The 45,424-nt window shown below is 64.6% G+C and carries 50 protein-coding genes, 1 tRNA gene and 5 pseudogenes; 24 read left to right on the top strand and 32 right to left on the bottom strand.

Annotation, left to right across the window (positions count from 1 at the left end; genetic code table 11):
- The 6 genes and pseudogenes from esxG to AWC07_RS19045 form a co-directional block, all read right to left on the bottom strand.
- A pseudogene (gene esxG / locus AWC07_RS19070) lies at positions 1 to 76 on the bottom strand (type VII secretion system protein EsxG); the annotation flags it as partial.
- An 89-nt stretch (positions 77 to 165) separates the two neighbouring features.
- Entirely contained in the window at positions 166 to 1,419 is a 1,254-nt protein-coding gene (locus AWC07_RS19065; protein ID WP_051507828.1) for a PPE family protein, read from the bottom strand.
- Complete coding sequence (locus AWC07_RS19060) at positions 1,416 to 1,730, bottom strand: PE family protein (RefSeq protein ID WP_036410367.1); 315 nt, start codon at positions 1,728 to 1,730, stop codon at positions 1,416 to 1,418. Before AWC07_RS19060 ends, AWC07_RS19065 begins: the two co-directional genes overlap by 4 nt.
- Before the next feature lie 283 nt (positions 1,731 to 2,013).
- The gene (locus AWC07_RS19055; RefSeq protein ID WP_139829786.1) at positions 2,014 to 3,363 is read right to left on the bottom strand and encodes a WS/DGAT/MGAT family O-acyltransferase; all 1,350 of its coding nucleotides are present in this window, start codon (positions 3,361 to 3,363) and stop codon (positions 2,014 to 2,016) included.
- A 441-nt stretch (positions 3,364 to 3,804) separates the two neighbouring features.
- The gene (locus AWC07_RS19050; protein ID WP_051507830.1) at positions 3,805 to 4,176 is read right to left on the bottom strand and encodes a DUF2237 family protein; all 372 of its coding nucleotides are present in this window, start codon (positions 4,174 to 4,176) and stop codon (positions 3,805 to 3,807) included.
- 91 nt (positions 4,177 to 4,267) lie between these two features.
- A complete protein-coding gene (locus tag AWC07_RS19045) occupies positions 4,268 to 4,603 on the bottom strand; it encodes a PE family protein (protein ID WP_036410373.1) in 336 nt (111 codons plus the stop codon).
- Between the two features lie 440 nt (positions 4,604 to 5,043).
- Between AWC07_RS19045 and AWC07_RS19040 the strand changes: the two genes are divergently transcribed.
- Positions 5,044 to 5,430, top strand: a complete 387-nt coding sequence (locus AWC07_RS19040; RefSeq protein ID WP_036410375.1) for a hypothetical protein — start codon at positions 5,044 to 5,046, stop codon at positions 5,428 to 5,430.
- A gap of 83 nt (positions 5,431 to 5,513) precedes the next feature.
- Here the strand turns inward: AWC07_RS19040 and AWC07_RS19035 are convergent.
- A pseudogene (locus AWC07_RS19035) lies at positions 5,514 to 5,777 on the bottom strand (SDR family NAD(P)-dependent oxidoreductase); the annotation flags it as partial.
- Between the two features lie 580 nt (positions 5,778 to 6,357).
- Between AWC07_RS19035 and AWC07_RS19025 the strand changes: the two are divergent.
- The 4 genes from AWC07_RS19025 to AWC07_RS19010 all read left to right on the top strand — a co-directional run bounded on the left by AWC07_RS19025 (position 6,358) and on the right by AWC07_RS19010 (position 7,882).
- On the top strand, positions 6,358 to 6,774 hold the full coding sequence (locus AWC07_RS19025) for a YbjQ family protein (RefSeq protein WP_051507829.1): 417 nt from the start codon (positions 6,358 to 6,360) through the stop codon (positions 6,772 to 6,774).
- A 30-nt stretch (positions 6,775 to 6,804) separates the two neighbouring features.
- On the top strand, positions 6,805 to 7,167 hold the full coding sequence (locus AWC07_RS19020; protein WP_036410379.1) for a hypothetical protein: 363 nt from the start codon (positions 6,805 to 6,807) through the stop codon (positions 7,165 to 7,167).
- 80 nt (positions 7,168 to 7,247) lie between these two features.
- Complete coding sequence (locus AWC07_RS19015) at positions 7,248 to 7,493, top strand: antitoxin VapB family protein (RefSeq protein WP_036410381.1); 246 nt, start codon at positions 7,248 to 7,250, stop codon at positions 7,491 to 7,493.
- The gene (locus AWC07_RS19010; protein WP_244187639.1) at positions 7,490 to 7,882 is read left to right on the top strand and encodes a type II toxin-antitoxin system VapC family toxin; all 393 of its coding nucleotides are present in this window, start codon (positions 7,490 to 7,492) and stop codon (positions 7,880 to 7,882) included. The genes AWC07_RS19015 and AWC07_RS19010 overlap by 4 nt, the downstream gene beginning before the upstream one ends.
- Before the next feature lie 3 nt (positions 7,883 to 7,885).
- Here the strand turns inward: AWC07_RS19010 and AWC07_RS28150 are convergent, their stop codons facing one another.
- The 6 genes from AWC07_RS28150 to AWC07_RS18975 form a co-directional block, all read right to left on the bottom strand.
- Positions 7,886 to 8,137, bottom strand: a complete 252-nt coding sequence (locus AWC07_RS28150; RefSeq protein ID WP_244187638.1) for a hypothetical protein — start codon at positions 8,135 to 8,137, stop codon at positions 7,886 to 7,888.
- A gap of 114 nt (positions 8,138 to 8,251) precedes the next feature.
- Positions 8,252 to 8,752 carry a hypothetical protein gene (locus tag AWC07_RS19000; RefSeq protein WP_036410384.1) on the bottom strand — a complete coding sequence of 167 codons (501 nt, stop codon included), beginning with the start codon at positions 8,750 to 8,752 and terminating at the stop codon, positions 8,252 to 8,254.
- A complete protein-coding gene (locus tag AWC07_RS18995) occupies positions 8,749 to 9,078 on the bottom strand; it encodes a hypothetical protein (protein WP_036410385.1) in 330 nt (109 codons plus the stop codon). Before AWC07_RS18995 ends, AWC07_RS19000 begins: the two co-directional genes overlap by 4 nt.
- Before the next feature lie 889 nt (positions 9,079 to 9,967).
- A tRNA-Ser gene (locus tag AWC07_RS18985) sits at positions 9,968 to 10,057 on the bottom strand.
- A 29-nt stretch (positions 10,058 to 10,086) separates the two neighbouring features.
- Positions 10,087 to 10,545 (bottom strand): nucleoside deaminase, encoded by a 459-nt coding sequence (locus tag AWC07_RS18980; RefSeq protein WP_036410389.1) that lies wholly within the window; start codon positions 10,543 to 10,545, stop codon positions 10,087 to 10,089.
- A gap of 15 nt (positions 10,546 to 10,560) precedes the next feature.
- A complete protein-coding gene (locus tag AWC07_RS18975; RefSeq protein WP_036410390.1) occupies positions 10,561 to 11,082 on the bottom strand; it encodes a tRNA adenosine deaminase-associated protein in 522 nt (173 codons plus the stop codon).
- A 132-nt stretch (positions 11,083 to 11,214) separates the two neighbouring features.
- On the opposite strand from AWC07_RS18975, the gene AWC07_RS18970 reads away from it, so the two are divergent.
- The gene (locus tag AWC07_RS18970; protein WP_036410400.1) at positions 11,215 to 12,159 is read left to right on the top strand and encodes a prephenate dehydrogenase; all 945 of its coding nucleotides are present in this window, start codon (positions 11,215 to 11,217) and stop codon (positions 12,157 to 12,159) included.
- Here AWC07_RS18970 and AWC07_RS18965 read toward each other — a convergent pair.
- From AWC07_RS18965 to AWC07_RS18945, 5 genes are read right to left on the bottom strand one after another with little or no spacing between them, the layout of a single operon-like run.
- Positions 12,122 to 12,721 carry a putative glycolipid-binding domain-containing protein gene (locus tag AWC07_RS18965; RefSeq protein ID WP_036410392.1) on the bottom strand — a complete coding sequence of 200 codons (600 nt, stop codon included), beginning with the start codon at positions 12,719 to 12,721 and terminating at the stop codon, positions 12,122 to 12,124. The two genes, AWC07_RS18970 and AWC07_RS18965, sit on opposite strands and share 38 nt — an antisense overlap.
- Positions 12,722 to 12,725: 4 nt before the next feature.
- Positions 12,726 to 13,472 carry an ABC transporter permease gene (locus AWC07_RS18960; protein ID WP_036410401.1) on the bottom strand — a complete coding sequence of 249 codons (747 nt, stop codon included), beginning with the start codon at positions 13,470 to 13,472 and terminating at the stop codon, positions 12,726 to 12,728.
- A 5-nt stretch (positions 13,473 to 13,477) separates the two neighbouring features.
- On the bottom strand, positions 13,478 to 14,158 hold the full coding sequence (locus AWC07_RS18955; protein ID WP_036413635.1) for an ABC transporter permease: 681 nt from the start codon (positions 14,156 to 14,158) through the stop codon (positions 13,478 to 13,480).
- Positions 14,159 to 14,161: 3 nt separating this feature from the next.
- On the bottom strand, positions 14,162 to 15,256 hold the full coding sequence (locus AWC07_RS18950; RefSeq protein ID WP_036413637.1) for an ABC transporter ATP-binding protein: 1,095 nt from the start codon (positions 15,254 to 15,256) through the stop codon (positions 14,162 to 14,164).
- Positions 15,253 to 16,200 carry an ABC transporter substrate-binding protein gene (locus AWC07_RS18945; protein ID WP_036413639.1) on the bottom strand — a complete coding sequence of 316 codons (948 nt, stop codon included), beginning with the start codon at positions 16,198 to 16,200 and terminating at the stop codon, positions 15,253 to 15,255. The genes AWC07_RS18950 and AWC07_RS18945 overlap by 4 nt, the downstream gene beginning before the upstream one ends.
- Positions 16,201 to 16,295: 95 nt before the next feature.
- Here AWC07_RS18945 and AWC07_RS18940 point away from each other — a divergent pair, with 95 nt between their 5' ends.
- The gene (locus tag AWC07_RS18940; protein ID WP_036413641.1) at positions 16,296 to 16,655 is read left to right on the top strand and encodes a LapA family protein; all 360 of its coding nucleotides are present in this window, start codon (positions 16,296 to 16,298) and stop codon (positions 16,653 to 16,655) included.
- An 83-nt stretch (positions 16,656 to 16,738) separates the two neighbouring features.
- Here AWC07_RS18940 and AWC07_RS18935 read toward each other — a convergent pair whose 3' ends face one another.
- The gene (locus tag AWC07_RS18935; RefSeq protein WP_036413643.1) at positions 16,739 to 17,791 is read right to left on the bottom strand and encodes a phosphotransferase family protein; all 1,053 of its coding nucleotides are present in this window, start codon (positions 17,789 to 17,791) and stop codon (positions 16,739 to 16,741) included.
- 9 nt (positions 17,792 to 17,800) lie between these two features.
- On the bottom strand, positions 17,801 to 18,454 hold the full coding sequence (locus tag AWC07_RS18930) for a histidine phosphatase family protein (protein WP_036413645.1): 654 nt from the start codon (positions 18,452 to 18,454) through the stop codon (positions 17,801 to 17,803).
- An 86-nt stretch (positions 18,455 to 18,540) separates the two neighbouring features.
- Between AWC07_RS18930 and AWC07_RS18925 the strand changes: the two genes are divergently transcribed.
- Genes AWC07_RS18925 through AWC07_RS18910 form a run of 4 tightly spaced genes read left to right on the top strand, consistent with a single transcriptional unit; the run spans position 18,541 to position 22,654 of the window.
- On the top strand, positions 18,541 to 19,578 hold the full coding sequence (locus AWC07_RS18925) for a phosphotransferase family protein (RefSeq protein WP_036413647.1): 1,038 nt from the start codon (positions 18,541 to 18,543) through the stop codon (positions 19,576 to 19,578).
- 1 nt (position 19,579) lies between these two features.
- Positions 19,580 to 20,344 (top strand): SDR family NAD(P)-dependent oxidoreductase, encoded by a 765-nt coding sequence (locus AWC07_RS18920; RefSeq protein ID WP_036413649.1) that lies wholly within the window; start codon positions 19,580 to 19,582, stop codon positions 20,342 to 20,344.
- A 17-nt stretch (positions 20,345 to 20,361) separates the two neighbouring features.
- The gene (locus AWC07_RS18915) at positions 20,362 to 21,669 is read left to right on the top strand and encodes an acyl-CoA dehydrogenase family protein (RefSeq protein ID WP_085105193.1); all 1,308 of its coding nucleotides are present in this window, start codon (positions 20,362 to 20,364) and stop codon (positions 21,667 to 21,669) included.
- Between the two features lie 13 nt (positions 21,670 to 21,682).
- On the top strand, positions 21,683 to 22,654 hold the full coding sequence (locus AWC07_RS18910) for an NADPH:quinone oxidoreductase family protein (protein ID WP_036419126.1): 972 nt from the start codon (positions 21,683 to 21,685) through the stop codon (positions 22,652 to 22,654).
- A gap of 335 nt (positions 22,655 to 22,989) precedes the next feature.
- Here the strand turns inward: AWC07_RS18910 and AWC07_RS18905 are convergent, their stop codons facing one another.
- Positions 22,990 to 24,870 carry an alkyl/aryl-sulfatase gene (locus AWC07_RS18905; protein ID WP_036418839.1) on the bottom strand — a complete coding sequence of 627 codons (1,881 nt, stop codon included), beginning with the start codon at positions 24,868 to 24,870 and terminating at the stop codon, positions 22,990 to 22,992.
- 171 nt (positions 24,871 to 25,041) lie between these two features.
- On the opposite strand from AWC07_RS18905, the gene AWC07_RS18900 reads away from it, so the two are divergent.
- Positions 25,042 to 25,512 (top strand): lipoprotein LpqH, encoded by a 471-nt coding sequence (locus tag AWC07_RS18900; protein ID WP_036414316.1) that lies wholly within the window; start codon positions 25,042 to 25,044, stop codon positions 25,510 to 25,512.
- A 38-nt stretch (positions 25,513 to 25,550) separates the two neighbouring features.
- Here AWC07_RS18900 and AWC07_RS18895 read toward each other — a convergent pair whose 3' ends face one another.
- The 5 genes from AWC07_RS18895 to AWC07_RS18880 all read right to left on the bottom strand — a co-directional run bounded on the left by AWC07_RS18895 (position 25,551) and on the right by AWC07_RS18880 (position 28,838).
- Positions 25,551 to 27,044: a sensor histidine kinase gene (locus AWC07_RS18895; RefSeq protein WP_036414313.1), complete on the bottom strand. Its 1,494-nt coding sequence runs from the start codon at positions 27,042 to 27,044 to the stop codon at positions 25,551 to 25,553.
- Entirely contained in the window at positions 27,022 to 27,726 is a 705-nt protein-coding gene (locus AWC07_RS18890; protein WP_036414310.1) for a response regulator transcription factor, read from the bottom strand. The genes AWC07_RS18895 and AWC07_RS18890 overlap by 23 nt, the downstream gene beginning before the upstream one ends.
- Before the next feature lie 164 nt (positions 27,727 to 27,890).
- Positions 27,891 to 28,046 (bottom strand): DUF6131 family protein, encoded by a 156-nt coding sequence (locus AWC07_RS27725; RefSeq protein ID WP_167380105.1) that lies wholly within the window; start codon positions 28,044 to 28,046, stop codon positions 27,891 to 27,893.
- 11 nt (positions 28,047 to 28,057) lie between these two features.
- A complete protein-coding gene (locus AWC07_RS18885; RefSeq protein WP_084293556.1) occupies positions 28,058 to 28,309 on the bottom strand; it encodes a hypothetical protein in 252 nt (83 codons plus the stop codon).
- Positions 28,310 to 28,424: 115 nt separating this feature from the next.
- The gene (locus AWC07_RS18880) at positions 28,425 to 28,838 is read right to left on the bottom strand and encodes an MmcQ/YjbR family DNA-binding protein (protein WP_085105192.1); all 414 of its coding nucleotides are present in this window, start codon (positions 28,836 to 28,838) and stop codon (positions 28,425 to 28,427) included.
- A gap of 94 nt (positions 28,839 to 28,932) precedes the next feature.
- On the opposite strand from AWC07_RS18880, the gene AWC07_RS18875 reads away from it, so the two are divergent.
- Positions 28,933 to 29,757 (top strand): glycoside hydrolase family 25 domain-containing protein, encoded by an 825-nt coding sequence (locus AWC07_RS18875; protein ID WP_036417695.1) that lies wholly within the window; start codon positions 28,933 to 28,935, stop codon positions 29,755 to 29,757.
- Positions 29,758 to 29,830: 73 nt separating this feature from the next.
- Here AWC07_RS18875 and AWC07_RS28920 read toward each other — a convergent pair.
- A pseudogene (locus AWC07_RS28920) lies at positions 29,831 to 30,131 on the bottom strand (class I SAM-dependent methyltransferase); the annotation flags it as partial.
- Between the two features lie 88 nt (positions 30,132 to 30,219).
- On the opposite strand from AWC07_RS28920, the gene AWC07_RS18865 reads away from it, so the two are divergent.
- A complete protein-coding gene (locus AWC07_RS18865; protein WP_036417697.1) occupies positions 30,220 to 30,567 on the top strand; it encodes a nuclear transport factor 2 family protein in 348 nt (115 codons plus the stop codon).
- Between the two features lie 135 nt (positions 30,568 to 30,702).
- On the opposite strand, the pseudogene AWC07_RS28915 reads toward AWC07_RS18865, so the two are convergent.
- A pseudogene (locus AWC07_RS28915) lies at positions 30,703 to 30,837 on the bottom strand (nuclear transport factor 2 family protein); the annotation flags it as partial.
- Positions 30,838 to 30,887: 50 nt separating this feature from the next.
- On the opposite strand from AWC07_RS28915, the gene AWC07_RS18855 reads away from it, so the two are divergent.
- The 3 genes and pseudogenes from AWC07_RS18855 (at position 30,888) to AWC07_RS28905 (ending at position 33,751) form a co-directional block, all read left to right on the top strand.
- The gene (locus AWC07_RS18855) at positions 30,888 to 31,886 is read left to right on the top strand and encodes a phosphotransferase family protein (RefSeq protein ID WP_051508195.1); all 999 of its coding nucleotides are present in this window, start codon (positions 30,888 to 30,890) and stop codon (positions 31,884 to 31,886) included.
- 114 nt (positions 31,887 to 32,000) lie between these two features.
- Positions 32,001 to 32,516: an ester cyclase gene (locus AWC07_RS18850; protein ID WP_051508192.1), complete on the top strand. Its 516-nt coding sequence runs from the start codon at positions 32,001 to 32,003 to the stop codon at positions 32,514 to 32,516.
- Between the two features lie 285 nt (positions 32,517 to 32,801).
- Positions 32,802 to 33,751, top strand: a pseudogene (locus AWC07_RS28905) (serpin family protein).
- On the opposite strand, the gene AWC07_RS29380 reads toward AWC07_RS28905, so the two are convergent.
- Positions 33,741 to 33,869, bottom strand: coding sequence for a hypothetical protein (locus tag AWC07_RS29380; protein ID WP_279628906.1), 129 nt, complete (start codon positions 33,867 to 33,869; stop codon positions 33,741 to 33,743). The pseudogene AWC07_RS28905 and the gene AWC07_RS29380 overlap by 11 nt on opposite strands.
- Here AWC07_RS29380 and AWC07_RS18840 point away from each other — a divergent pair.
- The 4 genes from AWC07_RS18840 (at position 33,859) to AWC07_RS18825 (ending at position 35,421) form a co-directional block, all read left to right on the top strand.
- The gene (locus AWC07_RS18840; RefSeq protein ID WP_036417700.1) at positions 33,859 to 34,275 is read left to right on the top strand and encodes a PIN domain-containing protein; all 417 of its coding nucleotides are present in this window, start codon (positions 33,859 to 33,861) and stop codon (positions 34,273 to 34,275) included. The two genes, AWC07_RS29380 and AWC07_RS18840, sit on opposite strands and share 11 nt — an antisense overlap.
- Positions 34,276 to 34,501: 226 nt before the next feature.
- Positions 34,502 to 34,885 (top strand): pyridoxamine 5'-phosphate oxidase family protein, encoded by a 384-nt coding sequence (locus tag AWC07_RS18835; protein WP_084293689.1) that lies wholly within the window; start codon positions 34,502 to 34,504, stop codon positions 34,883 to 34,885.
- Complete coding sequence (locus tag AWC07_RS18830; RefSeq protein WP_084293690.1) at positions 34,878 to 35,123, top strand: ribbon-helix-helix domain-containing protein; 246 nt, start codon at positions 34,878 to 34,880, stop codon at positions 35,121 to 35,123. The genes AWC07_RS18835 and AWC07_RS18830 overlap by 8 nt, the downstream gene beginning before the upstream one ends.
- Entirely contained in the window at positions 35,110 to 35,421 is a 312-nt protein-coding gene (locus tag AWC07_RS18825) for a type II toxin-antitoxin system PemK/MazF family toxin (protein WP_036417880.1), read from the top strand. Before AWC07_RS18830 ends, AWC07_RS18825 begins: the two co-directional genes overlap by 14 nt.
- Positions 35,422 to 35,770: 349 nt before the next feature.
- Here the strand turns inward: AWC07_RS18825 and AWC07_RS18820 are convergent, their stop codons facing one another.
- Positions 35,771 to 36,082: a hypothetical protein gene (locus tag AWC07_RS18820; protein WP_036417882.1), complete on the bottom strand. Its 312-nt coding sequence runs from the start codon at positions 36,080 to 36,082 to the stop codon at positions 35,771 to 35,773.
- 250 nt (positions 36,083 to 36,332) lie between these two features.
- Here AWC07_RS18820 and AWC07_RS27075 point away from each other — a divergent pair, with 250 nt between their 5' ends.
- Positions 36,333 to 37,601 (top strand): LapA family protein, encoded by a 1,269-nt coding sequence (locus tag AWC07_RS27075; protein ID WP_139829781.1) that lies wholly within the window; start codon positions 36,333 to 36,335, stop codon positions 37,599 to 37,601.
- A gap of 576 nt (positions 37,602 to 38,177) precedes the next feature.
- Complete coding sequence (locus AWC07_RS18805) at positions 38,178 to 38,966, top strand: phospholipase D-like domain-containing protein (RefSeq protein ID WP_036417886.1); 789 nt, start codon at positions 38,178 to 38,180, stop codon at positions 38,964 to 38,966.
- Positions 38,967 to 39,312: 346 nt separating this feature from the next.
- Here the strand turns inward: AWC07_RS18805 and AWC07_RS18800 are convergent, their stop codons facing one another.
- Together AWC07_RS18800 and AWC07_RS18790 are read right to left on the bottom strand one after the other, a co-directional pair.
- Complete coding sequence (locus AWC07_RS18800) at positions 39,313 to 41,106, bottom strand: HIRAN domain-containing protein (RefSeq protein WP_139829780.1); 1,794 nt, start codon at positions 41,104 to 41,106, stop codon at positions 39,313 to 39,315.
- 106 nt (positions 41,107 to 41,212) lie between these two features.
- Positions 41,213 to 43,795 carry an AAA family ATPase gene (locus AWC07_RS18790; protein WP_084293701.1) on the bottom strand — a complete coding sequence of 861 codons (2,583 nt, stop codon included), beginning with the start codon at positions 43,793 to 43,795 and terminating at the stop codon, positions 41,213 to 41,215.
- Between the two features lie 125 nt (positions 43,796 to 43,920).
- On the opposite strand from AWC07_RS18790, the gene AWC07_RS27070 reads away from it, so the two are divergent.
- Positions 43,921 to 44,526 (top strand): hypothetical protein, encoded by a 606-nt coding sequence (locus tag AWC07_RS27070; protein WP_139829779.1) that lies wholly within the window; start codon positions 43,921 to 43,923, stop codon positions 44,524 to 44,526.
- Positions 44,527 to 45,424: the final 898 nt, after the last annotated feature.

The following is a 45,424-nucleotide window of genomic DNA, read 5'->3' as shown; positions in this document are numbered from 1 at the left end:
GCATCAACGCCGCCTTGGCGGTAAACGCCGACTGCGAGGCCACCAACTGCGGAATATGGGCATCCAACAAACTCATGGTCATCCTTTTCGAAGGTGCGGTTATCTTGGGTTGTTACGTTGCGCGGCTTAGGTGTTGTTGTCCCTCGATTGCCGGCTATCGCGTCGCTAGCTGACGCAGCCGGCCATGATCGCCTCCTCCGCCCGACTCGGGTCCCAGGTAGCCGGCAGCATCGGGGCCCGCGCAACATCGCCTGACTCCTGGTCACCCAACATGGTCAAACCGCCTGGCTCTCCGGCGGCCTCCTTGCCGGCGGTGCCGGCGAATCCCAACGGCGCAGCGCCCCGGGCCGAGCAACCCAGCGCCGGCGCGGGAGCGGTCGTCACGGCCGAAACCAATCGGGCCGGCGGCGGCACGGCAGCGGCGCCGAGTTCGGGTGTCACGGAGCCGGCGGCAACCGCGCCCACCGCGGCCGGAGCGGCCGCCACCGGCAGTCCGGCAGCGTTCATCAGCGCGGTGGCAGCCGGAACCAGCGCCGGCGGCAGCGCGGCCAGCAGCGCGCTCGTAGCGCCGGTAACCACCCCCGTCGCCAGTGTCGTCGCCGGCGCTCCGCCTTCGGCCACGGTGTAGCCGAGCGCGAAGATCATCGGACCCCATTCCAGCAGCGCGTTGAACGGATTGGTCCAAAAGGCGTTGAGCATCTGCCACAAATTGCCGATCGGGTCCTGCAGGAATAACGCATCTTCCTTCAAGACCCACACATTGAAGGCCAGATACGCCTCGGCGACCTCCTTCAAGAGCGCCCAGATCAAGTTCCACGGGATATCCCCGATGGCGGATTGGACCGACGTGGCAGCGGCGTTGCCGGCGGTGCCGACACCGGGCTTGACCAGCAGGGGGGCGGGCGGGGTATGCGGCGCCGACGCCAACGCCGCGAGCGAAGCCGCATGGTAGATGCTCATCGTGGTGGCAGCCTGGATCCACATCCGCAGATAGTCGCCCTCGTTGAGGGCGATCGGGATCGTGTTGATGCCAAAGAAATTCGTCGCCATCAATACGGCGTGAACGGCGTGGTTGGCAGCCAGCTCAGGCAATGTCGGCATTGCAGCCAGCGCGCCGGTATAGGCGGTCGCCGCCACCTCGTGCTGGGTCGCCACCCCGGCGCTATCGGCGCTGGCCCGGAAAAGCCATGCCAGGTACGGGACGTGCGCTGCCGCAAATACTTCGGCGCTCGGACCCTGCCACGCCCCGATCTGAACCCCGCCCAGCAATGCCGTGAGTTCTTCTGCTGCCCCGGCGTATTCGGCGCTCATCGACGTCCACGACGCGGCGGCCACGAGCAGCGGACCGGGGCCCGGGCCGCTGGCCAGCAACGACGAAAGCACCTCCGGCGGCGAGGCGATCCAGACTGGAGCCGTCACTGTAAACCGCCGGAGGCCAGGTACGAGGCCGCCGCCGCGGCGTCACCTACCGCGTAACTGACACCGGACTCACCGACACCGACACCGGACCGGCCGAGTTCTTCGATTCCTTCCGCCGCGATCGCCGCGTGCTCGACGCCGTGACCGCTGAACCCCGTCGCGGTCTGCAGCGACACCGCATCCGCCGCCGGCGGCACCACGGCAGTGATCAACGGTGCGGCGGCCGCCTGCGCGGCCGCGAGCCGAGCCGTCAGTGCCTCCACCGCCGCGCTGGCCGCCGCCAGACCTTCGGGCACCACTCGAAGCGTCATTACCGATACTCCTTTTTCGAGGCGCCCGATCTACCGGCGCGGAACACGCGACCGAATATAAATCTCACGAACTATAACTATTGTCAACTGTTGAAATAGGCTACGGTGCCGTAGGTTTCGCGCACGTCAAATTGATTGTCGGCTGCACGGCCGGTGGGCGTCGGGCACGGGCCAGCCGCTCGCGCGGTTCTCGTCGCAAATGCGCCGACCGGACGGCAATTGCCCGTGGGTGCGCTAAATTCGTTGTGCCGCAGTGACGGAAGTTTTTGGGATGGCGGGGTCGTCAGAGGCCGACTGCGCGCTCCAGTTCCTTCAGCGAGGTCTCCAGGTGTCCGAGGACCCGCTGCAGGTGCGGGACGCTGCGACGGCAGCCCACCAGTCCGAAGTCGAGACTGTCGGCGGTACTGGTCAAAGTGATGTTGAGCGCTTGACCGTCGAGCACGAGGGACATCGGGTAGTTGCCGACCATCCTGGCGCCGTTGCAGTATCGCGGCTCGCGCACGCCGGGCACGTTCGAGACGCACACGTTGAACGGCGGGGGAGTCACCTTGGTCAGGCCGGGCACGGTATTGAGCGCAGCGGGGCCCAACAGCAGCAGTGACAGTGCCATCGCTTGCGCCCGAGGCAGCTGTGTCAGGACTTTCTTGTTGTCGCGCATCGACGCATGAATGACGTCCAGACGGTCCGCCGGGTCGTCGAGGTGGGTAGCCAGGTTGCACAACACGGCCCCGACCATATTTCCGCCCACCGAGTCGTGCTCGTTGCGAAGGCTTACCGGCACCATCGCCACCAGCGGCGCGTCCGGCAGGGCGTCGTTGTCGTCGAGGTAGGCCCGCAGCGCGCCGGCGCACATCGCCAGCACGACGTCGTTAAGGCTCACTCCGGCAGCGTCTTTGACCGTCTTGACCCGGTCCAACTCCCAGGACTGGGCCGCGCAGCGCCGCGCTCCGCCCACGGCGACATTCAGCATGGTGCGCGGCGTCCCGAAGGGCAATGTCAGCTGCTGTTCCAGCAACGCGGAACGCGCCAATCGAAGCGTCGACGGGGCAAGCCCGCCAACGGATGCCAGCATCCCACCGAGCCGGTGCAACCGCCCGGGGCGCGGCTGGCTGCGCGGGGAGCGCGAGGGTGCGGGCGACCACGCCGCCCGGAAGTCGGTGTCGTCGTGATCGGCCGAAAGTGACTGCCGCATCAGGGTGAGTCCGGATACGCCATCGATCAGCGCATGATGCATCTTCGAGTAGATCGCAAACCGCCCATCCTTGAGGCCTTCGATCACGTGTGTTTCCCACAGCGGCCGATGGCGATCGAGGAGGTTGGCGTGCAGCCTCGAGGTGAGCTCCAGCAGCTCGCGCACCCGGCCCGGCGCCGGCAAGGCGGAGCGTCGCACGTGGTAGCCGAGGTCGACGTCGTTGTCGGTAGACCAGCCGATGCTGGCGAGTGAGCCATGCAAAGAGCTCGGCCGCTTGCGGAAAAGCGGTGCTATGTCTTGGCATTCGAGCATCGCCCGGTGGGTCTCGCGCACGAATGCCCGGCCGGCGCCCGCAGGCGGCTCGAACAGCTGCAGCGCACCGACGTGCAGCGGATGCTCGCGCGACTCCGCGGCCAGAAACAGCGCATCAACCGGTGACATCAGTTCCATACGTGTACTCCCCTCATAGGCCCCCGGGCCGGTTAGCGGGTGGTCAGCCCGTCAGGGTCACCTCGGACGCGTTGGCGCCGGCCGACGTGCTGAAACGCAGGTGGTCATCATCGACTGGACCCTCGCGCGGTCCATGCGCGTGTCCTGTCCGGGTGGGATCTGCCCCGCGGACCGCGTCGTCCGAGGGGAGGTGGCTGAACCATTGAACACACCTTGCCGCACGTCGCGGTGTCGTGTCTTGACAGCAGAAGACAATATTTTGGCAATTGAAGACAGTGGATTGTTACGCGCATCACAACGCAACGCGGTAACGACGTTGCTGGCCGGGAACGGTGATTGCCGCCATGGCTGTGGTTTTGGCCTTGGATTCAAGCGGCCGCAACCCTGGCGGGAATCTGGACGCCACCCACAAGCACCACGGCCGGACGCGCGCTACAAGCCGGTCAGGTCGTCGGGCACGTCGATGGAGTACTCCTGCAGCGTCTCGAGCGGGACCACCTCGAGGGTGCGCTCGTGGGTGGCGGCCAGCACCAGCGGAGCGGCGCAGCCATCATGGTGGGCCCGTAGCCAATTCATCGCGGTGACACACCAGCGGTCGCCCGGGAGCAGCCCCGGGAAGCGGTACTCCGGAACGGGCGTCGACAGGTCGTTGCCGATCGAGCGCTGATGCTCGAGGAATTCGGCGGTCACGACTGCGCAGATGGTATGCCGGCCCAAATCTTCCGGGCCGGTGGAACAGCAGCCGTCTCGATAGAAGCCGGTCAGCGGGTCGGTACCGCACGGTTGCAGGGGGCCGCCCAGCACGTTGCGGTCAGGCTGGCGTTCAGGCACCTGCCCAGTATCGCGCTTTCCGGCCGCGGATCCGCGAAACTGGGACCGGTATGCCGTGCTACGGCTACCCGGCCGCCATCCGGAAGCCTGGCAGCAGTCCCACGCCGGTCAGGCCGGTGGCCGCAGCGGTGTCGACATCGGTGTACATCCGCGCGATGTCGGCGAAGGCCCCTCCGGCCCGTCGCAGCTCTTCTTGCGCCGCTTGATTGAGAGCCAGCAGTTGAGCGGCCTCCGCCGTGAACGCCGCTACCGCCTGGGCCGAGACTTCGTCCGCCCCGGCGGGCAGCAGCGAGGTCAGCGGGGTCGATGCCGTCGCACCGGCCTGCAGCCCTTGGGAGGCGTTGTCGGCAACCTGCGCACCGATGTCGGCGGCTGCCGGATCGATAGACATCGACTGCATGTGTTTCTCCTGTATAGCTCCAGTAAGTGGTGGTCAGCGACGAGGTAACCGGGGCCTTAAACGATGTCAGTAGCGATAGTAGTAGTCAGGAATAGTTTTTATCTGCAAAATCTGGAAAATCGGCCGTGCCCAAGAACTCCGTAGCCCGCTGTTCGGTGAGCCTTGGCATCGCCGCGGCTCGACAGGCCGTCAAAAGCGGCCCTCGAAAGCGGCCCTTGAAAGCGGCCCTCGAAAGCGGCCCTCGAAAGCGGCAAGAGCCGGATGACGTTCGTGGCGGCGTGCCGCACGTCTGCGCCCAACCTCTGCACAATCCATGGTCTTAGCACCGTTACGGTTCACCCGCACCCCAAAAAATCTTCCAGGTCGACCCACCCGGGCGATCGCCGTCAAGGGCCAGATTGGCCCCTCGGGTTAGCTGGCTGCGTGTTAGGTTCAGCGGCGTGATACTTACGGGTGCCTTCCTGGCCGACGCCGCTGCCGTGGTGGACAACAAACTCAACGTGCAGGGCGGTGTGCTGTCGCGATTTGCGGTCGGGCCAGACCGGTTGGCCCGGTTTGTCTTGGTGGTGCTGACGCAGTCGGAGCCGGGCAGTTCGGACGACCGACAGCTCAACATCGAGGCAAGGCCTCCTGCGGATGCCGAGGCGATCCGCCTGCAGTTCGAAGTGCCCGAAGCGGCCGTCGCCGAGTTTCCCGGGTTCGCCTTCTTCGAGATCCAGCTGCGCTTACCCGTCGACGGCCGTTGGGTGCTGGTGGTGACCGCCGAGACGGGAGCGATCTCGCTCCCGGTACTGGTCAGCGAGATGCCCCCGTCGTTCGGCTTCTGAGCCCGCGCCGGGCGCCCGCTCCGCACGGTGCCGGTGAGCGGCTGCTCCGGCGGCCACGCCTCGCCGGCCGGCTCCATCGAAAATCAGACGCAGTCCGAGGCGCCGTCGACGACGAAGGCGGCGCCGGTGGTGTAGCTGCTGTGCTCGGTGCACAAGAAGGCGACCGTGGGCGCAATCTCGCCGACCGATCCGAAACGTCGCAACGGGATATGAGCCAGCTCCGCCGCCACCAGCTCGGGCGCCTTGTGCATCGGCGCGGTCATCGGGGTATCGATGGTACCCGGCTCCACCGCATTCACCCGGATTCCGATCGGTGCCCACTTGACCGCGAGATTTGGTGACGAGCACGTCCAGTCTGGGGAAACGCTGGACCAACTGGTCTGGCGGCGTCGACGCTGTGGCGGCGCCGCCGGTCGGGGTGCACCACGTGGTCATCGATCGTCACATACAGGTCGGTCAGGACGGCATCGAGGTCTGTCTTCACAATTGCCCATCGGTGCCCTTCAGCCACATCCTTCACAAGCCGACACGCCGAGAGTGCAACCACGGCGGCACCGCCCGGCGTGTCGCCGGTGCCAGTGCACACTCGGCGCAGCCGGTGCACACTCGGCGCAGCCGGTGCGCACTCGGCGCAGCCGGTGCACACTCGATGAACAGTTGGGAATTACTCATCCAGGTCCTCAAGAGCCCACAGCACGGTGAGCAGCTCGGCCCCTTGATTGCGACCTTTCCCGATGCGACAACGTCGATCGGAATATGGCTCTGACGGTAGCCGCTGTTGCGAAGCCGTCTCGATCCGCCTGTCGATCGTGATGATCGCCGGCGGCACACCGATGAATAGCTGCGCCGCGGCGCCGCAGCCGGCGGTGGAGCGGTACCCTGCACCGGGAGCCAGGCCATCGCTGATTTCGGCAGGAAGGTTGTGCGGTGCTCGTTGTCACTACCAATGACATTCCCGGCTGGGAGATCCAACGCGTATGCGGCGAAGTCTTCGGGCTCACCGTGCGATCACGAAATGCCTTCTCGCAGATAGGCGCTGGCTTCAAATCGATGTTCGGCGGCGAGCTGCAGGGCATGACCAAGAATCTGGCCGAGAGCCGTAACGAGGCGATGGTCCGGCTGATGAACGAGGCGCGCAACAAGGGTGGTAACGCGATCATCGGAATGCGTTTCGACACCACCGAGCTCGGTGACGTGTGGACCGAGATTTGCGCCTACGGCACCGCGGTGCAAGCCGTGCCGGTGACCGACGCCGCCCGCTATACCGCCACGCAGCTCGGTTATGGCGGCGCGCCCCAGCCCCAGCAGTCCCAGCCCCAGCAGCAGCCCTACGGTGCGGGCTGAGCTGACGGGAATAGCGGTAGGTTCGGCGGGATGATCGTGGGGGCCTTCCTGGCCGAAGCGGCGTCGGCGGTGGACAACAAGCTCAACGTCTCGGGCGGCGTCTTGTTCCGCTACACCCTCGAAGCCGACCGGTTGGCGCAGTTTCTGCTGGTGGTGCTGACGCAGACCGAGACCGGTAACCCGGACCGGCGGGTCGATGTCGAGATCTGGCCCCCCACCGACGACGAGCCGTTACACCTGCCCTACGAGTTGCCGGAAGCCGCCACCGCCGCCGAGGTCGGCTTCGCGATCTTCGGCATCGAGGTGACTCTGCCGGTCGACGGCCGTTGGGTGATCGTGGTGTCCGGTGGTGCCGGAATGATCTCGCTTCCGTTGCTGGTGAGTGGCGGCTAGTCGCCGGTGGCATGGGCCTCGGCGTGCGGTCCGGGCCGTCTGACGTTGCCTGCACAGTGCCATGCATGTATACATGCACTGTGGCAACCAAGACGATATCGATCGATCTCGAAGCATACGAACGTCTTCGGGCTGCCCGCCGTGCGCCGACCGAATCGTTCTCTCAAGTCATCAAGCGTGCGCACTGGCGCAACGAAGCTCCCACGGCCGCAGCGCTTCTGGATGCACTCGATGAACTCCCGACGGTGCCTGACGATGTTCTCGCACGCCTCGATGAAGCACAGCACACGGACACACCGCCCGAGGACTTGTGGCGCTCCGGGTGAGCGTCGACACGACGTTTCTCATCGATCTGCAACGCGAGCGGTCCGCGGGTGGCGACGACGGCGCCGCGCACCGGTTCCTCAAACGCTCACCGGATGCCGAACTGTTCCTTTCGACGATCGCGCTGGGCGAATTCGCCGAAGGATTCGACCGGGCCGAGCACCCTGTGGTTACCGCCATGCGCGAGGGACACACCCTCGTCCCGGTGGATGATCAGATCGCGTTCGTCTACGCGAGGGTGGTGCGAGAGCTACGTCGCCGGGGTGAGCTGATCGGTACCAACGACCTCTGGATCGGTTGCGCGAGTTTGCAGTTGGGCATACCTATCGTCACCGCCAACGTCGCCGACTTTCGACGCATCGATGGACTCGGCATCGTGCAGTACCGCTGATGTCTAGTGGTGCACTGCCTCCTGCGTGGTGAGCTTGCGCTGGCGCGGAATGAGTGAGATGCCCTTGCCTTGCGACAGCACCAGCACCACGTTGTAGAGTGCGTCGCGCACAGAATCGGGAAGGGTAATCGCCCGCCCGTTGCCGCCGCACACGGAAACCTCCGGAGAGCCGAGCGCTTCCAGCAGCGGCGCGAGGCCTTCGGGTTCTTGAGGTGGTAGAACGGTCCGTTCTTCAACGGCTACGGCAGCTGTCATTGGCTGTTACTGAGGCCAAAATAACTGCGGCCGCACCCCGGTCCACCGCGCGTCCGATTCACGCCCGGACGAGTCCTGGCACCCCCCAGTAGTTTGTGTTGACCGGCTGAATCCCTAGCCGATAACCGGCCCAGCATCAGCGGTAAAGACATAGAAAGTCTCGGTCCACTCGTCGCGGGTCTCGTGATCAATCTTTATGCGCCACCTGTAGCGCTTGTTGGGTTCCAATGGAAGTCCACTAGCGAAGTACATGACGAATTGCTTCGATGAGCGCACGGTGTTTGGGGGAACGTTCGCGCCCGGAACCACCGCGGGCTTCAATGCGTCGGCGACTCCGACACGCAGAAACTGAGGCCCCATCGGGCCCGGGAGGGTTACAAGGCTGCCGTCGTCATGTTCCAGGGCAAGTTCTACGGCTGGTGATTCGCCGATGAATTCAGGTGGAAACGAGATTTTGGCGACGACAGCGTGAGCCGCGGTGGCTCCAATGTTAGGGTCGTAGCCCATCATCACGATGCCGCCGCCAATGATGTTCAGCTTGCTGCCCGGATCGGTAACGTTGGCGAAGTCAGCGAGCATCACGCGCACGATTGCGGCGTCGGCAGCGTCGCTCATGCACTGCGCAACGTGGCACCGCTCACGACTGGGCGGTCAATGGGCTGGAACAGAGATCTAACCTGGTTGCGCCGGAGGATGCCCATAAATTCATCTGGCGTCGGGATCCGGTCTGGGGCAAGCCGCGCCCAATCCACCGCGATATAGATAAGTCGGTCGTTTTCATCGACACGACGGACGATGCCAACCGCCACTAGATTCGCCTCGGGCTCGCGCACGAGAACCTGCTGCCCAGCGATCGGGAGGGGTCCGCGCACGTCCTCGTATCCGGAGAACGTCAGGTCACCAGCAACCCGCACATTGGGGTCGATCATGATCTCGGTCATTGTCCTGGCCTCCTCTCCTTGGTAAACGCTGCCACGAATCGTTTCGCATCCTCTAGCGTAGGGGGGTACCCAAGGATGACAGAATAGTGCTCCTCCGCTTCGCCGTCTTCGTCGTCCTTCTCGAAAACGAAGCCTTCGTCCAGTAGCTTTTGCGCCGAAGAACACCACCACAAGTTTGGATTGCGGGCCGGGTCGAGGCCGTGAAGCTCGGTGGCCTCAAGTAGCCGCGCGATCACTTGTTCTCGCGTTTCTCCCGGTCTCGCGTGGTCAGCCCATACCGACGCTGTGTAATGGCCTTTGCCAGTGCTGCGACGAGCGTCTAGCTTAGCGCGTTTCAGTACGCCTTCTGGACTCATAGGAGTGAAACGTAGTACCACAGCACCTGGCATTGGCTCGTTTCGCACGTTCAGCAACCTTAGTGAGCTGAGCCGAGACTAGGGCGTGACAACGTCCCGACAAGAGGTGCGGTCTAGAACCCCAGAGTCAGCCTGCACTGGGGTTACCGTCGCCCCGGCCGGCATCTGGCGCAGGCGCCAATCTCCGCGCGGCACTCGCCGTCAAACCGAATTCCCGCGCATACGCCAGGTACAGCGGGGCCGTGCTGTGGACGATCGACACCGCAGGATGGTGGGCGACCCCCCGCTGTACGGTTTGGTCCACCTATGCATCCATGGCGGTGTCGGCCGGGGTGAAAGTGCTCGCGCTGGAGCGGATGCTGGGGCACAGAGATCCGAGTGTGACGTGTCTACTCCGACATTTTCGATATGGATCTAGACGCGGTTGCGGCGACACTACAACGTCGATACTCACCAGGGGTATGGACACTTGGTCCAAATGCGGCCACGGGCCCCCGCAGCAACCAAAAAACCACCTTTGAACTGCGTAATGTTGGCGGTGGCGGAGGGATTTGAACCCTCGGACGGTGTTAGCCGTCACACGCTTTCGAGGCGTGCTCCTTAGGCCGCTCGGACACGCCACCGTCGAGCAGCTTACCGAACCGGTGGCCGGTCACCCCAATCGCTGGCGAGCGAAGAACTCCTCCATGGGTGCGGCGCACTCGGCAGCGAGCACACCGCCCCGCACCTGCGGACGATGGTTGAGCCGACGGTCGCGGACCACGTCCCACAGCGACCCGACCGCTCCCGTCTTGGGTTCCCAGGCGCCGAACACCAGGCGAGCGACCCGCGCCAATACCAGCGCACCCGCGCACATGGTGCACGGTTCCACGGTGACCGCCAGCGTGGTCCCCTCCAACCGCCAGCCGTCACCGAGCACCGCCGCCGCCGCACGCAAGGCGAGGATCTCGGCGTGCGCGGTCGGATCACCCAGCGCCTCACGGGCATTCACCGCGCGGGACAGTTCGGTTCCGTCGGCGCCGACGACGACCGCGCCGATGGGCACGTCGCGCGGACCCGCCGTCGTGGCGGCCGCCAATGCGGCGCGGATCAGCTCTTCGTCAGTGCTCACCGACGCGGTCAGCGGTCACCGACCGAGACGGTCGATCACCGCCGACAGTTGCTCGGCGAAGCCCATCTCACGCGCGATGCGCCCGAGCTGCTCGTCGGCGTAGAGGTCGGTCTCGTCGAGGATGACTCCGAGCACCGCTTCGGGCAGGCCGATGTCGGCCAGCAGGCCGAGGTCGCCTTCCTCGAACGGCTCGGCATCCTCGAGGTCGTCGGGATCGATCTCGGCGTCCAGGCTGTCCAACGCCTCGGCGGCGATGTCGTAGTCCAGCGCCGCGGTCGCGTCGGACAGCAGCAGACGCGTCCCCGAGGGTGCGGGGCGCAGGATGATGAAGAACTCGTCGTCGATGTCGAGCAGCCCGAACACCGCTCCGGAGCTGCGCAGTTCACGCAGTTCCGTCTCAGCGGCCGCCAGGCTGGTCAGCGCTTTCCGGCCCATCGCCGCGCATCGCCATTTGCCCTCTTCACGCACGACGGCAACGCCGAAACCGTCCGGCGCGTCGGCGGACGGGCCCGGCGCGGAGGCCCGTTGTGCTCCCATGGCCGCTTACGCTAGTCGCTGACCAGGCCCGTGACCAGACGACCCCGCTCCGACACCGATGGCGAGCAGCGCCCGGGAACCACACACCGACCGGACAAGTGTGCCAACCTTGGGACTGTGCAGACGACACCGGTGTGCGTGCTGGGGCTGGGGCTGATCGGCGGCTCGATCATGCGAGCCACGGCAGCCGCCGGCCGCGAGGTTTTCGGCTACAACCGGTCGGTGGAGGGAGCCCACGGTGCCCGGGCCGAAGGATTTGACGCCAGTACCGATCTTTCCGCGACGCTGACTCGGGCCGCCGACATCGAAGCGCTGATCGTGCTGGCGGTTCCGATGCCGGCATTGCCCAACATGCTCGCCCATATCCGTGAGTCGGCCCCCAACTGTCCGCTGACCGACGTCACCAGCGTCAAATGCGCGGTGCTCGAAGAGGTCGCCGCCGCCGGTCTGCAAGGTCGCTTCGTGGGGGGTCACCCGATGACGGGCACCGCCCACTCGGGCTGGGCGGCCGGCCACGGGGGGCTGTTCACCCGAGCCCCCTGGGTGGTCGCCGTTGACGACCACGTCGATCCTCAGGTGTGGTCGATGGTGATGACGTTGGCGCTGGACTGCGGGGCCGTGGTGGTCCCCGCCAAATCCGACGAGCACGATGCCGCCGCGGCCGCCATCTCTCACTTACCGCATCTGCTCGCCGAGGCGCTGGCGATCACCGCCGCCGAGGTGCCGCTGGCTTTCGCGCTGGCCGCGGGGTCGTTTCGGGACGCCACTCGGGTCGCCGGCACCGCCCCGGATCTGGTGCGCGCCATGTGTGAAGCCAACACCGGCCAGTTGGTGCCGGTCACCGACCGGGTCATCGAGCTGCTGGGCCGCGCCCGCGATTCGCTGGCCGGCCACGGCTCGGTGGCCGACTTGGTCGATGCCGGCCACGCCGCGCGAACCCGCTACGAGAGTTTCCCGCGCTCCGACATCATGACAGTGGTGATCGGCGCCGAGAGGTGGCGCGAGCAACTGGCCGCCGCGGGCCGGGCGGGCGGGGTGATCAGATCCGCTCTGCCAATCCTGGATAGTCCACAATGAATCCGTCGGCGTCGACGGTCACGGTGGTATCGGCGACCGGTGAACGGAGCTTGATCGCGTCCAGACGTCCCTCGCTGGTGTAGCTGACGGTGGCCGCGTCGACTGTCATCTCGGGGACATTGACGTAGACCATCGGCAAGGACACTGACTCGGCCTTCTCGTGGATGCCGAGGCGCCGGATCGGCAGCGCGTTGAAGAACGGGCTGAACACCAAGTCGACGTCGAGCGCACCGTTGTAGGCCGCGCGCCGCTCGCCCTGGTGGTCGGTCACCAGCCACATGTTCTCCTCATCACGGGCGATAGCAAGCTGCCGTTCCCGCTCGGCCAGCGTGACGGTCAGCCCGAACCGCTTGGTGGCGCCGGACTCGTCGGTCTGCAAGTCGTAGTAGGCGCCGAAGGCCGGATTTGTCGCGGTGGCCGCCGCCACGATGCGGCCGTTGGCCCTGATTCGCTTGCCGGACACCTGGATTCGTACCGATTCCATGCGCGAGATGTCCTGGGCGCGCCAAGTCAACATCGCCGACCAGAGGCGCCGGGCCGGATCAGAGGGAGCGGAGTTCACACTCCTACCGTAGGACGTGTCCGCCGGCCGTGGCCAAATTGGAGCTAACTGTGACGTCAATTGCGCGATTTGGCCTGCTTATGGGCTTTCTCAGACGACCGGTGCCCGGCGTCGACGCCCAAACCGCCAACGCCAGCACCGCGTCCAGGATCAACGCCAGCGCAGCCACCATCACCGCACCGACCAGAGCGATGTGGAATTGGCGCTCCTTGATCCCGTCGATCAGGTAGCGGCCCAGCCCGCCCAGACTGGCATAGGCGGCCACCGTCGCGGTGGCGACCACCTGCAGCGTCGCGCTGCGCAGCCCGCCGAGCAGCAGGGGCATTGCGTTGGGCAGCTCGACCCGCAGCAGCACCCGCGATTCCGTCATCCCCATCGCCCGGGCGGCATCGACGACCAGCGGGTCGACTCCGGCGATTCCCGCATAGGTGCCGGCTAGCAGCGACGGAATGCCCAGCAGCATCAGCGCCGCGATGGGCGGTCCGATACCGAGCCCGAAAAGCAGCACGCCCAACAGCAGCACACCCAGCGTCGGCAACGCACGCAGCCCGTTGACCACGCCCACCACCAGCACCTGGCCGCGGCCGGTGTGCCCGATGACCATTCCGATCGGGACGGCGATCACCACCGCAGCGGCCACGGCCAGCCCGGTGTATTCCAGGTGCTCCACCGTGCGGGCGGCCAGCCCGGCGGGTCCGGTCCAGTTCGCTGCCGTGGAGACGTAGGACCAGGTTTGCCCGAGGAAGTTCATCGCTTTCATCGGGCACCGCCGACGATCACGGATCTGATCCGGCGGTGACTGTGTGCCGCGCGCTCCCACGGCGTGGCCAGCCGGCCGAGCAGGGTGAGCAGCATGTCGATGACGACGGCCAGCGTGAACATCGCGATGATGCCGGCCACGATCTGGTCGCTCTTGTCGGTCAGGTATCCCGCCGTGAACCAGGTCCCCAGGCCGCCGATGCCGATCACCGAGCCCACCGAAACCATCGCGATATTGGTCACCACGACCACCCGCAGCCCGGCTACCAGTACCGGGATCGACAGCGGCAGTTCGACTTTGATCATCCGGCGAATCGGTGAGTAGCCGACCGCGACGGCCGCGTCACGCACCGGTGCCGGCACCGCATCCAGCGCCTCGAGCACGGCCCGCACCAACAGCGCCGTCGTATAGGCAGTCAGCGCGATGATGACGTTGGCCTCGTCGAGGATGCGCGTTTTGATGATGAGCGGCAGTACCACGAACAGCGCCAGCGACGGGATGGTGAACACGATGCTGGCCGTTGCCGTGGTCAATCGCCGCAGCACCGGCGCGTGCTGCACCGCCAGGCCCAGCGGCACCGCGATCGCCAGCCCGATCAGCACCGGAATCAGCGACAGCCGCAGATGGATCACGGTCAGGACCCAGGCGGTGTCGAGGTGGGTCAGCAGATAACGCACGCCTCAGCCCTGCCGTCGACGTGTCACCGCGGCCAGCACGTCGGCGGCCAGCACCGCGCCGATCACCTTGCCGTCTTCGTCGACGGCGACACCCATCGACGAGGGCGACGACAACGCCGCATCCAGCGCTTGGCTGAGGTTTCCAGTGGGGCGGAACACCGAGCCGACCACGGTCACGGTGTCCGACAACGCAGCGCCGTTTTGGTGGCGCCGCAGGCCGTTGGCGTCGATCCAGCCCAGCGGCGCGTGGCCGTCGTCGACCACCAGAACCCAGCCATCCGGGAGTGGCTTGTCGCGCAGGGTGTTTGCGGTCACGCAGGTGATGTCGTGCAACGGAAGCCCTGCGCCGTCGATGAGCTGCAGCAACCGATAGCCGCGGCCGAGGCCGATGAATTTCGACACGAAGTTGTTGGCCGGGCGCGAAAGTAGCTTGGCCGGCTCGTCGCACTGCTGTAGGTGGCCGCCGGGCGCGAACACCGCTACCACGTCGCCGAGCCTGAACGCCTCGTCGATGTCGTGCGTGACGAAAACGACGGTCTTGCGCAATTCGCTTTGCAGACGCAGGATTTCATTCTGCAGGTCGTGGCGGACCACGGGGTCGACGGCCGAAAACGGCTCGTCCATCAACAGGATCGGCGGGTCGGCCGCGAGCGCACGCGCCACTCCGACCCGCTGTTGCTCGCCGCCGGAGAGTTGCGCCGGGTAACGGGTGGCGACCTTGGGACTCAGCCCGACCCGCTCGAGCACCTGGTATGCGGCTTTGCGGGCGGCCCGGCGCGACTGTCCTTTCAGCACGGGCACCGTCGCGACGTTGTCGATCACCCGTTGGTGCGGCATCAATCCCGCGCTCTGGATGACATAGCCGATACCGAGCCGCAATCGCACCGGGTTGACGTCTGCGACGTCGGTGCCGTTGACGGTGACGGTGCCCGAGGTCGGCTCGACCATCCGGTTGATCATCCGCAGCGCGGTCGTCTTGCCGCAGCCGGAGGGGCCGACGAAGACGGTAAGCCTGCCTCGGGGGACTTCGAGGCTCAACTGGTCCAGGGCGGTGGTGCCGTCGGCGTACACCTTGGCCACTTTGTCGAAGCTGATCATGGCTGGATTGGATGGTCAAAGCCGTTGTCGCGCAACCATTTCCGTGCTGCCTGGTCGGGATCTACCCCGTCATTGCCCGACACCGCGGCATTGAGTTCGGCCATGCCTTCGGTCGTCAGTTTCGCCGAGACCGCGTCCAGGACATCCTTGAGGCGGTCCGATTTCTTCTGCGAATTGACCAGCGGCACAATGTTGCCGGCCAGGAAGTTGTGCTCCGGGTCCGCCAGGACTACCAGGTTGTTCCGCCGGATCGCCGGCGAGGTGCTGAAGATGTTGGCGGCGTTGACGGTTCCGTCCACCAGCGCCCGCACGGTCACCGCGCCGCCGCCGTCGTTGATGGTCGTGAAATTGGCTGGCGCGATGTCGAGTCCGTACTTCTGGCGCAGCCCGGGCAACCCGGCCGGCCGGGTCTGGAATACCGACGGGGCCGCGAACTTCACCTCGGCAGAATGTGCCGCGAGATCGGCGATGGTCGTCAGGTTCCAGTTGGTGGCGGTCGCCTTGGTGACGGTGACGGTGTCGGTGTCCGACGCCGGTGACGGTGTCAGAATCGACAGGTCGCCGGGTAACCGCTTGTAGAGCTCCAATTCGACCGCATCCAGCATGGTCACCGTGGAGTCTGGCTGAAAGTACAGCAGCAGGTTGCCGATGTACTCGGGAACCAGGTCGATGGAATGGTCTTTGAGCGCCGGTATGTAGGTCTCGCGGCTGCCGATACCCGGTCGCCGCCCGACGTTGAAACCGTTGGCCTGCAACGCCTGCGCATAGATTTCCGCGACGATCTCCGACTCCGGGAAGTCACCGGATCCGACGACGATCGACTTGATGGTGCCATTTGACGCCCCGAACGGGTCGGCACTGCCGCACGCCGCCACCGGGCATGCCGTCACCAAGCAGACGGCCGCGGCAAATGCCGCCCGACGCAGCCGCCGCAGCATCAACATGCCGGTGACACTATCTTGCGAAACTAGGGCCGCCGCAACGCGGGTTTCCGCGTGGCTTGGTTTCATTCCGGGCGGGATGGGAAGAAGATGGCACTATGACCAGCAACCCCTCAGGCCCGCGTGAACAGCCGCCCCCGGCTCCCAGACCTCGTGTGCCGGCGAAGGACCCGGCGTCCACATTGACCCGGGCCGGCGCCCTGTGGTCATCCCTGATCGCCGGCTTCCTGATCCTGATCCTGTTGCTGGTCTTCATCGCGCAGAACACCGCGTCCACCCCGTTCACCTTCCTGGGCTGGCACTGGAGCCTTCCCCTGGGGGTGGCGATCCTGCTGGCCGCCGTCGGGGGCGGGTTGCTGACGGTGGCAGTCGGCACCGCGCGGATCATTCAACTGCGCCGGGTGGCCAAGAAGACCCACACACAGGCATTGCGATCCGCCGGCCCGCCCACCCGGTGACTGTGTGGGCTGGGCTTTGAGTGTGCCCGCCGGGCGGTGGGAACGTCACGCGGGAGCCACCGCCGCACACTCGAACCGACGGGTCACGACATCGGCTTGGTGATCTCGGCCAGACCGCGGGAGATCAGTGGCGACACGACGTCGGGCGCCTCGTCGAAGGAATCGGCTTTCTCGTCGGCGAGCTCGGACATGCGCCTGCGGAAATCGATCCCGGCCGCGATGATGGCCAGCTTGAAGTAGGCCAGCGCCATGTAGAACTCCCAGTGCCCCAGCGACATCCCGGAGACCAGCGAATACCGGTCGGCCAACTCGTCGGCGGTCGGTAGTAGCGGCGACGTCCAGGCAGCCTGCGCGTTGACGATCAGATCCAGCGCGGGGTCGCGGTAGACGCACATCAGGGCGGCGTCGGACAGCGGATCACCCAGCGTCGACAGCTCCCAGTCCACCACCGCGCGCACCTTCGTCGGATCGTCGCCGTCGAGAATGGTGTTGTCGATCCGGTAGTCACCATGCACGATCGAGGTTCGGCTTTGCTTCGGAATCGCTTGCCGCAGCGCCGAATGCAGTCGCGCGACGTCGTCGTCACGGCCGTCGTCGGGCAGCCGAACCAGGTCCCACTGCGAACCCCATCGGCGCACCTGCCGTTCCAGGTAACCATCGGGCTTGCCGAAATCGGCCAGCCCGACCGCGTTCGGGTCGACGCTGTGCAAGTCGACCAGCACCCGGATCAACGCATCCACACAACCGTCGATGATCCGACTGCCGAACGCTTCGAGTTGAGCGCGCCGGCGCACCACCTGTCCGGCAACGAATTCGACGATCTGAAACGGCGCGCCCAGTACCGCGTCGTCCTGGCACAGCGCGATCGTGCGCGCCACCGGAACCGGTGTGTCCTGGAGTGCGGCAACGACCCGGTACTCGCGGGCCATATCGTGGGCCGACGGCGTCAGTCCGTGTAGCGGTGGACGGCGCACCAGCCAGCTCGTCGCATCGTCGCAAACCCGGAAGGTCAGGTTGGAGCGCCCGCCGGAAATCAGCTCGCCGCGCAACTCACCGTCGCGCTTGATGCCGAGCGAACGCAGATATCCGTCCAGTGCGGCCAGGTCGAGGCCGTCGAGTCCGTGAACCGAGGTCACCGAACTTGTTTACCACCGCCGGCCGCCCGGCTCTGCACGGCCCGCGTCGTCGCCGAGCAGGCGCTGATTGCGGGGCAACAGATCCCATACGTGTTCGGTCGTATTGACCGTCGCCACGGTGGCCTGACCGCTCCGGGAGAACAGCAGCCGAGTCACCGAGGCGTAGTCGATGGGGAACGACAACAGGCGTGCCGTTCCCAGAATCTCGTGCAGCACCACGTTGATCACCCCGCCATGGCTGAACGCCGCGACGGTCTCGTCCGGATCGGAGGTAGCGACCACGTCGTCGAGGGCCGCGCGGACCCGGGCACGGAAGGCATGCTCGTCGACGGCGCTGGGCAGGTGCCCTTGAGCCATGCGTGCCCACTCCTGCGGGTTTTCTTCACGGATCTGCTCGACGGGGATGTACAGCGCAAGGTCGCGGTCGTACTCGGCGAATCGGTCCTCGATGTCGACGGGCAGGCTAAGAACCGCCGCGACCGGTTCGGCGGTCTGGATGGCGCGGCGCTGCGGGCTGCTCACCACCCGCGAGATGGGAAACCTGGCCAGCGCCTCGGGTAGCCGCGCGACCTGGGCTATGCCGGTGTCCGACAGGTCCGGATCTGAACCCTCGCCGTGTTCGCTGCGCAGCGGCAAAGCATGACGGACCAGAAGCAGTTGCATGGGGCCAAGCCTTACACGCGGCTTGCCCGGCGCTACCATGCCGCTTGAGAATGGAATTCTCCGAACCGAGAGCGGGTGTGCAGCCAATGACGACTGCCAGCGGAACGCAGCTGGACGCCGGCGTCATCGGTCGTTGGCTCGATGCGAACGGCGCACCGGGCGGCGGTGCGTGGCCGGAACTCGAGCAGCTGAGCGGCGGATCCCAGAACACGCTGTACCTGATTCGGCGCGCCGATCAACGCATGGTGCTGCGGATGCCCGGCCCCCGGGCGGACGCGGCCCGGGTCGACGGGTTGCTGCGGGAAATCCGGCTGGCGCGGGCGTTGTCGGGCACCGATGTGCCGCACGCTGAGCTCATTGCGGCCGATGAGACCGGCTCGGTGCTGGGCATGCCGTTCTACGTGATGGCGGCGATCGACGGGTGGAGCCCGATGGACCGCGGGTGGCAGGCGCCGTTCGACACCGACCCGGACGCCCGGCGCGGGCTGGCGTTCCAGCTCGTCGAGGGCGCCGCCAAGCTGGGCAGGGTGGACTGGCGAGCGCAGGGCCTCGACGGGTTCGGCCGTCCGGAGGGTTTCCATGAACGGCAGGTCGATCGCTGGCTGCGCTTCCTGGCCGTTTTTCAGGTGCGCGAATTACCCGGCCTGCAGGAGGCCGCCGACTGGCTGCGCCGCAACCGCCCCGCGCACTACAGGCCGGGCGTCATGCACGGCGACTATCAATTCGCCAACGTCATGTTCGCGCACGGGGCGCCGGCCCGGCTGGCCGCGATCGTGGACTGGGAGATGGCGACGGTGGGCGATCCGCTGCTGGACCTGGCGTGGGCGCTACTGGGCTATGACGGCGAGGAGCCGCGCGCCGATGGGTTCTATCTCGACATGCGCGGCATGCCCAGACGCAGCGAGCTGCTGGCGCACTATGAGGCGATCAGCGGGCTGTCCACCGAGAACATCGACTACTACCTGGTGCTGGCCAACTGGAAACTGGGCATCGTGCTGGAGAAGACCTACGCGGCCGCGGTTCGGCCGGGACCCCATGAGGTGGACCCGAAGATCACCGAAACCTTCGCGACGATGGTCCCCCAGCTCATCGCCACCGCGGCCGAGCTCGCTAAGGCTCGCTGAAATGGGTTATGCGGACCGGCTTTTCGATCTCACCGACCAGGTGGTGCTGATCACCGGCGGCAGCCGCGGATTGGGCCGCGAAATGGCTTTCGCGCTCGCCCGCTGCGGCGCCGACGTGCTGATTGCCAGCCGCAACCTGGACAACTGCGTGGCCACCGCCACCGAGATCGAAGCCGAGACCGGGCGCGCCGCGATGGCTTACCAGGTGCACATGGGACGCTGGGACCAGCTCGACGGGCTGGTCGAGGCGGCCTACGACCGGTTCGGCAAGGTCGACACGCTGATCAACAATGCCGGCATGTCACCGCTGTACGACAAGCTCACCGACGTCACCGAGAAGCTATTCGACGCCGTCGTCAACCTCAACCTCAAAGGGCCGTTCCGGTTGTCGGCACTGGTAGGCGAACGGATGGTGGCGGCCGGGCGCGGGTCGATCATCAACGTCAGCTCCACCGGGTCGCTGCGGCCGGGCGCGGACATCATCCCCTACGCCGCGGCGAAGGCAGGACTCAATGCGATGACGGAAGGTCTCGCCCGGGCGTTCGGGCCTTCGGTGCGGGTCAACACACTGATGGCCGGACCGTTTCTGACCGATATCAGCAAGGCCTGGAACCTGGAGCAGGCAACCCAGAATCCGTTCGGGCACCTTTCGTTGCGCAGGGCCGGAAATCCGTCCGAAATCGTCGGCGCCGCACTGTTTCTCGCCTCCGACGCATCCAGCTTCACCACCGGCTCGATTGTCCGGGCCGACGGCGGAATCCCCTGAAAGATAGGAGCACTCACGTGCCTTGGGACTTCTCCACCGAACCCGAATTCGAGAAGAAGCTCGACTGGATCCGCGGATTCGTGCGCGACGAGGTGGAACCTCTCGAAGTGCTGTTCCCGGGCTGCGAGTTCCTGCCACTCGACGACCAACGCCGGCGGATCGTCGATCCGCTCAAGCAGCAGGTTCGCGACCAGGGCTTGTGGGCACCGCATTTGAGTCCAGAACTGGGCGGGCAGGGCTTCGGCGCGGTGAAGCTGACGCTGATCAACGAGATCCTGGGCCGCAGCCCGTGGGCGCCGATCGTGTTCGGCACCCAGGCACCCGACACCGGCAACGGCGAAATCATTGCGCGCTTCGGTACCCAGGAGCAGAAGGACCGCTACCTGCAGGGCCTGCTGTCCGGTGAGATCTTCTCCTGCTTCTCGATGACCGAACCGCAAGGCGGCGCCGACCCGCGGGTGTTCACCACCCGTGCCGTCCGCGACGGTGGCGGTTGGGTGATCACCGGGCGAAAGTACTTCTCGTCCAATGCATCCGTCGCGTCATTCTTCATCGTGGTCGCTATCACCGATCCCGACGTGCCCGTGCATCGCGGCGCCTCGACATTCCTGGTCCCGGCCGGAGCCGCAGGGCTGACCATCGAGGCCAACCACCACCTGGTCGGCGCCCACCCGCACGAACCCGGACATTCGCTGGTGCGCTACGACGGCGTGCGGGTGGGACCGGACGCGCTGCTGGGCGAGCCCGGACAGGGCTTCATGATTCTGCAGACCCGGCTGGCCGGTGGCCGGTTGCATCACGCGATGCGCTCGATCGGGATGGCGCAACGCGCCATCGAGATGATGTCCCGACGGGCGAAAAGCCGCTTCACCCAGGGTAGTTCGTTGGCCGACAAGCAGCTGGTGCAAGCGTTCATCGCCGACTCCTACACCGAGCTGATGCCCTTCCGGCTGGCGGTGCTGCATGCGGCCTGGCTGATCGACACCGCCGGCGAGCATGCGGCGCGAGCCGAGATCGGTGCCTGCAAGATCCTCGCGTCGCAAGTACTCAAATCGATTGGGCTGCGCGCCATCCAGGTGCACGGCGCGCTGGGCACCACCGATCAGCTGCCGCTGGTCAACGTGCTGCTCGGCGGGGTGGCGCTCGGCCTGGCCGACGGACCCACCGAGGCGCACAAGGTCAACCTGGCCCGGCTGCTGCTGAAGAACTACGACGCCGAAGACGCCGAGCGGCCCAGCGAGATGCTGGACGTCCGCCGTGAGGCCGCCCGCGCCAAGTACGGCGACCTCGTGGATCGTGTTCCGGCCCTTCCCTCTTCGTCGTGACCGGAGCCGGTTGATGCGTGCGGTCGTGTGCCGTGCGTACGGCCCGCCCGAGGACTTGGTTGTCTGCGAGCTTCCCGACCCGGTCCCGGGGCCTGGCCAGCTCCTGCTGCGGGTGCGCGCCGCGGCGGTCAACTTTCCCGACGTGCTATTGATCGCCGGCAAGTACCAGATTCAGATCCCGGTGCCGTTCACGCCGGGCAGCGAACTCGCCGGCGAGGTGCTGACCGCCGGCGCGGACACGCCGTTCCGGCCGGGCCAACGGGTGTTCGGGACCACGGCCGTCGGAGCATTCGCCGAGCGGGCGCTGCTGGATGCGTCGTCGGCAACGCTCGTTCCCGACGATGCCGACTTGGCTTCGGCCGCCGCCTTCGGGGTCACCTACCGAACCACGTATCACGCGTTGCGCTCGGTTGGGCAAGTGTCGCAAGGCGATTGGGTGGTGGTATTGGGCGCCGCGGGCGGTGTGGGTCTTGCCGCCGTCGATCTGGCGGTCGCCATGGGTGCCCGCGTGCTGGCGGCGGCCTCGAGCGCGGAGAAGCTGGAGCTGTGTGCACAGCGGGGCGCGCAGGCAACGGTCGATTACGACCGCGAGGACCTGAAAGCCCGCATCCGAGAGCTCACCGACGACAACGCGCGCGTGGTGATCGACCCGGTCGGGGGCCGGTACTCGGAGCCGGCATTGCGTGGCCTGGCCCGCGGCGGGACTTTCATCACCCTCGGCTACGCGGCCGGCACCATCCCGGCGATCCCGCTCAACCTCGTTCTGCTCAAGGGCATCGCCGTGCGCGGCATGGAGATTCGCACCTTTGCCAGTGACCACCCCGCCGATGCCATCCGTGACCTCGGTGAGTTGGCGCAGCTGTTCGCCGCCGGCACGGTCCGGCCCCACATCGGCGCGCGGTTTCCGTTGGCCGACACCGCTGCGGCCCTGCGCTATGTGGCCGAGCGCAAGGTCCTGGGCAAGGTGGTCATCGACGTCGCCTGATCTTGCGGCTGGTATGTTCCCCCGTGTCACAAGGGTTTCGGTAGCCAAGCATGAATCGCCGATTCACTTTCGGCACGCCGATACCGCGTCGATTGCCATACCGCCGGATCGAGTGTGCGGCTACGGCTTCACAAGGGTTTCGGGAGCCAAGTACGAATCGCCGATTCACTTTCGGCACGCCGATACCGCGTCGGTTGCCATACCGCCGGATCGAGTGTGCGGCTACGGCTTTGAGTGTGTATGTAGGGCGGAAAAATCCATGTTTGGCCCGCCCCGGCGGCGCACTCGACGCCACCAACGCGCACTCGGCGCCACCAACGCACACTCGACGCCGGCTAGGGCGTGACGATGTTGAACGCCGGATTAGGCCGATCGAGGACACTCAGGAAGGTCTGCAACACCGTCTCGTCTCCGGACACCTCGAAACCCGGCGAACTGATGTCGCCCAGCGCCGCGGTAACCAGCCGAACCTTGTCGCCCACCGCCACAGTCGCGTTCGCCGTCGCCGGGTCGGCAGCAACCTTGCGATGGATCAGCACACCGTTGCGCAGGGTCAACCGATAGTTTTCCGCCGGCTCGGTGAAGCTGAAGTCGATCGCAAGGTCCAGGTCCCACGCACGCGGGCCGTTGATGCTGATGGCCACCACATCGAAGATCTGGTCCAGGGTCAGCTGGTCGAAGAACGTCGGCGACGGCGCCTGCCCCGACGCGCCGAGGTTGCCGTCGCGCAGCTCCGTCGCCCCGGACAGGAAAAAGTTGCGCCACGTCGCATTCTCCGCGCCGTAGGCAAGCTGTTCCAAGGTGTCGGCGTAGAGTTGCCGGGCCGCGGTATGGTTGTTGTCAGTGAATACCGCGTGATCGAGAAGCGTTGCTGCCCAGCGGAAGTCACCGCCGGCAACGGCTTTGCCGGCCAGCTCGACAACCCGGTCGATGCCACCGATCGCCTCGACGTAACGGGGAGCGATGGCTTCCGGCGGATACGGCCACAACCGGCCGGGGTTGCCGTCGAACCAGCCCATGTAGCGCTGGTAGATCGCCTTCACGTTGTGGCTGACCGACCCGTAGTAACCGTGGGTATGCCATGCCCGCTCCAGCGCCGGGGGCATCTGGAACATTTCGGCGATCTCGACACCGGTGTACCCCTGGTTCAGCAGCCGCAGCGTCTGGTCGTGCAGATATGAATACATGTCGCGTTGGTGCGACAAGTACTCAACGATGTTGTCGTGCCCCCAGGTCGGCCAGTGATGTGAGGCGAACACGACGTCGGCGCGATCAGTAAAGGTCTCGATCGCCTCGGTGAGATACCCCGACCAGGCACGCGGATCGCGCACCAGCGCCCCGCGCAACGTCAGCAGGTTGTGCAGGTTGTGGGTGGCGTTCTCGGCCATGCACAGCGCGCGGAAGCGCGGGAAGTAGAAGTGCATTTCGGCGGGGGCTTCGCTGCCCGGCGCCATCTGGAATTCGATCTCCACCCCGTCGATGGTGTGTATCTCGCCGGTCCGCCTGATGTCGACGGTCGGCACGAGGAGCGACACCTCACCGGTCGAAAGTGTCTGTCCCAGACCGCAGCCCACCTGCCCCTGGGGGCCGCGCGGCAAGTAGGAGCCATACATGTAGCCGGCGCGGCGCATCATGGCGCCGCCGGCGTAGATGTTCTCCTGGACGGCGTGCGCCGTGAAGCCTTCCGGGGCCAGCACCGAGACCTTCCCGGCGTCGACGTCGGCCTGTGACGTGACGCCCAGCACGCCCCCGAAATGGTCGACGTGGCTGTGGGTGTAGATCACCGCGACGACGGGGCGGTCACCGCCGCGGTGGGTGCGATACAAATCCAGCGCCGCAGCGGCGACCTCGGTGGAGACCAGCGGATCGATGACGATGATGCCGGTATCGCCCTCAATGAAGCTGATATTGGAAATATCGAAGCCACGGACCTGATAGATACCGGGCACCACTTCGTACAAGCCTTGTTTGGCCGCCAACTGACATTGCCGCCACAGGCTGGGATGCACCGATGTCGGCGCGGGTCCGCGCAGGAATGAATACGCGTCGTTGTCCCAAACCACGCGGCCGTCGGCCGAGTTGATGATGCACGGGGACAATGCGGCAATGAATCCACGGTCGGCATTCTCGAAGTCGGTTGGGTCATCGCTCGGCGGAACATATTCGCGATGGGCGGACTCGATGGCCGCGGAAGGGGGTTTGGCGTTCACCGGCAATACATTGCCATTAACGCGACGGTCCCCGGAAGATCCTCTCTCAAGTGACTAACAGGAAATATAGAAGATAGAAATAGTTGCTTAGGACCCTAGACCTTCGTCCGGTTAACTTGCATACTGCCGGGGCGGTCCTCAGAGCCAGTGGATCGCTACAACGGCAAAGGAGCACAGGTGAAGCGTGGACTGACGGTGGCGGTAGCCGGAGCGGCGATTCTGGCCGCGGGCCTTTCCGGATGTTCGAGCAACAAATCGGCCAGTGGTGGTGGAAGCTCGAGCGCCACGTCGGCAAGCGCCGGAGGGGCTTCGGGAACGAAGGTCATCATCGACGGTCAGGACCAGCACGTAACAGGCTCGGTCGTCTGCACGACGGCAGCCGGCAACGTCAACATCGCGATCGGCGGGGCAGCCACCGGTATCGCGGCCGTGCTCACCGACACCAACCCGCCCCAGGTGAAGTCGGTCGGGCTGGGCAACGTCAACGGCGTAACCCTCGGATACACTTCCGGCACCGGGCAGGGCAAAGCCGAGGCGAGCAAGAGCGGCAGCACCTACAAGATCACCGGCACGGCGACCGGCGTCGACATGGCCAACCCGATGCAGCCGGTGAACAAGCCGTTCGAAATCGACGTCACCTGCCCCTAACGACAAGGGCGTCGCGCCGGGCAATTTCAACCGTGTGACTATGCGTGCGGTTGCCACCCGTCGAGTGGCAACCGCACCGCGAACTCGGTATGACCGGGCGAGCTGTTGACGGTGATGGTTCCGTTGTGCGCCTTGACAACGGCAGACACGATCGCCAGACCCAACCCGGTGCTGCCGCCCTTGCGGGAGCGAGAGGTATCCCCGCGAGCGAACCGCTCGAATACCTCCGACTGCAGTCCTGCCGGAATGCCCGGGCCGTTGTCGACCACCTGAAGCACGGCGCGCGCCGATTCGACACTCAACCGGGTCGTCACCACCGTGCCGGGGCCGGTGTGGATGCGGGCGTTGGCAAGCAGGTTGGCTACTACCTGATGCAATCGCGCGGCATCACCGGTGACCACCACCGGCTCCGGCGGCAAGTCCAGCTCCCACTGGTGTTCCGGGCCCGCGATGTGCGCATCGCTGACCGCGTCAACCGCCAGGCGGGACAGGTCCACCGGTTCGCGTTCCAGCGGCCGTCCGGAATCCAGGCGGGCCAGCAGCAGCAGGTCCTCGACCAAGCGGGTTATCCGCTCGGTCTCGGATGCCACCCGGCTCATGGCGTGAGCCACCGCGGCACGGTCGTCAGTCATCCGTTGCGCGAGTTCGGTGTAGCCGCGAATCGCGGCCAGCGGGGTGCGCAGTTCGTGACTTGCGTCGGCGACGAACTGGCGCACCCGGGTTTCACTGGCCTGCCGCGTCGACAGCGCGGCAGCGATGTGGTCAAGCATCCGGTTCAGCGCCGACCCGAGTTGACCCACCTCGGTGTAGGGGTTCGCGTCGGTGTCGGACACCCGGACCGGCAATGCGACTTCGCCCCGGTCCAAGGGCAAATCGACGACTTCGGTCGCGGTGTGGGCGACGCGTCGCAGCGGCGCCAGCGCCCGCCGGATGATCATCGCCCCGGCGGTGGTCGCGGCGAGCAGCGCGACCGCAGTGACGATCCCGAACATGATCAGCATCCGCAACATCGTGGCGTCGATACCCGACATCGACAGGCCGGTGACGATGACGTCGGTGCGGTTTCGACTGGTGGCCGCAACGACACGGTAGCGACCCAGACCGTCCAGGTTCAGGGTCACCGGCGTGCGGCTGCCGGCGATTGCGGCCAGCTGCGCCTGGGCCTTGTCGCTCAACGCGGCCCGGGCGCCACTGCCGGTCAGGTAGCCGGCGTCGATCGTCTTGCCGTTGCTGACCACCGCCGCGACCATGCCGGCCGGCTGACCGGGCGCGTCGAGAAACTTCGGGCCGGGGCCGGTCCTCACGTAGCGCGGTTCGTGCCGGTGCGACGGCTCGGGGTACAGCAACGCCGAGCGGTACGAGGCCCCACTGAGCTGGCCATCGAGCTGCTTCACCAGATGATGGCGCAGGGCCAGTTCGGTTGCCGCGGCGATACCGATACAGACCAGCACCAGAACGACGACCTGTCCGACCAGGAGTCGCAGGCGTAATGACCAGCTTCGCGGGGTGTTAACGGGCCGGCTTGAGGACATAGCCTGCGCCGCGCAGCGTGTGGATCATGGGTGCGCGACCGTTGTCGATCTTTTTGCGCAGGTAGGAGATGTACAACTCGACGATGTTGGACCGGCCGCCGAAATCGTAGCTCCATACCCGGTCCAGAATCTGGGCCTTGCTCAGCACCCGCCTGGAGTTGCGCATCATGAAGCGCAGTAATTCGAACTCGGTGGAGGTCAGGGAGATTGGTTCGCCGGCGCGGGCGACCTCGTGGCTGTCCTCGTCGAGCACCAGATCTCCCACCACCAGTTGGGCACCGCTATCGACGGTGGTGACGCCGGTGCGCCGCAGCAGCGCGCGCAGCCGCAGCACCACCTCCTCGATGCTGAACGGTTTGGTGACGTAGTCGTCGCCGCCGGCGGTAAGCCCGGCGATGCGGTCTTCCACCGCGTCCTTGGCCGTCAACAGCAGCACCGGCAGGCGAGGATTCTCCCTGCGCAACTTGTGCAATACCTCCAGGCCGCTCATGTCGGGCAGCATCACGTCGAGTACGACGACGTCGGGCCGCGCGGCGCGGGCCGCTGCGATCGCCGATGCGCCGTCTTGCGCCGTGGCGATATTCCAGCCCTCGTAGCGCAACGCCATCGAAACCATTTCGGCGAGAACGGGTTCGTCGTCAACGACCAGGACACCGATCGGTTGTCCGTCGGCGCGCGACATGACGACTCGCTCGGCCGGAGTTCGCGGGCTCGTCACGGTTCCAGTATCCGCGCCGCACTAGGCCGACGCTATGCCGTTGCTATGCGCAAGCTGTGAAAGATCGCGAGACCGCGTGACCACCGCGGGTCACTGCAGGCCACGCGACCTTTGGCACCGGGCGCTAGCTAGTACCAGTACCGCCGGCCGGCGACCGGGCGGCCTATGGCGCCCAAGGCCCACAGCACGGCGCCGATCACCAGCAAGATGACCCCGAGCACCGTCAACAAATTGATGCCGAACACAAATCCGAGAATGAGCAAGATGGCACCGACGACGATCATGGCGACTTCCTTTACATTACGGGGAGATGACCGACCAGCTGCATTGAGCTGGGCTGCGGCAAACGGCAATTTGTTACTTTCGGGTGCACACCGAGGTAATTCAGCGGTCCCGCGATCACCGTCACCGCAACGGTTCCCGCTGAGGCGCAACTTGTTTGCTCACCCTTGAAGTAGCCTCGCTGCCACGTCGCGAAGACTCCGATGAGTAACCACACGAGCACAATCGCCCCGACAACTCCGCGCCCACGCATGGTGACCTCCATTGGGTTTCGAGAAAAATCCCGCAGCACCTGACATACCCGTTGCACCCATGTTCAAACATGGTGCCGAGGCGAACCCCAAGCGAATTAGCGGTCAGAATTTCCGCGGGCTGGCAAACTACCGGTTTTGGGCGGCGAGCCACTGTGCCGCGCGCCTCTTCGAGGCGCGTGACAGCCAGGCGTCCTGGATCAGTTCGGCCAGTTCGCCGGTGCCGATTTCCGCCAATCGGCAAGCCCGCACGAGCACCGACAAATGTCCGTCGAAATGGGGGGTGGTGAAAAATGGTGACGCCGGATCCTGGGTCAGGGCCAGCTTGTCGGCTTCGGACTCCACCCACAGCATGATGACGTCGGTGTAGCGCTCACCGGTGTCCGGGTCGGTCGCGTCCGGTCGCGGGGTGCGAAAGTACACGAACGACTTGCCGCCCACCTGGTAGATGGGGTTGCCCTGCGGCCCGGGCACCCGGTTGACGTGTGGCATCGACGCGGCGATCCGGTGCACGTCGTCAACCGTGGCGGGTCGGTCAGCCATGACCGGGACAATACCCGCCGAGTCCGGCCGATACTGGCGAACCGGATCTGTACCATGGGCGACAAGCCTTGCGGTAAACGGGGATTGGGGGGACGTGCCTGATACATTGTTCGCCGACGTATCCGAATATCAAGTGCCGGTTGACGACTCATATCCCTATCGGGTGCTTTCCATTCGGGTTTCCGACGGCACCTATCGCGATCACAACTTCGCGCGCAACTACGCCTGGATGCGGGGCGCTGTGGACAGCGGGCGAATGACATTCGGGATCGTCTACACCTACGTCCGTCCGAATTGGCTGGCCAACGCCAATACCGTGCGTGCCATGATCGACGCCGAAGGCGGCTTGCACCGGCGGGTGGCATTGATGCTCGACGTCGAATCGGGCGGAAATCCGCCGGGCGACGGGTCGGCGTGGATCAACCAGTTGTATTGGAACCTGGCCGATTACGCCGGTTCGCCCAGGCGAATCATCGGCTATGCCAACGCGTATGACTTCTGGAACATGTGGCGGGTGCGTCCACCGGGCCTGCGGGTCATCGCGGCCGGCTATGGGTCCAATCCCCGCCTTCCCGGCCAGGTCGCCCACCAGTACACCGACGGCTCGGGTTACAGCCCGAATCTGCCGCAGGGGGCACCACCGTTCGGCCGGTGCGACATGAACTCAGCCGATGGGCTGACACCAGAGCAATTCGCCGCCGCCTGCGGCATCACAGTGAACGGAGGATCCCTGATGGCGCTCACCGACGAGGAGCAAGCCGAGCTGCTGACCAAGGTTCGCGAGATCTGGGATCAACTGCGCGGACCCGACGGCGCCGGCTGGCCGCAACTCGGGCAGAACAGCCAAGGTCAAAACCTCACCCCCGTCGACGCGATCGCGGCAATCAAGGACGACGTGGCAGGCATGCGCGCGGAGTAGGCGGCGGCCGTGATGGCCGAGCCGAAAAGTGTTGCGGACTGGCCTCGCCCAGCACTGAGCCGATCCCTTCCAAATCCGCGGCCGCCGAAGTCAGCATCTCCGAGACTGCCACCAGGTGCGCCATTGCCGGCTCCCGCCGTTGAATCCGGGAGCGCACCTCGGGTTCCGCATCGGCCGCCTGGGCCAGCAACCGGGGATCGGCGAAAACCGACCATATGCCCTCGCCTGCCGCGTCGACGAACATCCGGGCGAACGGATTCCGTGATGAGCGGGTTTGCGCCCTCGGTCTCGGCCGCGCGAGCGGCCGCCACGCCCAGGGCGGTGGCTCCCACACTTTCGGTGATGTCCCAGGAATCGTTGTCAGTCCGCGGCATTGCCACACCTCGCCGGATCAGAAGGTCGGATCGAAAAGTCAGTTTCGCGGACCATTGTTCCAGCGGACGCGAGATACGATCGCTCGCTATGACGCGCACGCCCCAAGAAGTATTCGCCCACCACGGTCGGGCACTGGCCACCGGCGACCTCGACGAGATCATCGCCGACTACGCCGACGACTCCGTGGTGCTCACCTCAGCCGGCGCCGCCCGCGGCAAGGACGCCATCCGGCAGGTGTTCGTCACATTGCTCGACGACCTGCCCGACGCGGCTTGGGACTTGAAAACTCAGATCTTCGAAGGCGACGTGCTGTTTTTGGAGTGGAGCGCCGACGCGGCGCACTACCGGGTCGACGACGGCGTCGACACGTTCGTGTTCGCCGACGGCATGATCCGGGCTCAGACGGTTCGATACAGCCTGCGCGCCAAAGCTTAGGACTGGCTCAGCAGTTCGGCCATTTTCGCCGATGATGGCCTGAAGCGCCTTCACCGGGCGAATCATCCACTGCTCGACGTAGTGAAAACCGGAGTCGCCGAACAGCTGCAACGCCGCGCTCAGATACGTGAGGACTTTTGCCCGGCCCTCCTGCGCGCTGAAGACCGCGGGCGAGAAGAAGACCGCATCCTCGGCGAGCAACGCGTCGAGACCGTCGATACGACCGGAATCGACGATCTCGATCCAACGCTGGAGAACCGGCAACGTCATGGCATCAGAGTAGGTTTTTACAGGTGGGCCTGGAAGCGGTGGCCGCGTGGATGTCCGAGCAGGGCTTGGGCGAGGGTCCGTTGGAGGACGTCTCCGCGGTAACCGGCGGAACGCAAAACGTAATGCTGCGATTCAGCAGGTCCAGCCGGCCGTACGTGCTGCGGCGCGGGCCGCGGCACCTGCGGCCGCACAGCAACACGGTGATCCTGCGGGAAACCAAGGTTCTCGCCGCGCTGGCCGGCTCCGACGTCCCGCATCCGCGGCTGATCGCCACCTGCGACAACCCCGGTGTGCTCGGTGACGCCGTCTTCTACCTGATGGAGCCCGTCGAGGGTTTCAACGCCGGTGAAGGGCTGCCGCCACTGCACGCCGGCGACGCGCAGGTGCGGTTCGGAATGGGCCTGTCGATGGCCGATGCGCTGGCCAAGTTGGGTGCGGTGGACCATGTCGCCGTTGGGCTCGCCGACTTCGGTAAACCCGAGGGTTTCCTGGAACGCCAAGTGCCACGCTGGCTTTCCGAGCTGGAGTCCTATCAGCAGTACGACGGCTACCCCGGGCCGCAGATCCCGGGAATTGAACAGGTTTCGACGTGGCTGGAGCGCCATCGGCCGACGACGTGGACGCCCGGCATCATGCATGGCGACTACCACGCGGCCAATGTCATGTTCTCCTGGACCGGGCCGGAGGTGGTCGCCATCGTCGACTGGGAAATGTGCACCATCGGCGACCCGCTGCTGGACCTGGGCTGGCTGCTGGCGACCTGGCGCCAGCCCGACGGGTCGAGCGTCTTCAGCCACGCCTTGGGCGGCCAAAGCGGGCTGGCCAGTACCGACGACCTGCTGCAGCGGTATGCCGCCAACACCACCCGCGACCTGTCGCAGATCACCTGGTACACCGTGCTGGCCTGTTTCAAGCTCGGCATCGTGATCGAGGGCACGCTGGCGCGCGCCTGCGCGGGTAAGGCCGAGAAAGAGGTCGGCGATCAACTGCATGCGGCCACGGTGCACCTGTTCGAGCGGGCGCTGACGATTATCGAGTCGCGGCACTAGTTGCACCGCTGCTACCGCACGCCGTGATTCAAGGTCTCCTATCGGCCTCGTGGTCGGGTCTATTGTCGGGGGCAGCCGCCATGATCGTCCCCGTGTCCGCTGAAGGAGGCACACATGACTGCACTGCAACCCGGCACCACGAATGCAGAGTGGGTTCGGCAGGTGTTTCACCGTATCTTCGACGAACGTGATTTCTCCCATGCACAAGATTTCTGGACCGACGACACGGTCGATTACTTCCTCGCCACCGGCGAAACCGTGTGCGGGGCAGCGGCCTTGACGCAATGGTTCACGGGGCTCTTCGCAGCGGTCCCAGATTGGCGGCTGGTGGTAGAGAATGTCGTCGATGACGGCACCGGCCAGGTCGTGGTCCAGTGGAAGGGCGGCGGATCGTTCACGGGATCGCCTTTTCAGGGCATCGAAGCGACCGGCCGCCGAGTCGAGATTCGCGGATGCGACGTCATCCGGCTGGCGCCCGATGGCCGGGTGGCCAGCAATACTGTCTACTACGACGGCGCCGGATTTGCTCGTCAGATCGGGATGCTACCGATGATGGGCACCCGCGCCGACCGCCTGGTCACCCGTGGGTTCAACGCGTTCACCCGGCTGCGTCGTCGCATCGGGCGGTAGGCCGGAATAGCGTTCCGGCGGGCAAAGTCGTGGTAAGGCCAAAGCAGCAGCGCCACAAGCCGATTCCGCAGTCATCGGATGAAATGCGAACGCCTTGGCGGGCGTCGCGCTGGCAGGTCGGCGGTCAGTTAGCCAGTCGTACGGTGATGGTGACGCGTCCCTCGTTGTCGCGGTTAGCGATCCCATGCCCGGCGCGCTCGGTCCCGTTGAGCCGCAACGTGAGTGGGCCGTTCACGCAACCGCGCCGCGGTCTCTGCCGACGATCCGAGGAGTACCGAGTTGACGATGGTCGACGCGGTCTGGCTGCAGCGTGGCATGTCGGTTCGCGCGCCGTTCCTCGACATCCTCGCCGCCCAATACGACGCGGGCGTGCACCTCGCCGACTTCAAGGCCAACCCCGACGGCGAACGGGTCACCATCAACAACTTCGCCAGCGAGGCGACCAAAGGGCAGATCAAAGACCTGATCCCGCCCGGCGCAATAGACCAGTTGACGCGCGACGTGTTTCTGAACGCGGCCTACCTCAAGGCGAGCTGGGAGAACCCGTTTCCGAAAGAACTTACGGCCGATGCACCTTCCGCGTGACTCCTCAGTCAGTGGTCACCGTGCCGATGATGCACAAGGCGAGGGTGATGCGCCATGCGGCCGGGTCGGATTTTCAGGCCGTGGAAATCCCCTACGTGGGCGGCGACCTCAAGATGCTGGTCGTGCTACCGGCGGAGGGACAGCTCCAGGCGGTTCGCAACAGTGTGGACGACGCTTGGTTCCGCACCTTGGCCTTGGTGGAGGGACCAGTCGACCTCAGTTTGCCCAAGTTTCGGATCAGCTGGGGACCGGAGGAATTCAAGGAGACTTTGGCGGCGATGGGGATGCCGCGCGCATTCGACGAGAAGCAGGCGGACTTCTCCCACATCACCACTGAAGAACAGCTGAAGATCACACACATACTGCAAAACGCCTTCGTCGGGATCGACGAGTTCGGCACGGAAGCCGCGGCCGTTTCGGCAGTGATCGGCGTGCCTTCCCGGCACAGCCGCCCGACTTACCCGCGCGACCGCGACGCATTGTCGAAGGTCATCGGTATGTGTCACACAGTTACTGTGATAATGTGGAACTGTGAAGAATATTACCGTCGCTGTCCCCGACGAGGTCTACCGGGCGGCACGGATTCGGGCGGCAGAACTTGGCCAGTCGGTAAGCACGCTAGTGGCGGGATATCTCACTTCACTTGCTGAACGCGACGCTGCGTTCTCGCGGCTCGAGGAACAGCAGCGTAAGATCCAGAATGAGATTCGCCGGTTTCGCGCCGCTGATCGTCTGAGCCGCGACAAAGTCCACGCCCGTGCGGTTCATTGACACCAATGTCCTGCTGTATGCGATCTCACGCGATCGCCAAGAGCGGGAGAAGGGCAGGCGTGCGAACGAAATCCTGGCTGGCCGCGACCTCGCGGTTTCCGTTCAGGTTCTTCAGGAGTTCTACGTTCAGGCAACGCGCAGCAGCAGGGCGGATCCACTTACCCACGAGCAGGCCGTCGGGCTGGTGGAGTCGTTCATGCGGTTTCCCGTCGCCCCGATCACAGCTGAACTCATGCTCGCGGCTTTTGCGACATGTAGGCGATTCCGCCTCTCGTATTGGGACGCCGCAGTCCTGGAAGCCGCCCGCTCTCTTGGCTGTGACGTCGTCCTCTCCGAGGACTTGAGCGCCGACGAAGACTACGCCGGGGTACGGATAGTTAACCCGTTCGCAACCAAGGAGTGACAGGTCACAGCTCGGGTAGCGGCCATCAGCTTGGGGGGCGGTTGCCGCCGAAACGTGTCGTTCAAGTCGATATGGGTAACCAACAGATACACCGAACAGGAGGCGCCGGTGCCTTTGAATCACCTGCTCGCCGCGTCCCCGCTTGCGACATCGAAGCAACGGCGCGTGGTACGACCGGTTCTTGCGCGGCCCCTTACCTGCCGTCGCATCACGAAAGCTAACGATTGTGATTAAGCAGGAGATAGACGCCGAACTGGGCACTGCCGGGGCGCAGGAGTTGCTTGCGTCGACGTCTGCCGCTCACCTGGCTTATGTCGGCAAGGACGGGACGCCGAGGGTGATCCCGGTCGGGTACTTCTGGACCGGTGAAGAATTCGTCATCGCCACCGCTACCACATCCCCGAAGGTAGCTGCCCTGTCCGGCTCCGCGAACGTGGCTCTGTCCATCGATTCCGGAGACACTCCGGAGACAGCGCGGGCGTTGTCGAACCGATCACTCTCGAATCTCAACATTCGAGACAGCGCGAAGAGCGAAGAGCCGCGCACTCGTTGCGCCAGTGCGTCCCCGGAGACGTCATACAGTCTAGACTGGTTGTATGACAATGGTTAGCTTTCGCGTCGATGACGAGGACGCGGCGGCAGTCGAGCAGTGGGCGCGTCGGTTGCATATCGACCGGTCTGAACTACTCCGCCAGGCACTACGGCGCCACCTGGCCGAACTCGCGGCAGACCAGGACGTGCAAGCGTACGCCGAGCAGCCCCTGACGGACGACGAGAAGGCCCTCGGCGAGATCGCCGACTGGGGGCCTGCCGAAGACTGGACTGACTGGGCCGATGCGGCGCGGTGAACTGTGGTTCGCAGCGACACCAAGCGGCGACCGGCCCGTGCTCATTCTGACGAGAGATCCGGTTGCTGACCGAATGAGCGCGGTCGTCGTCGCCGCATTGACCCGCACCCGCAGGGGACTGGTCTCCGAGCTGGCACTGACCGCCGCCGACGACCGCCTGCCAAGCGATTGCGTCGTCAATTTCGACAACATTCATACGTTGCCGCGCAATGCGTTCCGACGCCGGATCACTCGTTTGTCTCCGGCACGGATGCATCAGGCGTGCCGGACACTTCGAGCAGCCACCGGCTGCGCCTGACAACAGGGAAAACCTATCTACGCGGATACAAAGCGCGCCCGAAGAGATTCGAACTCCCAACCTTCTGATCCGTAGGCACGGGCGGACAGCGTGACCATGCATGATTCGAGTTCTATCGTCGTGTAGGTGGAGGTGTCGGGGAGCCCGACTGTCGTCATCGTTGTCGTCAGAAGTGTCGTCAGCTCACGTTGCGAAACAGCGACCTTCCCACCGCTTCCTCATACCCGGCGATCCTGCGCTGACGATCGGGTGTGTCAAGCGTGGCGAAGCCATCAACGCGGTGACGTCGAAGACGCCCTTTACGCAGCCGATCGGGCAGTCAGACACTGCGGGACGAGGTGGCGTTTGATCAGACGGCGCCGGGGCTGGGATTGTGGCTCTTGGCCTTGACGTGCGCCTCAAGGAGACTGCTGTCGGCGACGCCGATGCCCTTGAGGGCCTCGATCAGCAAAGCGATGATGTCGGATACGACCAGTTTGTCGTATCCCTCCGCCAGCCCGTAGCTGTGCAATTCCCAGCGGTACTTGTGGTCTTCGAGGCGAGGCCACAGCTCGGTGATCACGGGTGTGAAATCATCGGCCAGCGCAGCTAACTCGGCGCGCAAGCCCGCGTAATCCTGAGGTTTGGCGGGGGTATCCGAGGTGTCAGATGACTCGGTCATGCGCGGATCTACCTCCAGTTTTGCCGCGACGGCACGTAGGCGTCTGACCGCAGGATAAAAGGCGGCTGGCCGAATTTCGACCGTCGCCGTCGCCCCCTTGCGACTGACGTCGTCTGTTCGACTCCACGATCACCATCCCACCAACCCCGATCAAACGACCCTGGCCCGGCGCAGCGCGCCGAGGCAGAATCGCAGTCATGCCGTAGTTCGCGTTGGGCCTCGCCCAATGGTTCACAGTGGGGGGAGAACGGTGGTTCAAGCAGTTTGTGGTATCCGGTGCGCGAACCCGAAGTGCATCTGGAGCGGCCCCGATCATCTGTGCGATTACAACGCCGATGCCGAGAATGGGCGGTTCGCGCCGTGGGTGACGCTGGCCGACGGCTCGAAGGTAATTAAGTACTGCAGCATGCAGTGCTGGAGCAGCTACCGCCGTGACCAAATGAAACTTCCTCAATCCCAACAGGATCCAGATATCGGCGTAATCCTGTGTAGTCAGTGTGGTCGCGAGGTGCAGATGAACATCGCCAAGCGCGGCACGCGGGATTGCCGCTGCAGCGTGGGCTGCTTGCCGCCGATGTCGGATGAGCAGAAGCGTCAGATAGCAACACTATTCGAAGCGGATCGAATTCGTGAACGCAGATGGGCCGAGCGTGAGCCGCGCCGGGCGGATGCGCCCCCGCCGCCGGGGTTAGTACGTCGCAAGTTTCCCGGTAGCCCGCGTCCAAAACAGGATGTGCTGCAGGAGTATCGCGGCTGGTATGACGCTGGCGCAGCTAAGGAACCGATGTGGTCGGTGTGGTATTCGGGGCCCGAGGATGTCTTCCGATGGCGATGGGAGTTCGATTGCGGGTGCGTCGAAGAGCGCCTCACTTGCTCTGACGATCCGCAATTGATCCTGGATGGTTCCGATAGGGATCCATACCGGTCTCGTCAGTGGTTGCCGCACGGCCAGTACCGGTGCGGCGGCGGTGAGCACCCGAGGCCGTCGCTGCCGCTACGTGACATCGCCTCATGGGATGAGTGCTCGGGTCGGCGGCTGCTTCCCCCAGATCCTGTGAAGCCTCAGCACGGCATCCCGTCCAATGTGTGGGCGATCACGCGGCACGGTGATCAGCGGTGGGTGGCCGACTGGAAAGCGACCTTGACCTGCGGTCACCAGATCGAGGTGCAGAGGAATGTGGACTGGACGCCAGAACAGGGACTTAAGCGATCCACCCCGGCACGCCTCAAAGAGATGCGTCTCGAGTTGGCCAAAGCCTATGCTCCCGAACCGATTCCCGACCATGATCGAAAGCTGTTGGATGCTGGATGGCCGGAGTTGGGGTCCTATCTGGACTGCCGCTTGTGCCCGATCGTGCGCACAGTTGTTGCTTACGAGCCGTTGGGGTGGTTGGTTGCTCCCGTGAAGCAGGTCCGTGCGCGCCGGCAGAAGAGTCGTCGAGAAGTGTTGCAGGAGCGGATTCGGCGCACTGAGCGGGAACTCAAACAGCTTCGCAAAGAGCTTGGCGATGAACTATGACCCGTGGCGATCTGGCTGCCCGTGCCCCCACTGCCATCGACTGGTCGCTGAAGGCTCGGCGCACGTCGATGAGGATGGACGACGGTGGAACTATCATTGGGACTGCTTCCAGCGTGCCGAAGTTCGACGCCGCGCTGAGCGGGATGCCGAATCGACAGCATCAGAACGCAGTATCCGCGGCCGGATTGGCGCCTACACCCGCTGGGCGAACACCGAAGACCGCTACATGGCGACACGCCCCGCACGGGAGGGGTTCTACGCCAAATTTGAGCGTGAGGTTGACCCTGAGGGCAGACTCGCACCCCAAGAACGCGCTAAGCGCGCGGAATTTGCGCGAAAAGCCTATTACCGGCGATTAGCCCTCAAATCGGCTCAGGCGCGTCGCCGCCGAAAAGCAGTCGATGCCGCAGATGATCCAAGCCGGTGGGAAGACTGATCAGCATCGCGATAGCATGCCAACTGCTCGGCTGCAGCGCCTAGGGTGATCCGCCAATCCCGGCTCTGCACCCCACACAGGCGCGAGAGCGCGCTCTAATCTGCAGACCTATGTCACCGGCCTGGTGCATCATGCGAGGTGTGGGCTTCGACATCACATCAATCTTGGAGTTCCGGCCACCGAATCATGTGTGCCCGGCGTGCCGGGGGCTGTTCAACAAGATAAACACCGACTACCGACCTGACCCGATGATCCATCGGTGCCCACTATGTGAGGTGCAGTTCATCGTGGACGACTACCCGGAAACGGACGATTTCGCCGATGACTTCACGCTCGCCATCGATGACTACTTCAGTCGCGGCGGATGGACAATCGACCACGGCGACCTGCTTGCGCACGCGACTGTGCTCGCCGAGATCATCGAACGATCGAAGGGCGAAGGGGTCCGGCGCCAGCCGTGGCGCACCATGCGGACCTTCTTCGAGGTGATTTCGCGTGCACGCTATTTCGTCCACTTCTCCACTTGGGGGATAAGCCACGTAATGATCGGCGCCCTCAAGATGGCGAGCATGCGTGTCCCGGTGTACGGGTTCGCGTCGAACGTCGAGGCGGGCGCCCGGGCGCAGCTGACCGAGTACCCGGATGAAGCGCCACAGTTGACGGCCCACGTTATTCCGTCGACCGAGGGTGTGTATGACGCACCGCACCAGAAAATACTGATCATCGACGGGCTGGTCGCATTCAAAGGATCAACAAATCTGACGACGAGTGGCGTCCGGCGAGCCGATAGGGGCCTCGATATCTCTGAGGTGGTCACCGACTTTGCACAGGTGACCGAGCTGAACAACAAGTACTTCGCGCCGGTCTGGCGTCGTATCGCAGCGCCGAAGGACGATAAGGTCGTGGTTTGGCGGCACCCGTTCTGCTGACTCACCCACGATGTGGGCTGACAGCGCAGAGGAGACTAGGTTCGGCGATCGCAACGACCTCGTGGCGGTCAGCGTCAACGATGGCTGGGTGACGTCTCTCAACTGCTCTTCATCGTCGGGCTGACAATGGTCGGGCTGACAGAATTCGAACCCGCGACCACCTGACCCCCAGTCGGACGTGGGTTGAATTTCGTTGCGTCGCGATGCCTTTCGAAGCAATTTAACCAGCAAGAACCATTTTGGACTGCCCCCTGGCAACTCCCCTCATTCGCACTCACTTGTGACAACGTTGTGACAACCTCGGCGCCGGAGTCACGGACGGTCGCGATATCTGCATCCTTTGCTGTCACGCGTCGCCGCCATTCGGATAGCTCTCACCATGAGCGGCCTGCCAGCTAGTTGGCGGGATCAACGGGTCGCCTGACCTATGTGTGAGCCGGGCCCGCGCCTTAACAAGCCGCTCCGCGATGTCCACCTGAGGTTGATCCGGTGGGCAGGCGTCGAGGAACCGCTCGAGGAGCGCGACTTCACCAGCGAGGTCACCTCGCTTACGCAGGATGATGGCCGCCTGTTCGGTGTACCACGTCGGCGGTACCCAACCCTGCCCGCGGGAATGGCATTCAGCGGCATCGATGCACTCCATAAGCAGCTCGAAGGCTTCCGCATCGCACCCAGTCCGCCGCAGTTCCCTGATGGGCTCTACCCATTCGCCGAAGTCCCGACCGCGCACGAGTCGTACACGCTGCTCGTCAGCGACCACCCCACCCTCAGCGAGTCTTTCACGTCTCAGCCGGGCCATAGCATCGGTGACCGAACGTCCCTCGGCCGCTGACTGAGGATCGTCCACTGCTGCGACTACGTCCTCATACGGTCCAAGCGTGATACGGGCGGTCCACGTTGGCTTCTCTGCAGCGTAGATCCGGCATCGCACCGCAACTGCCTTCTCCTGGTGAATGGGATCGCGCAGTACAGCGCGGACGCTATCGGCGTACAGTGCGCCGACGTAGCCGACGGGTCGTCCCTTCACGTACGCTGTGATGGTCGTGAACTCCCCTGGCACGCCAAGCATTTCCCGAAGTACAGCTTCCGTCTCGTACGCGCTGCCGAGGGCGACGCCTGCCTCAGCGAAGACCGCCCGGATGTTCGCCTCGAACTCCTTCTCGTGTACGAGTTCGGCGGCAGACGTAAGCACAGCCGGTTCAACCCGCTCGGAGTCGTCGAACACTACCTCTTTCGCTTCAGTTGAGACGTCGGCAATTTGACCAGTGGCCGCCGGATCGGGCCCACCAGCTAGAGTTCGCGCTCGGGCCAGTCGCTCGCGTATTCCCTTAGTTCCTCGACCGCTCGGGTCCGCCTCGAGGAATCGCTCGAGGACGGCAACCTCCGCTTGGTAGTCCTTGAGCTTATGAAGGACGATCGCAGCTTGTTCAGTCGGCCACAGCTGAGGTCGCATGCAGTAGACGCCAGCTTGGCGCTCGGCTGCATCGATACATTCACGCAGTAATCCGAGAGCAGTGTTGAGATCCCCGTCCGACTTGGCCTGTGCAATCTGTGGCCGAAACGACTCGAAATCCCGTCCGTGAATGACGCCCGCCACCTTCGCGTTTCCGATCCGCATCATCCGACCGGTCTCCGTCAGCCGCTCCGATCCATCCGGGCTGCGGGAGCCGGGCCACGAAGGATGGTCGACATAGGCCCATTCATCTTCTGTCGCTTCCGAGAACGACAGGGTTACCCGCGCTGACCAATGGTCATTCTCACAGCATGCCCAAACCCGCGCCAAGACGACGAATTGCCGACCCTGTCGCATGTACGCGAACGCAATGGCCTGTAGCCGTGGGGCTTCCACTGCGGGAACGTAGCCGACGTGCAGGCCGTCGATATATACGGCGACCGCGTTGGGGTCGTAGGGGTTCGTCGGTTCAGGAACAAGCACCGCGTAGCGCATCAACACACCACCCAGCGGCCGACCGACGGAGCCGAAGATTTGCGCGAAGGCTTCTGGATGATACGACTCGCCGGCGACTTCGACGTCGACGTGGCCTGGGTCCAGCCACGGACCTGGTTGGACATGCGTGACGTCGCTTACCGGAGCGGGGCTGCTATTCGGTCGCTGCCTGAAGAAGTCGCGGAATCCCAACGGTTCTTCTCCCTTGTCTATCCAGCGGACGCGGCTTCTTCCGCTGCCCGATAATGTATCTCGGCTTGGGAAGGACTTCGAACTGCTCGAAGGGCCAGATCATTACCTACGACAAGATCCGCGTTGTGTCCCGTGCTGTGTCGACCCACGCAAGGAACTCGTCGACCGTGAAGACCGGCTTGCCGAGTTCCTGCGCCTTCTGCGCTTTTCCGGACTGAGAGCCAATCTCGGCGGTCACCAAGACTTCGCACCGCGTCTTGGTCACCGATTTAACCGGCGTGAGGCCCGCTGCTGTTGCGATTCTCATCATCTCGTCACGCGACATGGTTCGCCCCGCATCATCCTGTGCCGTACCGGTAAAGCAGATGCGTGCCCCTGGCACAAGAACCGAAGCTATGTCTTCGCTTGCACGCGCTGCCTCGACCGAATCGCTGAGGATTTCGACACCGAGCAGCTTCTCGGCCTCTCTCAGGCGCGCTATTGCCTCGTCGGTGAGTCTGACCCGCGAAGCGGCCGACCTCAGTTGAGCACCAACCGATTGGCGGGCAGAGACGACCCATGGCGTGTCGACCAGGCTCCCCATGCGAGCCTGCACCTCCTGCGCTTTGACATCTCCCACGAGTACTTCGCCAACACTGCGGCTGACGTCCAGAATCGCCGATAACGCTGGCAAGTGGACCGACACCGGCGTCCGAGTCGCCGGGGAACGGCTCACGATATAACCAAGGAAGGACTCGGACTCCTCCGGTTCGCCAAACGGAGTAGAACTCGAGTCGTCGAGTCCGGCCTTCCCGCGCGCGCTGAGTAATGTGAGCGCTCGTTCTAGCGCGGTGCTACCCGCGAGCGCTCGGCGATGTGTCGGTTCCAGGGCTGCGAGCGGTACCTCGATCCCCAACGGCAACGCCGTGATATAACCGAGTCTCTTCAGTTCAAAGTCGATGAGCCCCAAGGTCTCGTCGATGGTGACGCCGACGGGCGTACAACCAACAAGCATCGGAGCAAGGACACTCCACGCTTCCGCGAGTGTCGGGGCCAAAAGGACATCAGAGACCTTGATCCCATAGGACTGTCGTGCATTGGCGAGGTCTCGCTGCGGATTGATTAGACTGCTCACGGCTGTCCCGTCGTCGAAAGCCACGGCTATTTCGACGGGCCGGGGGCGCGACATGCGTCCTTCGTCGCCGACGGTGAGAACCGCAATGGCGCAATAGCGACGGGGGTGATCTTCCTTGACTGTGCCCCGCAGAAAGCGCGCGATGCGTCGATCCGACTTGAGATCCTTGGGTAACACTGGCCGCTTAAGCACGAGTCCCTGCAACGATGTGCATCGGCTCAGTGCCACATAAAGCTGGCCGAAGTCGAAGGTGCCGCCGGTCAAGTCGACGACCAGCCGGTCGAGTGTTTGTCCTTGGCTCTTGTGGATCGTGATTGCCCATGCCAACTTAAAAGGCAGCTGGGTGAACGTGCCGACGATCTCATACCGAAGTGCACCGCCCTCGACAACCGGTCGCGTGGCCTCCCACGTGTGGGCGGTAACTTCCGCGGTGGTCCCGTTTGTGAATTCGACCGTCACGATTAGACCGTGAGCTTCCTGGACTTCGGCGACTCGGCCGATGGTGCCGTTGACCCATCGATCGGATTGGTCGTTGTTAAGCATCATGATCTGGGCGCCGATTTTGAACCGCAGCTCTTCGTCGGTGGGTGGCTCGAAGAGGCTTAGGTCTCCGGACTGCTTGGCGTGGTGCACGACCTCGTCGCCGGGCAACCGTTCAAGATGCTGGCGGTTGCGGGCTGACACGAGTCGGTTTGTCGGTGCCAGCGTAAGCCAGAATTCATCGTCAGGCGGGACGAAGTCGGCGTCGACGCGGTCATTGAGCTGCTCTTGTGCATGCGCCAGGAGCACGCCTTCGCGGATCGCATTGAGGATCGAGGTAAGCCGCTCGTCACCCTTTTGCCGGAACACCGTTGTCAGCGCGACGGTCGGAAAGTCCTCGCGATGGAAACTGTCGGCAGAGAAAAAGTAGGGCGTCTCATACCGAGTCGAGAAGTACTCGACTTCCTGCTCAGTGACCACTGGGGGCAACTGGTACAAATCACCGACCAGCACAATTTGCACACCGCCGAAAGGCGTTTCCGGCAACGGCCCAAATCGTTCGAGTGCAGCGGCCAGCATGTCAAAGAGGTCGGCGCGGATCATCGATGCTTCGTCGATGATGAGGGTCTGTAGTGAGCCAAGCGTCTTCGCAAATCGTGAGGGGTAGTACCGACCGGCGCGGACTTCATCCAGGGTCGTCGTTGTGCTGAAACTGAACAGGCGATGGATGGTGTAACCATCAACGTTCAGGGCCGCGACCCCAGTGGGCGCGGCGACGACAACGTTTCGGTTCGTCTCCGACATGAACTGGCGAATCAGGGTTGACTTGCCCGTGCCCGCCTTTCCTGTGAGGAAGACATGACGACCGTCGCCGAGAAGCGCGAGTGCTCGCTTGAACTCCTCGGTGAGGACGATGTGGGACCTCTGTGTGTCGCCCTCACGAGTCGGTTTTTGCTCACGTGTATGACCCGATTGCCGCTGATCGGGATGGGTGATCACGGCTCCATCGACGGCTCCCGTCCACTGTGCGCCGTCCCACCACCGCAGATGAGCTTGCCGCCATGGATCGGCATACCAGCCCGCGGGCACCGTCACCCTGTCCCCCTTGAGGACCGACCTATAAATTGCGCATGCCGCTTGGTCCTAGCACGTGAATCCGACACCGGCAGGAGTTTCGGAAAATAGAGCAATTTGCGATCACGCTGTCGGACACTGGATTTATGATCGCTGCGGCCATCGAGGAGGGGCTTGTGGTGCAGTCTGCCGATGTAATTGCGCTGTTTCGCTACCGGGAAGGCGTTTCCGCTGTTTGGCATGTAGACGTCAGCCCGTCGACGCCGCTGACGCGCCTGTGCGGTGCATGGGTTACAAGTGATGCCTACACACTTCGCAGCGTGCTCGCAGCCCGGCTGCTCCTGCCATTCGGTGGTCGGTTGGACGCAGAGGCGACCGTACTCGCAGATAGAACCGTCGCCATCGTCGATCCCAACGCGACGCTGGCCACCATCCGGAACAGGATCTCTGAACTCGATGGATTACACCGCGGTTCGAAGACCGCTGCGGGCCACGCCCGTGCTCCCATCGTGTGGCCCGCTCTTCCGCAACCCTTGGACTGGGCAGTACTTCCGTCACCTCCTCGAGGAGTCAATCCCGACCCGTTTGTGGCCGAGATGCTTGCGGTCGCCCGATGGCTTGCCGACGTGGCAGATGTGTGGTCGGCGGTCGAAGTTGCGCGCACGTCGCGGCAACACCTCGCGAGCGGCGATACCACACCTCGGCCGCTCCCCGTAGCCCTGGCACCGGCAGGTGATCACTCTCTTGCTTGACCGTCTGAACAAGTTGTCGGATTATTGTGTCCCTTCCATCAGTTCAACAAGCAATTCTCTAGGGTAGGGTTTGCATTCCCAGCAATTGTTGAAGATCAGCGGCTCGCCGCAGTGGGGACATTTCGGCCCGCACCGCCAACAGGGTTTATCGATCAGAATTCTTTCGTCACATTCAGGGCACTGTCGCGTATACACGACGAATTTTTCGTCGCCGCACGCGAACCAGATCGCTCCCGGACGGTCGGCTATCTCTGTGGCGCTGTTCAAAGTTTGGAAACGCCGCACATCATCGACGGTGCGTATCTTGAAGCGGCGCGCTTCATCCCTGGTCATTCCCATTTTGATTACCCTTCAGATTTTGGATAGTTGGGTAAGCGAAGTTCTCCTTCCAGTCCTCTTACATTTCGGGTCCTATCAGGCCATCTTGATTAGCCCTCTCCATAACGATGTGGGACTTTCTTAAGAGTCTCGCCAATCTGTAGTCTCCAAACGCACTCCCGCCGCCTCGCCTCCTCCCTCTGTCGCTGCTGCGCTTCGCGCCTGCCGGTTGCGCTTGCCCTGCGCCGGCCCGTCGCGCCAAGACACGGCTTTGAATCCCGGTCAAGGTCCTGTCGTACGCGGCGACTGGTAGCCGAGCGGGTCACTCGTGACGTCCGCGTCGACGATCTAGTCCGGGGTCCCAATCTCTGTCCCCGTCCATGTCTATCTCCTGCCTGGCTGGGCTCCTTCCCGTCCTTGCGCCAAACCGGGCGCTCACACCCCGGACGCGGCAAATGACAGCGGGCCGGCCAACAGCTCGGCGACGAAGTGCCAGGATCCGGTGTCATTTGCCACCGGGAAGGGACCACTGGTTTGCCACCAGCTAGGGACCACCTGTTTGGCTCAGCGAGCATGATGT

Origin of the sequence: Mycobacterium gastri, assembly GCF_002102175.1 — a bacterium.
GTDB lineage: Bacteria > Actinomycetota > Actinomycetes > Mycobacteriales > Mycobacteriaceae > Mycobacterium > Mycobacterium gastri.
The sequence above is the reverse complement of the archived record's forward strand: the minus strand, read 5'-3'. Positions and strand labels throughout refer to the sequence as shown.

Excerpts from the sequence above, each read along its gene's own strand:
- AWC07_RS19060 (WP_036410367.1), bottom strand. The coding sequence starts at position 1,730 with ATGACGCTTCGAGTGGTGCCCGAAGGTCTGGCGGCGGCCAGCGCGGCG.
- AWC07_RS19055 (WP_139829786.1), bottom strand. The coding sequence starts at position 3,363 with ATGTCACCGGTTGATGCGCTGTTTCTGGCCGCGGAGTCGCGCGAGCAT.
- AWC07_RS19045 (WP_036410373.1), bottom strand. The coding sequence starts at position 4,603 with ATGCAGTCGATGTCTATCGATCCGGCAGCCGCCGACATCGGTGCGCAG.
- AWC07_RS19020 (WP_036410379.1), top strand. The coding sequence starts at position 6,805 with ATGATCGTGGGGGCCTTCCTGGCCGAAGCGGCGTCGGCGGTGGACAAC.
- AWC07_RS28150 (WP_244187638.1), bottom strand. The coding sequence starts at position 8,137 with ATGACAGCTGCCGTAGCCGTTGAAGAACGGACCGTTCTACCACCTCAA.
- AWC07_RS19000 (WP_036410384.1), bottom strand. The coding sequence starts at position 8,752 with ATGAGCGACGCTGCCGACGCCGCAATCGTGCGCGTGATGCTCGCTGAC.
- AWC07_RS18995 (WP_036410385.1), bottom strand. The coding sequence starts at position 9,078 with ATGACCGAGATCATGATCGACCCCAATGTGCGGGTTGCTGGTGACCTG.
- AWC07_RS18975 (WP_036410390.1), bottom strand. The coding sequence starts at position 11,082 with ATGGGAGCACAACGGGCCTCCGCGCCGGGCCCGTCCGCCGACGCGCCG.
- AWC07_RS18960 (WP_036410401.1), bottom strand. The coding sequence starts at position 13,472 with ATGAACTTCCTCGGGCAAACCTGGTCCTACGTCTCCACGGCAGCGAAC.
- AWC07_RS18950 (WP_036413637.1), bottom strand. The coding sequence starts at position 15,256 with ATGATCAGCTTCGACAAAGTGGCCAAGGTGTACGCCGACGGCACCACC.
- AWC07_RS18945 (WP_036413639.1), bottom strand. The coding sequence starts at position 16,200 with ATGTTGATGCTGCGGCGGCTGCGTCGGGCGGCATTTGCCGCGGCCGTC.
- AWC07_RS18940 (WP_036413641.1), top strand. The coding sequence starts at position 16,296 with ATGACCAGCAACCCCTCAGGCCCGCGTGAACAGCCGCCCCCGGCTCCC.
- AWC07_RS18930 (WP_036413645.1), bottom strand. The coding sequence starts at position 18,454 with ATGCAACTGCTTCTGGTCCGTCATGCTTTGCCGCTGCGCAGCGAACAC.
- AWC07_RS18925 (WP_036413647.1), top strand. The coding sequence starts at position 18,541 with ATGACGACTGCCAGCGGAACGCAGCTGGACGCCGGCGTCATCGGTCGT.
- AWC07_RS18920 (WP_036413649.1), top strand. The coding sequence starts at position 19,580 with ATGGGTTATGCGGACCGGCTTTTCGATCTCACCGACCAGGTGGTGCTG.
- AWC07_RS18910 (WP_036419126.1), top strand. The coding sequence starts at position 21,683 with ATGCGTGCGGTCGTGTGCCGTGCGTACGGCCCGCCCGAGGACTTGGTT.
- AWC07_RS18895 (WP_036414313.1), bottom strand. The coding sequence starts at position 27,044 with ATGTCCTCAAGCCGGCCCGTTAACACCCCGCGAAGCTGGTCATTACGC.
- AWC07_RS18890 (WP_036414310.1), bottom strand. The coding sequence starts at position 27,726 with ATGTCGCGCGCCGACGGACAACCGATCGGTGTCCTGGTCGTTGACGAC.
- AWC07_RS27725 (WP_167380105.1), bottom strand. The coding sequence starts at position 28,046 with ATGATCGTCGTCGGTGCCATCTTGCTCATTCTCGGATTTGTGTTCGGC.
- AWC07_RS18885 (WP_084293556.1), bottom strand. The coding sequence starts at position 28,309 with ATGGAGGTCACCATGCGTGGGCGCGGAGTTGTCGGGGCGATTGTGCTC.
- AWC07_RS18880 (WP_085105192.1), bottom strand. The coding sequence starts at position 28,838 with ATGGCTGACCGACCCGCCACGGTTGACGACGTGCACCGGATCGCCGCG.
- AWC07_RS18865 (WP_036417697.1), top strand. The coding sequence starts at position 30,220 with ATGACGCGCACGCCCCAAGAAGTATTCGCCCACCACGGTCGGGCACTG.
- AWC07_RS18855 (WP_051508195.1), top strand. The coding sequence starts at position 30,888 with ATGTCCGAGCAGGGCTTGGGCGAGGGTCCGTTGGAGGACGTCTCCGCG.
- AWC07_RS18850 (WP_051508192.1), top strand. The coding sequence starts at position 32,001 with ATGACTGCACTGCAACCCGGCACCACGAATGCAGAGTGGGTTCGGCAG.
- AWC07_RS29380 (WP_279628906.1), bottom strand. The coding sequence starts at position 33,869 with ATGAACCGCACGGGCGTGGACTTTGTCGCGGCTCAGACGATCAGCGGC.
- AWC07_RS18830 (WP_084293690.1), top strand. The coding sequence starts at position 34,878 with ATGGTTAGCTTTCGCGTCGATGACGAGGACGCGGCGGCAGTCGAGCAG.
- AWC07_RS18825 (WP_036417880.1), top strand. The coding sequence starts at position 35,110 with ATGCGGCGCGGTGAACTGTGGTTCGCAGCGACACCAAGCGGCGACCGG.
- AWC07_RS18820 (WP_036417882.1), bottom strand. The coding sequence starts at position 36,082 with ATGACCGAGTCATCTGACACCTCGGATACCCCCGCCAAACCTCAGGAT.
- AWC07_RS27070 (WP_139829779.1), top strand. The coding sequence starts at position 43,921 with ATGATCGCTGCGGCCATCGAGGAGGGGCTTGTGGTGCAGTCTGCCGAT.